Below are 53,910 nucleotides of genomic sequence, written 5' to 3'. Positions count from 1 at the left end.
GCGGCAGGCGCGCCATGCCGGTGTCCACCTCCGCGGGCCAGACCTCGCCGAAAGGGTCGGCGAGGTTGAACTGGGGCTCCAGCGCGACGAAGGGCCGGTCCGGCGGCGCGAAGACCTGCACGGCCTTCACCGCGGGGCTGGGCGTGTCGATCCGGAAGCCCAGTCCGCCTGCCGGATCATGCACCTCGACGCTCGCCCGTCCGCCCTCGCGGCGCAGGCCGGTGAAGCAGTCGTCGATGTGGAGATCGCCCAGGGCCGCGCCGGTCTCGCCGCCGAAGTCGTAGACCGAGCCCCGGGTCCGTTGCAGGCGCCCGGTGGGCAGCACCTCGTCATAGTCGTTGACCTCGGCCCGGAGGGCGGCGGCCAGGCGCAGCCGCGCCTGCCGGCGGTCGCCGCTGGGCAGGGCGAAATAGGGGTGCCAGCCGATCCCCATGGGCAGGACCTCGGCGCCGACGTTGACGGCCTCGATCCGCAGCGAGAGCGCGCCGTCGTTCAGCCGCCAGTCGAAAGCCAGTTCCGTCTGCGAGGGCCAGCGGCCGCCGAAGTCGCCGGCTTCGAGACGGCCGGTGACCCGTTCGGGCCCGGGCTGCTCGAAGGGTACGGCGGCGTCGAGGATCAGGCCGTGCATGGCGTATTCCTCGGCGCCGGGCGCCTTGCCGCCCCAGTTGCGGGGGAGGCGGACCCGGCGGCCGTCGACGTGCGCCTCGATCTCGCGCGTCTCGCGCAGGGGCCGCCCGCGGATGCGGTTGGCGAACGGGGCCAGGATCGCGCCGCCGAACAGGAAGGCCTGGTTGCCGGCGAAGTCGTCCGGACCGCCGTCCAGGCGCCGCGCGGCCTCCTCGACCGGAGGGGCGAAGAGCGCGTCGAGGATGTCGCCCGGAGGCCGTCGGACCCTGGCCTGCAGCAGCATCATGCCGCGGCCGGGCAGGATGGTCGCCTCCACGAAGCCGGACCTGCCCGGCGGCGCGTCGGCCTTGAGCGTGACGACCGGCGCTCCGCCGATCTGCGGCATGTCTCCCATGGCGATCCTAGCCCGTCTCGCCGCTGAGCTCGGCGTCGCGCAGGTGGCGGGCGTCGCTCCGCCGGCGCTCGGCCACGGGCTCGCCGTATTCGCCGGGCGGCGCGACGGGCGCGGTCAGGCAGATGCTTTGGGTGGGCAGCACCTCACGCCAGTCCTGGATGAGCTGCTTGTAGGAGAGCCCCACGGGCCGGATCTCGCGGTTCAGGTCGTACAGGCCTACGGGATGCACCCGGTTGTTCTGTTCGCGCAAGCCCACGTCCCAGTCGACCTGGTCGGTGAGCGAGCACCAGGTGAAGCCCACCGTGGGGATTCCAGAGGCCGTGGAGGGCGGCGAACCGGTCCAGGTCTTCGGGCGGTCGTGGTGGCTGGAAAGGACGGTCTGGTCGTGGAAGGCGGAGCCTGCCCGGTTCACGGCGCACTCGTGACCGCCCCACGGTTCGAGGTTCCGCATCAACCTGGCTTTCCCGTCACAACCGCCGGCTTTAAGCCGCCGTTGGGCGAATTCGTTCCAGAAGCCGCGGCGGGCGCTGGAACTGGCGGCGCGGGCGGTGAATGATCGCGGCCATGGATCGGGGATCGAAGCCCGCCGTCCTGGTGACGGGCGGGGCCGGCTACATCGGTGCGCACACGGCCAAGGCGTTGAGCGAACGGGGCTTCTTCCCGGTGGTGTTCGACAGCCTCAGCTCCGGCTTCCGCGAGGCTGTGCGCTGGGGCGCCTTCGTGCACGGCGACATCCGCGACACGCGGGCGCTCTCCGAGGCCCTGGCGGAGCACGGCGTCAAGGCGGTGATCCACTTCGCGGGTCTGATCGAGGTGGGCCGCTCGGTGGCCGAGCCCGACCTCTTTTGGGAGATCAACGTCGGCGGCACGGTCAGCCTGATCACCGCCATGCGCGAGCGCGGCGTGGGCCGGCTGGTGTTCTCGTCCAGCGCGGCGGTCTACGGACAGGGCGGCCGGGGCGGGCTCGAGACCATCCCGGAGGCGGCCGCCAAGACGCCGGCCAGCCCCTACGGCGACACCAAGCTCGCCTGTGAATGGATGATCGGGGCCCAGTGCCGGGCCTATGGGCTGACGGCGGTGGCGCTGCGCTACTTCAACGCCGCCGGCGCCGATCCGTCGGGCCTGATCGGCGAGGCCCATGAGCCCGAGACCCACCTGATCCCGCTGGCCATCGCCGCCGGTCTCGGCGCGGGCAAGCCGCTGACCGTGTTCGGCGACGACTTCGACACCCCCGACGGCACCTGCCTTCGCGACTACATCCACGTGAACGACCTCGCCGCCGCCCACGTGGCCGCCCTCGAGGTGGAACTGCCCGCCGGCGTCTTCGAGGCGGTGAACGTCGGCACGGGGCAGGGCCGCTCGGTGCGCGAGGTCGTGGACGCCGTGGGCCGGGCGATCGGCGCGCCAGTGCCCCACAGCATCGGCGCCCGTCGGGCGGGCGACCCCCCCAGCCTGGTGGCCGACGTTTCGCGGGCCCGCGAGCTGCTGGGCTGGACGCCTCAGTGTTCGTCGCTGGATCGCATCGTCGCCGACGCGCTGAGGTGGGAGACCCGGCCCGCCTATGGTTCCGGCCGCAGGGCGTCCAACAGGCCAAAGAAGACGATTGGTTGAAAGTCGGCTTTCAGACTTAAGTCGTTCTTAAATTGATCGTCCAATATATACGTTGATTAATGAAAACCTGTTTCTGAAATCAGAAACGAAGCGGAACCATTTCTGACGTCTGGAGTGTAGTCTCGGGGCTTCGTGTGACTCCAGGTCAAAGGAATGCGCCCTTGAAAACGCCTTGGGTTCCGTCAGCGCCGTTTCCATCCCACGCCGGACTGTATTCCAAGGGTCGAGAGCCCCTGATCTGCGTCTCCCATCTGCGATGGGATTTCGTCTTCCAGCGGCCCCAGCACCTGATGACCCGCTTCGCGCGGGGGGCAGGAAGGTGATCTTCTGGGAAGAGCCCGACTGGACCAAGGCGGGCGCCCACCCGCACCGACACCGACGACCGCTACTTCACCGACCGGTTCCAGGCCATGCCGGCCCAGGGCTACACCGCGATTTTCGAGAACATGCTGGACCAGCCGCGGCTTTCCCTGGAGCTCGGCGTGGAGTTCGAGGACGTGCGCGACGAGGCGGTCTTCGAGCGGCTGGTCTTCACCGGCCCCATCGACGAATACTTCGACCACCGCTTCGGCAAGCTGCCCTACCGCAGCCTGAGGTTCCGCCACGAAACCCTGGACCGGGAATGGGCCCAGCCCGTGGCGGTCATCAACCACCCCGACGAGGCCCTCGCCCTCGATACCCCGACGTCCACTTCGTCGGACGCCTCGTCACCTACCGCTACTGCAACATGGACCAGGTCACAGGACAGGCTCTCGCCGCATTCCGCGGGATCGCCGCGAACTGACCATTCCCGTCTCGCAACGTGTGCGGCCCCCGGCCACCACCGGGGGCTGCTTGCATTCGCAGCGCCGAATCCTCAGGGTGCCCGCACAGGGGGCGCGATGAGTCACGATCCGGAGCACGCCAGGAGACTGGCCCAGAACCTGGTTGAGCTGCTCGCGCCGTATGAAGAGGAGCTGATCGCGCTCGAACGCGCGACGCCCGCCGTTGGCGCGCTGCGGCGCGCCGTCGGCATCGTCATCGCCGAGGCCTGCTACTGCATCTCCGACCGGCCCGCCTCCCAGGAGGACTGGGCGCCGCCGACGGACGATCAGGCCAGCCGGGCGCGTTAGAGCGGACTCGCAAGGACTTTCGGAGCGCCAATGGCCAGCAAACCCGATGCGGTTCCCGATCCCGTGGACGTGGCGGTGGGCGCACGTATCCGGCTGCTGCGCAAGCTGAAGGGCCTGTCGCAACAGGCCCTGGCGGAGGCCGCGGGCGTGACGTTCCAGCAGATCCAGAAGTACGAGCGCGGCGCGAACCGCGTCAGCGCCTCGATGCTCACCCGCATCGCCAAGACCCTGAACGTGCCGGTGGCCGAGATGTTCGGCGAGGCTTCGCCCACCTCCAGCGCCGTCGACGAGGTGGCGACCCTGCTAGCCGAGCCCGGCGCGCTGGAACTGCTCAAGGCCTACGCCGACCTGCCGCGCGGCGTCTCCCGCTCGGCCCTTGTGGAATTCGTCCGGAGCCTGCGTAGTCAGCCGGGCTGAGTCCCGGAGCTTCGCACATGAGTCCCTTCCGCAGCGCCGCCGCAGGCGCGCTTCTGTTCGCCCTTGCAGCCGGCCATGCCCCCGGTCAGGCCTGGGCCGCGCCGCGCGATCTCGCCGAGAAGCGGATGGTGGCGACCGTCCGGGCCGAGCACGAGCGCAACGTGAAGCTGCTGGAGAACCTCGTGAAGGTGAACTCCGGCACCATGAACTTCCAAGGCGTCGAGCAGGTGGGCCGCATGATGCGGGCCGAGCTCGAGCCGTTGGGCTTTTCCGTCCGCTGGGTCTCGATGGAAAGGGCCGGTCGCGCTGGCCACCTGATCGCCGAGCACAAGGGGAACGGGCGCGGCAAGCGGATGCTGCTGATCGGTCATCTCGACACGGTGTTCGAGCCCGACAGTCCCTTCCAGGGCTGGAAGCGGGACGGCGAGGTCGCCGAGGGGCCGGGCGTCGGCGACGACAAGGGCGGCATGGTGGTGATCGTGGCCGCGCTCCGCGCCATGCAGGCCGCCGGGACGCTGAAGGACGCCGACATCGTCGTCGTGCTGACCGGCGACGAGGAGAGCGCGGGGACCCCGCTGTCCGTCAGCCGCGGGGACCTGATCGCGGCGGGCAAGGCCAGCGACGTGGCGCTGGACTTCGAGGGGCTGTCGCGGGACGCCGCCGGGCGGGACATCGGCGCCATCGCCCGGCGCTCGGCCAACAGCTGGACCCTGAAGGCCCGGGCGGCTTCGGGCCATTCGTCCGGCGTGTGCATGGAAGGGCCGGGCTGCGGCGCGGTCTATGAGCTGACCCGCATCCTCGACGAATTCCGGCGCGAACTGCCCGAGCCGAACCTGACCTACAACGTGGGCCTGCTGCTGGGCGGGGCGAGCGCCTCGATCAATGACGGCGAGACGGGCGGGCAGGCGACCGGCAAGTCCAACATCATCCCCGCCGAGGCCATCGCGGTGGGCGACATCCGCACGCTGTCGAACGAGCAGGAGGCCCGCGTTCGGGCCAGGATGCAGGCCATCGTCGCCCGCCACCTGCCCAAGACCGAGGCGACGCTGAGCTTCGACGAGAGCGGCTATCCGCCCATGGCGCCCACCGAGGGCAACAAGGCGCTTCTCGCCCGGCTGAACGCGGTGAACCGCACGCTGGACCTGCCCGAGATGCCCCAGGGCGACCCGGCCAGCCGCGGGGCCGGCGACATCTCCTTCGTCGCCTTCGTCGACGGCCTGGTGGGGCTGGGGGTGGCGGGCGAGGGCTCGCACGCCCCTGGCGAGACGGCGGACCTGAAGAGCCTGGACGTCCAGGCCATGCGCGCGGCGCTCCTGATGACCCGGCTGTCGAAGGAGCCGCGCCCCCGCTAGGCCGGCGTTCCCAGGGCCGAGAGCGCGCGTTCCTTGATGGCCTTGTAGTCGACCTTGCCGTTGGGCGCGCGGCCGATGGTCTCGACCAGCACCAGCTCGCGCGGGGCCTTGTAGCCGGCGAGCTGGCCGTGCACATGGTCGGACAGCTCCGGCAGGGTGAGCTGCGCGCCCGCTTCGGGCTCGACCACGGCGCAGATCCGCTCGCCGAAGCGCGGGTCGGGCACGCCCACCACCACGGCGTCGCGGACGCCGGCGTGGGTCTTGAGCGCCTCTTCGACCTCCTCGGGGAAGACCTTCTCGCCGCCGGTGTTGATGCAGACCGAGCCGCGGCCCAGCAGCTTCAGCGTGCCGTCGGTGTTCACCTCGGCCCAGTCGCCGGGAATGCTCCAGCGCAGCCCCTCGATGACCTTGAAGGTCTTGGCTGTCTTTTCGGGGTCCTTGTAGTAGCCCAGCGGCACGAAGCCGCTGACGGCAACCAGGCCGCGCTCGCCCGAGCCCGGGACCACGCGGCGGCCGTCCTCGGTGAAGACGGCGGTGTTCGGCCCCAGCATGAAGGCGGCGGTCTGGGCCTCCTGGCCCGCGGCCGAGGCCGAGGCGCCCAGGCCGACCGCTTCCGACGAGCCGAAGCTGTCGGCGATCACGGCCCCCGGCATGTGGCGCAGCAGGCCGCGCTTGTTCTCCTGGCTCCACATCGAACCCGACGAGCTGAGCCCTCGCACGCAGGTCAGGTCCCAGCGGCCGGGGTTGGCCTCGAGCGCCTCCAGCATTGGCGTGGAGAAGGCCAGGCCCACGAGGACGACGTTGGTGGCCCGCAGCCGCTCGACCTCGTTCCACAGCTCGACGGCGTCGAACTTGCGCGAGGGCAGGGCGCAGACCGTCCCGCCCACGTTGAAGGCGATGAAGGCCGAGAACTGGCCGGTGCCGTGCATCAGCGGCGCGGCGACGATGGAGACCGGTCGCAGGTGTTCGGGGCCCTGGATGCGCTCGACGAGTTCCTGGATCGAGGTCACGGGGGGGATGCCCAGGGCCGCATTGCCCCCGGCGCCCAGCACGTTGAAGAGGTCGTCCTGGCGCCACATGACCCCCTTGGGCATGCCGGTGGTGCCGCCGGTGTAGAGCAGCAGCAGGTCGTCGCCCGAGACACCCCAGGGCGCGCGGACGGGCCGGTTCGCAGGCGCCTGAGCGACGATGACCTCGTAGTCCTCGGCCCACGCGGGGACGGCATGCCCCGGCTCGGCGACGGCGATCCAGGCCTTCACCTTCGTGAGCCGGTCGCGGAGGGGCTCCAGGGTCTCGGCGAAGCCCGCGTGGAAGACCACGGCCTCGGCGTCGGCGTTGTCGAACAGGTAGAAGAGCTCCTCGGCCCCATAGCGGTAGTTGGTGTTGACGGGGGCGAGGCCGGCCTTGAAGGCGGCGAAATAGGCCTCCAGGTACTCTGGCGCGTTGAACAGGTAGGCGGCGACCTTGGCCTGCCGGCCAAGCCCCTTGGCGATCAGGCGGGCGGCCAGCGCGTCGGCGCGGGCATCCATCTGCGCCCAGGTCACGACCCGTTCGCCCTGGATCAAGGCCGGCCGGTCGGGCTGGGACCGGGCGATCGCTTCCCACACCTCGGCCAGGTTCCATCCCGCCATCTCGTCTCCTCCCGGTGTTCTCTTTTGCGGGCAGTTGAGGAGGTGGACGCCCGGGAAGTCAACGCGCTCGGGCGAGCCGCGGGAACGCGCCCCGCGCCGTCAGTGAAGCGGCGACCCATGCGGAGTACGACATGGTGGAGGCCGCCGCGGGTGACGACGACATCCAGCGCTCGCCCGTGGCGCATCGCACCGTTGAGCGCGACGTGTTCCGCGCTCCGGAGGCGTCCACAGGCTCCACCCGCCCCTAGGGAAAGGCGCTTTGCTTCTCCTGTGGCGCGAAGCGTACGTCGCGTTAGGATACTCGCAAGCGACTCAGTCCGGCGTCCCCGGGCGCCCGGGCTGGCGCGGAACTCTTAGCTGGGGGAGCCCATGGCCACTGGAAAGAACACGAACGCCCTGCAGAAGCCGCTGACGCCCTCGTCGGAACTGGCGGCTGTGGTCGGGTCCGGGCAACTGTCCCGCGGCGAGACCGTTTCGAAGATCTGGGACTACATCAAGAAGAACAATCTTCAGAACCCCCAGAACAAGCGCGAGATCATCGCCGACGCCAAGCTGAAGCCCATCTTCGGCGGCAAGGACAAGGTCTCGATGTTCGAGATGAACAAGCACCTGGCGCAGCATCTGAAGTAGGCTGCTTTCCGCGGCGCCGCTGCGCCGCGGACGCCATGCGATGAGACGCAAGAAACCCCGCAGGCCGCTCGCCTTGCGGGGTTTCTTCACATTTCCGGAACGTCAACTAGATATGGCCCCGTCGAACCTCCCGACGGTTCCGCCTCCGCCTGACCTTCTCCCACGGATAGGTTCGTGACCACGCCCAAGAGAGCCATCATCCTCAGCGCCGGGCAGGGCAAGCGCCTGTTGCCCCTGACCGAGACGCGCCCGAAGTGCCTGGTGCCGCTCTCGGGCCGGTCGCTGCTCGCCTGGCAGCTCATGCGACTGGAGGCCGCCGGGATCGAGGAGGCGGTGATCGTCACGGGCTTCCGGGCCGACGCCGTTGAGGCCGAGATCCGCGAGCTCCCGCTGAAGCGCCTCAAGGCGCGGCTCTGCTTCAATCCCTTCTACTCGGTGGCCGATAACCTGGCATCGTGCTGGATCGTGCGCGAGGAGTTCGACCGCGAGGTGCTGGTCCTCAACGGCGACACCCTGCCGGGCCCGGGGATCGTCGAGCGCCTGCTGGCCGCGCCCGAGGCCGAGATCACCGTCACCGTGGACCGCAAACCGTCCTACGACGCCGACGACATGAAGGTGCTGAGCCGGGACGGCAAGCTGCTGGCCATCGGCAAGACCATCGAGGCCTATGACGCGGAATCCATCGGCTTCCTGCGCTTCTCGGCGGTCGGCGCGGCGAAGTTCCGGGCCGGCGTTGAGCACGCCCTGCAGAAGACCGAGGGCCTGAAGCGCTGGTATCTCAGCGTCATCGACGAACTGGCCAAGGCCGGCGTGGACGTGCGCATCCAGTCCATCGAGGAGCTGGAGTGGGGCGAGATGGACTTCCCGGAAGACGTGGAGAACCTCACCCGCCTTAGCGCGGGCTGGGTGAAGGCCGAGGCCGCCAAGGCGCCTGCCTAGCCCCCGGTCAGCGACCGCACCAGATCGAGGTCGGCGGGCTTGTCCACGTCGACGGCCGCTAGGCCATAGGGCGTCGCCACCACGGCCGCCTCGACGCCTGCCAGATCGCCCAACCGCCGCGCCGCGCCCGACAGGCTGAGACGACCCAGGATATACCGCACGAGCACGCCCGGCCCCAGGATGCGGGCCATGCGCCAAGGCCGCTTGCGCTCGGCCTCCAGCCGCCGCCAGAAGGCCACGGCCCCCAGGGCGCGCTTGTTGCGCAGGAAGAACAGGTTGCAGCCCGACCAGTCGCCGTCGGCGAGCCTGAGGTAGGTCCGCTTCGTGCCGGGCGCAGCGGCCTCCACGGCGGTGCGGGACGCGACCATGGCGGCGATCTCGGCCTCGGCGGGCAGGTCGGCGAGGAAGCGCGTGATCCACTCCGGGCGCAGCAGGGCGTGGTCGGCGGTGGTGACCAGCAGGGGAAAGCCCAGGGCTTCGGCGCCCTGCTGGACACTCAGGCTGGGACCGGCGGCGGCGTCCAGCACCTCCAGGCCGAGGCGGGTCGCCAGCTCGCGAACGGCGGGATCGTTGCAGGACACCGCAATGCGACCCGCGCCCGCCGCCCGCAGGGCCTTGGCCACGCGCGCGAGCAGGGGGCGGCTCTCCAGCTCGATCAGCGCCTTGTGGGCGACGCCCGCGTAGTCGGCGACCGGGTCCGCGCCGCCGCGCGACCCGGCCAGGATCAGGGCCGAGAAGCCGGTCACGCCAGGGCCTTCTCGTAGAGGCGGTAGGTCTTGTAGACGCGCGCGCCGCCCGCCTCGCAAATCCGGCGCATGGCCTGGTTGTCCTCGAGGATCCACGACAGCTCGTAGCTCCGGTAACCCTGCTTGCGGGCGGCCTGCACGACGGCGTCGATGAGCTGGAAGGGCAGGAGCTGTCCCCGGTGCGTGCTGGCGAACCTGCGCTTCACGCCCATCAGCGGCACCCGGCCGGTCTTCAGGCCCTTCACCTTCAGCCGCCACAGCAGCTTCGCCCAGCCGAACGGCAGCAGCCTGCCGCCCAGGTCGGCGATCGCCTCGTTGACGTTGGGCAGCAGCACCATGAAGCCCGCGGGCTCGCCGTCGATCTCCGCGAACCAGGTCAGGCGCGGATCAATGACGGCCTTGAGCGCGGTGGCGAGCTGTTTGGTCTCGGCCTCGGTCGTGGGCGTGAAGCCCCAGTTGCCGGACCAGGCGTCGTTCAGGATGCCGGTGAGCGTGCGGACCTCCTCGCCAAAGCGCTTCATGTCCAGCATGCGCAGGGTCACGCCCTCGGCCGGGCCCTTGCGGATGCGCCGGCGGATGGACTCCGGCAGGTCGTCGGCGACGCTGCACTGGTAGGCCAAGAGGTCCTTCGCCTTGACGTAGCCCTGCGCCTCGATTCGGGCGCCGGTCCAGGGCGCGTCATGGCCCATCATGAACATCGGCGGGGTGTCGTGGCCCTCGACCAGCAGGCCCACCTCCTCGTTGGTGGACAGGTTGACGGGGCCCAGCGCGGCGCGGCAGCCGCGCGCCTTCAGCCACGCCTCGGCCTCGGCCAGCAGGGCGGCGAAGACCTCGGGATCGTCCTCGGCGGCGATAAGGCCGAAGTTGCCGTAGCCCTCCTTGGTCTGGGGGTTGAGATGGTCGATCTGGGCGCTGATCCGGCCCACGTCCCTGCCGTTCCTCACGGCCAGCCAGAACTGCACGTCCGCGTGGTCGAAGAAGGGGTTGGACCTGGCCCGCAGCGCCTCGCGCCGTTCCAGCATCAGGGGCGCGATGTAGTTCGGATCGCCCGCTCCCAGGCGCATCGGCAGGCGGATGAACCGCTCCAGTTCGCGCGGGGTGGAGACGGGGACGATCTCGACGGCCGCGCCCGGACGATCGTAGGCCATCAGCCCTCCAGGTAGAGCAGGGCGGTGGCGCCCAGAGCGGCGAAGATCGCAGGCGCGGCCCAGGCCGCCAAGATCGCCGGCGCAGCGCCGTTCTCGCCCAGCGCCGTGAAGGCCCCGTCGAAGACCAGGAACAGCAGCCCCGCCGCCAGGCACTGTGCGATCAGGGTGGCGCTGCCGCCTCGGAAGTTCGCGAGCGCGGCCGGCGCGGCCAGCAGCAGCATGACGAGGCAGGCGGCGGGGCCTGCCCAGGCGCGCTGGACCTGGGTGTCGTAGAAGGTCTTGGGCCGAACCGAGACGCCGCCCCGGAGCGCGCGCCTGGCCTCGGCGGGGGTGACGGTGGACTGGCTGGACTGCAGCGCCACGATGTCGGCCGGGCGGATGTTCTGGGTCCAGATCATGGTGCGGGCCGCGCCCGTGCTCACCCCCGCCGCCTGGATCGCCTCGAAGCGGGGATTCTCCAGGCGCCAGCCGTCGGCCTGATGGACGGCGGCCTGGGCGCTGGTGCGCTGGACCAGTTGGCCGGCGGCGTTTCGCCGGTAGATGATCACGTCGGCGAGGCGGCGTCCGTCCTCGCTGGGCCTGGCGGTCACGATCTCGTCGCCGACCCGGAAGGTGAGGCTGGAGGCGGGTTTGACCTCCTCTCGCGGGGTGCTCGCCTGCCACCAGGCGCTGAGCGTCGCGTCCGCCTTGGGGGCGACGTAGAGGCCGATAACCAGTTGGGCGGCCGCGAGGACCGCCGCGGCCGGCAGGGCCATGACGGTGATCCGGTAGGCCGAGACGCCGGTGGAGCGCAACGCCGTCACGGCGCTTTCCTGGGCCAGCTTGGCGAAGGCGAAGAGCGACCCCGCCAGCACCGCGAGCGGCGCCGACTGTTCGATCAGCCGAGGGAGGCGCAGGAGGGCGTAGTAGGCGATCCCGGCCGAACCGAGCTTGCGGTCGAGGATCTCGGTCGTCACGTCCAGCAGGTCCAGGATCTGCAGGATGCCGACGAGGACCAGCAGCGCCGCCAGGATGCGGCCCGCCACCAGCTTGAAGAGATAGGCGCCCAGCTTCACGCCGTCGCTCCCTGGGGCTCGGGGCGGATCCGGGCGCGGATGCGCGCGGCCACGTTGGCGAGGTGCTCCATCAGCCGGCCGATCGGCGTCTCGCCCGGTCGCTTGCGGCTGGTCAGGAAGACGGTGAAGCAGATGGCGGCGAAGCCCAGGAACGGCAGGCCGACGCTCAGCTCGGCCGGCGCGCGGCCGGTCTGGGCGAAGCTCTGGCCGAGCTGGATCAGGTGGTGGAAGGCGAGCAGCAGCAGGCCGCCCACGATGACTCCGGGCGCGCGCCCGCTGCGCTTGGCGGAGAGCCCCAGGGGCACCGCGAGCAGGGGCAGGAGCGGCAGGGCGAACGCGCGGGCCAGACGCCCATAGAGCTCGGCCAGCAGGGTCTCGCGCGGTATCACGGAGTGCGGGTTCCGCGCCTGGGCGGCCAGCTCGAAGAGGTTCAATTCCCGCTCGTCGCCGCCGCGGGCCCGCAACAGCCGCGCAGGGCCCTTGAGCGGAAGCTGCATGGTGAAGTCTCTGAAGCTCAGCAGCTCGGGCTCGCCCCGGGCGTTGAAGCGGAGCTGCTGGCCGTTCTGCAGGTGCAGGGTGACGTTCTGGCCGTCCATCGTGCGGCGCAGTTCGGCCATGCCGGCGGTGGTGATCTCCTCGCGTCCCTGGGGCGTGACGCGGCGGATGAACACCCGCGTGAGCCGCTGGCCTGCGGCGTCGGCCTCGTCGGTGGTCATGGTGAGGTTGTCGTCGGGCTCGATGATCGTGCCCTCGGGCACAGCGCCGCTCCAGCCGGCGTTCTGGGCCGCATGCAGCACCGCGCGGTAGGCGTAGCGGCTGTAGGGCTGGAGGGCGCCGAACACGATCAGGGTGACGACGCTGAGGCCCGCCGCCAGGCAGAGGTAGGGAGCCGCCAGACGTGTGAGCGAGACGCCCGCCGCGAGCAGGGCGTCGACCTCGGACGCCTGGTTCATCCGGTTCACGACGATCACCAGGGCGATGAAGAACGCCGCCGGCAGGGTCAGGCCGATGTAGTGGGGGACGAGATTGACCGCGAGCTGGGCCACGAAGCCGAACCGGTCGCTGCTGCCCGACAGGAGGTCGAGCAGGCGCAGGATGCGTTCGAGCAGCAGGGCCACCAGGGTGACGCCGGTCGCCCCGATCATGGGCCACAGGGCCATCCGGAGGAGATAACGGTCGATGAGGCTCACGTTCCCCCCCGGTACGCGGAGTGTCACGACCGCCAGCGGGCGGCGAAGTCGGCGGCGAGCGCCGCCGCCGCGTCCTCGTCCAGCGCGACGTGGGTTGAAAGCTGCGGCGGCCCCGGCCAGCCGGCGTCGGCGAAGGTCCGGCCGCCGTGCTCGCGGGCGCCTTCGTAGCGTGGCAGGACATGGAAGTGGACGTCCCGGTCCACCATCATCAGCATCAGATAGTTGATCCGCTGGCAGCCGACGGCTTCGGACAGCAGGGACTCGATCCCGCCCACGGCGACCTTCAGGTCCGCGAACGCCTCGGGGCTCAGGTCCGAGAAGGCCTCGGCCGCATCCTTGCAGACCAGGACCAGCGCGCCGAACGTCGGCTGCTGCGGCCGCACGAGGACCAGCCAGCGGTCCGTCTCGGCGACCAGGGTCCGCGGATAGCCGAATTTTCGGGCGGTGGGATTCGTCACAGCGGGATTCGTCTCGGGCGCGTGCATGCCAGATGAGCGGCGGGGCGGCGACAGATCATAGGGAGCCCGTCACGTCCATAAAAGGGTGAACGGCCGATCAGGCGGTAAGCGCATAGGCGCCGAGGGGTTCGATCCGCCGGTCCGGGCCAACGCCGCGGGCGACGATCCGGGTGCGGAAAACGCCGGTCTTGCGGGTGATCTCGATGGCGTGCCAACGGGCGGCCGGATCGTGCTGGCCGTGCGGCGTCGACGCCGAAGGGACGCCCAGCACGGGAATCGCGCCGCCCGGTCCCTGCACGCGATGCAGCAGCGGCTCGTGCGCGTGGCCGTGCAGCACGAGTTCGGCGCCCGCCTCCGCAAGCACGCGGCGAAGCTCGGCGGCGTCGGTCAGGGACTTGCGCCGCGACACCGCTCCGGCCGCGACGGGATGGTGGAGCAGGAGGACACGGTAGAGGCCCTCGGCCTTGGTCTCCCGCAGCAGCGCCGCGAGGCGCGCAAGCTGGTCGGCTCCGAGCGTTCCCCGCGCCAGGTGGGGGGCGGTGGGGACGGCCGAGCAGAGGTTCAGGATGGCCACGGGGCCGCGGACCCTGAGCCGCGGGAAGCCCGCTTCCGGATCGTCCCCCAGCCAGGGGCGCCAAGGCGCGAAACGGTCGGGGGTAGCATGGGAAACCAGGGCGTCGTGATTCCCCGGGCTGACGGTGATCGTGGCGGGATCGCCCAGGTCGCGCAGCCAGGCGGCCGCGGCGTCGAACTCCTCGGGTGTCGCGAAATTGGTGAGGTCGCCGGTTATGACGATGTGATCCGGGGCGCTGTCACGCACGTCGGCGGCGATCGTGGCGAGGACTTCGGGGCTGTGCCGATGCCGCTTGCGGCGCCAGGCGAAACGGCTCAGCAGCCGTTTCGACGCCAGGTCCCGCCAGCGGAAGGGCAGGACCGGCGGCGAAAGGTGCGGGTCCGAGAGATGCGCGAGGCGGAAGGTGGACAATTCGGGGCCGCGTTCTATCCAAGGGGCGCCTGGCGTGGGTATCAGGTTCCGACGATTTGCGTGAGGGGCGCGCGAGAGTTTTGACGGCTGTTGAGGACAGGACCGCGCCGCTGGGCGTGACGCTGGGGTCGGGTGAGGTCCGCATCTGGGGCATGACCGCGCGCGAGCGGCTGCGCCGGATGTATGTGCGCGCCGGCGTGGAGGTGGGCGAGGTCGACTATGTGCCGCCGGGCCGGACGGTGGTCCTGACCCTGGGCGACTGGGTCTACGACGAGAGCCTGATTGGCACGCTCGCCCAGCGTCCGGGCTCGGTGCTGGTCTGCGACGACGGCCGCGCCGTGGCCGCCCATGTGGCCTCGGAGGACGCCGAGGCCGCGGCCGCCGACCTGCTGGCCGGCCGGGCGCCCGAGGGGCTGGCCCAGCTCTCCCCGGCCGAGCTCGCCTACAACGAGGCGCTGCGCAAGCGCGAGGCGCCGGTGCTGGCGAGGCTGACCGCCGACAACGTCCGCGAGATCGAGGCCCGCACCTTCGCCGGCTCGTACAAGGGCGTCACCGATGTCGTCACCAAGTACGTCTGGCCGGTCCCGGCGCGCATCGTCACCCGCTGGTGCGCCCAGGCGAAGCTGACGCCCAACATGGTGACCTTCGCGGGCTTCGTGCTGGTGCTCGTGGCCTTCTGGCTGTTCTGGATCGGCGAGTTCGGCTGGGGCCTGGTGGCCGGCTGGATCATGACCTTCCTGGACACCGTGGACGGCAAGCTCGCCCGGACGACCATGACCTCGTCCAAGTGGGGCAACGTCTTCGACCACGGCATCGATCTGATCCACCCTCCTTTCTGGTGGTGGGCCTGGTACGTGGGCTGCTTCAAGGTCGGACTGCCGCCGCCCTATCCCGAGCTGACCCTGGGCGTGATCCTGGCCGGCTATGTGCTTCAGCGCGTGGAGGAGGGCGTCTTCATGCGCCTCTTCGGCTTCCACGTGCATTCCTGGCGGCGGTTCGACAGTTTCTTCCGGCTGATCACGGCCCGGCGGAACCCCAACATGATCGTGCTGACGCTCGCCTGGCTGGTCGGCCAGCCGGGCGTGGGCCTGTTCCTGGTCGGCCTGTGGACGGCGGTCTGCCTCGTCGTGCACCTCGTCCAGGTGCTGCAAGCCATGGCCATGCCGAAGGGCCAGGTCGTGTCCTGGTTCTCGCGTTGATCCGCGCCGGCGTAATCCGCAACCTGAAGAGCCACCGCAACCAGGCGGCGGCCCCGGCCGACGCGCCGCCCGGGGTGCTCGAGGTGGTCCCGGATCAGCCGGACGACCTCTATGAGGCGCTGGCCTGGTTCGCCCAGTCGGGCGTGGACCTGGTGGTGATCGACGGCGGTGACGGCACGGTGCGCGACGTGCTGACCCGGGCCTCGAAGGCCTACGGGGACAAGCTGCCGACGTTCGGCGTCATCCCGAACGGCAAGACCAATGCGCTCGCCCTTGACCTGGGGGTGCCGCTGGAGACGCCGGTGCGGGCCATGCTGGCGGCCGCCCGCGACCCGACCAAGCGGAAGGTCCGCGCCTGCCTGGAGGTGATCCGGTCGGGACACGAGGCGCCCGAGCACCGGGGCTTCCTGTTCGGCATGGGCGCCTTCGTGCGGGGCACGGAGCTGGCCCAGGAGACCCATGGCCTGGGCTTCTTCGACAACGCGGCCATCGTGATGACCATCCTGGGGGCGGCCGCCCGCACGCTGGCGGGCGGGCCGGACGATCCCTGGCGGCGCGGCGAGCCGGCCACGCTCGCCCTGGGCGGCGCGCCGGCCGAGAGCCGGGACTGGTTCCTGGTCCTGGCCGCGACGCTCAAGCGCTTCCCGCTGGGGCTGAAGCTGTTCGGCCCTCCGCACGAGGGGTTGAAGGCGCTGGCGGTCGAGGCTCCGCCCCGCAAGCTGCCCTTCGCGGCCCCGGCCATCCTCTCGGGCTCCCAGGCGCCCTGGCTGGAGCGCGCCGGCTATCGGCGGCGCGACCTCGCGGAACTGGCCCTGTCGTTCGACGGCCATTTCACCCTGGATGGAGAGATCTATCCCGGCGGCGACCTGATCGTGCGGCAGGGGCCCGACATCGCGTTCGTGGTCACGTGACCCAGGGCCTGCGGGATCTGGTCGCCGAAGAGCTGGCCCGGCCGCTCCCCGAGCCGGTCCGGGCCCTGGCGGCCGGCCTGGCCGATCCGGCCCGCGACCTGGCCGTGCTCTACTACGGCTCTACCCTGCGCACGGGCGACCTTTCCGGCCTGCTGGACTTCTACGTGCTGACGAAGGCGCCGCACCGCAAGGGTTTCCGCGGCCTGGTCGAACGGGTGCTCTGGCCCGAGGTGAGCTACCGCGAGTTCGAAGCCCCCGGCGAACGGCTGCAGGCCAAGGTCGCCACCCTGCCGCTGGACGTGTTCCGCCGCGCCGCCGAGGGGCGGACGCTGGACACCACCATCTGGACCCGCTTCGTGCAGCCGGCGGCCATAGCCTGGAGCGCGGGCGACGAGGCGCCGGTGGTGGAGGCGGTGGTCGCGGCCGTGCGCACCGCTTCGCGCTACGCCGCCGCCCTGGGGCCGGAACGAGGGCCGCCCGAGACGTTCTGGACCGCGCTGTTCCGCAGGACCTACGCCGCCGAGTTCCGGGTGGAGAGCCCCGGGCGGGCCGACACGGTGCTGGGGCCGTACGCCGGGCGGTTCGCCAGGCTGCTGCCGCTGGCGTGGGCCGCCGCGGGCGTGGCGTTCCGGGAGGAGGGCGGTGAGTTCGCCCCGGTGAAGCGCGGTCTGCCGGGCTGGGGCCTGCGCGCGGCGCTGGGCAAGCCGCTGAACCTGGCGCGGCTGGCCAAGGCCGCCTTCACCTTCGAGGGCGCGGCGCGCTACGCGGCCTACAAGATCGAGAAGCACACCGGCGTGGCCCTGGAGGTCACCCCGTTCCGCGAGCGCCACCCGATCCTCGCGGCGCCCGGCGTGCTTTGGCGGCTGAGCCGCGCGCGCAGGGAGCCGAGAGCCTAGGCCGTGGCGCGGCGGGCGCTCGGCAGCAGCCCGAATTCCTGGCCGAGTTGCTGGAAGACGCCCAGGACGGCGTCGATCTGCTCGGGCGTGTGGGCCGCGCTGACGCTGGAGCGCAGCAGCGACTTGTTCTCGGGCGTGGCCGGCGGGATGGCGAGGTTCAGGTAGACGCCGTTCTGGAGGAGGGCGTTCCACATGGCCACGGCCATCGCCTGGTCCGGCATCTCGACGGCGGTGATCGGGCTGGCGTGGGGCCCCACCGCATAGCCCATGTCGCGCAGGCCCTCGAAGAGCCGGTCGGCGTTGGCCGACAGGCGCGCGCGCAGACCCGGTTCGTCCTGCAGGCGCTTGAGCGCCGTCAGGGTCGAGGCGATCACCGCCGGCGGCAGCGAGGCGGTGAACATGTAGGGCCGGCTGACGATGCGCAGCAGGTCGAAGTTTTCCTCGTTCGACACAAGGAAGCCGCCCACCGAACCCAGGCTCTTGGAGAAGGTGCCGACGATGAAGTCCACGTCGGCCTCGACGCCGGCCGCTTCGGCCAGGCCCCGGCCCGTCTCGCCCAGGACGCCCATCGAGTGGGCCTCGTCCACCAGCAGGTAGCCGCCCATCTCGCGCTTGACCTCGGCGAACTCCTTCAGCGGAGCCACATCGCCGATCATCGAATAGATGCCCTCGACCACGATCAGCCGTCCGCCGGGCGCGTCGCCCAGGCGCCTCAGGCGCTTGTGCAGGTCGTCGGGGTCGTTGTGGCGGAAGCGGATGACCTCGGCGCCCGAGAGCTTGGCCGCGTCATAGATCGAGGCGTGGCTGTCGGCGTCCAGGATCAGGTGGTCGCCGCGGCCCACGAGGCCCGAGATCGAGCCCAGGTTGGCCTGGTAGCCGGTCGTGAAGACCATGGCGTGCCGGCGGCCGTAGAACTCGGCCAGGGCGCGCTCCAGCGCCGTGTGGCCGCTGAACGTGCCGTTGGCGAAACGCGAGCCGGTGGTGCCCGTGCCCCATTCGCGCACCGCTGCGGCCGAGGCCTTGATGCACGCCGGGTCGAAGGTCAGGCCCAGGTAATTGTTGGTGCCGAGCAGGATGACCCGCCGGCCGTCCAGCATGCCCTCGGTCGGGGATAGCACGGCGTCGAACCGCACATTGGACGGATCGGCGCCCACCGCGCGGATGCCCTCCAGGGGGGCGCGATACCCCAGGTGCTTGTCGAGAAGCCCCATCCTTAAGCCTTCATCCGCAGGGTGTTGATCAGTTCGGAGAGATCGCCGACGGTCTGGACCGTCGCCAGCCGGTCGAGAGGGATCGAAAGGTCGAATCGATCCTCAAGCTCCATGACGATGTTCATGAGCGCAAGCGAATCGACGGCGAGATCGCGGGCGATGTCCGTCTCGGCGGTCACGTTAACGGGGCGGCCGAGAACCGTCTCGGCCGCTTTCGCGACTTCGCGAACGGTGAGATCCGTCGCGAGTTCCACCATTTCAAACGCCCCCAGTGGCTCACAGCGCTTGCGCAGCGCCGGTACCTAAGCATGTCCGCTCAGGATTTCCACCTTTCCGGCGGGGGCACGTCACAAAACCGCAGCTAATGTTTCATCCACCCCGCGCGTCTGTACCAGGCCACGGTGTCCTCGAATCCCCCCTCCAGGGCGTGGATCGGCGCCGGCAGGCCCACGGCGCGTTCCTCGGGCGCTATGGCCCAGTCCGGATGCAGCAATTCCCGCGCCTTGCCCGAGGTCAGCATCGGTGACGCCCCAAGCATGGCCCTGAAATCATTTGTGATTCCGATGGCTTGGATGAGCGCGCGCGGAACGGGCGCGAGGCGGGGCGCCCGGCCGCACGCCCGGGCGGCGGCGCTCATCAGGTCCCGCCAGCTATGGCCCTCGGGCCGGTCGTCGCTGAGGGCCACGGTGCGGCCCGCCTCGCCGCCGGCGGCGAGGGCGGCGATCTGCCGGGCCGCATCGTCCACATGGATCATGCCGATGCGCGCGGTTTCGCTCGGCACGGGCAGGACGGGGCTCGTCTGCGCCGCCTGGAACACCGGCAGCATCTCCCGGTCGCCCGGGCCGTAGATGGCCGGGGGGCGGGCGATGGTGAGGCGCGACCCCAGCGCCTCGGCCATGGCGTCCTCGGCGGCGCGCTTGCTGGCGGCGTAGTGGGAGAGGCCGGGTTCGCGGGCCGCCAGGCTCGACACCAGCACCGCGTGGGGCGTCCCGGCGGCCGCATGGGCGACGCGCCGCGCGCCTTCGCGGTTCACGGCCTCGAAATCGGTTCGCCCCGGGGCCTTCACGAGAGCCGCGGCGTGGACGAGCACGTCCGCGTCCTGGGCCAGCCGGGCCAGGGCCGCGTCGTCGGCGAGATCGCCCGGCACCACCTCAGGCTCGACGTCCCGCCAGAGCGGATCGATGGGGTCCCTCCGGGCGAGGACGCGGACGCGCCAGCCGTCGTCGGCCAGCGCCCGGACCAGCCGGCGACCGAGGAAGCCGGTGGCGCCCGTGACGGCGGCGATCCGCGTCAGGCGGCGGCCTCCGCCTTGAAGGCTCCCGCCATGTAGAGGGCGCGCGCCTTGGAGCGGCTGAGCTTGCCGGACGAGGTCTGCGGCAGGGCGTGGGCGCCCACCAGCTCCACCTGGGCCTCAACGCCGTGACGGGCGCGCAGCAGGGCGGCGACATCGTCGACGAGGGCCCGACGGACCTCGGGATCGCTGGTGCGGGCCTGGACCAGGACCACGAGCTGCTCGCCCTCGGCGCGATCCACGGAGAAGGCCGCGACATCGCCGCTGCGCAGCTTCTCGATCTCGGATTCGGCCGTCCATTCCAGGTCCTGCGGCCACACGTTGCGGCCGTTCAGCAGGATCAGGTCCTTGGCCCGGCCGGTGGGCACGACCTCGCCCTCGATCAGGAAGCCGAGGTCGCCGGTGTCGAGCCAGCCGTCGGCGTCCAGCACCTTGGCCGAGGCCTCGGGCTCGCCGAAGTAGCCCTGCATCAGGCTGGGGCCGCGCACGAAGATCCGGCCGACCTTCAGTTCGGGCAGCGGATGGCCCGCCTCGTCGCGGACCTCCAGTTCGTGGTTGGGCAGGACGGGACCGCAGCGGACGAACGAGCGGCTGCGGGCCCCGGAGCCGGGGACGACGACCCCTTCTCGTTCCATCCGGTCGACGTCGACCGTTTCGAACCGCAGCCCCTGGCCCAGCGGGGCCATGGACAGGGCCAGGGTCGCCTCGGCCATGCCGTAGCTGGCGACGAAGGCCTTGTCGCTGAAACCCGCCGGGGCGAACCGCTCGGCGAAGCTCAGGAGCGGGCCGGGACGGACCATGTCGCCGCCGCAGCCGGCGCTGCGCCAGGCCGACAGGTCCAGCCCCTCGCGAGAGCCGTCGCCGCGCCGGGCGCAGAGCTCGTAGCCGAAGGTGGGGCTATAGGAGATGGTCGCCCTGTTCTTCGAGATCAGGTCCAGCCACATCAGCGGCCGGCGCACGAACGCCCCCGTGGGCAGCAGGTCCACCGTCATCTGGCTGGCCAGCGGCGACAGCAGGAAACCGACCAGGCCCATGTCGTGATAGAGCGGCAGCCACGACAGCGCCCGGTCGCCGGGGACCACCTTCAGGCCGTCGCGGGTGATGGCCAGCGTGTTGGCCATCAGGGCGCGGTGGGTGCAGAGCACGCCAGTGGGGTGGCGCGTGCTGCCGGAGGAGAACTGCACGTAGCAGGGTTCGTCCGGCGTCGGCGCCGGCAGGTCCGCCGCGGGGGCTTCGGGAAGGTCCTGGACCCGGGCGGCGAGGGTCACGCCGGCGGCCTTGGCGGCGTCCCGCAACCAGGGGATCAGCGCCTCGGGCCCGAAGACGGCGGCGGCCTGGGCCGAGGCCAGCATGCGGCCGATCTGTTCGACGTAGGCGTCCTTGCCGCCGAGCGGCGCGGGCAGGGGCAGCGGCGCAGGGGTCAGGCGGGCGTACTGGCAGGCGAAGAAGGCGACCACGAAGTCGGTGTCGGTCTCGGCGACCAGGCCCACCCGGTCCAGCGGCTTCAGCCCCGCGGCCAGCAGGCGCGCGGCCAGCGCCCGGGCGCGCTCGCGCAGCTCGGCGTAGGGCAGGGCGAGGATCAGCTCGCCGCGCAGGCCATAGAGGTTGACGCCGGTCGGACCGCCGGCGGCGAAGTCGAGCGCCTCGGTCAGCGTGGCGAAGCCGCCCAGGCGGAACGGCCGGTCCGGAGCAGTCGGTGTCGGAGTCAAACTTCGCCTTTCAGAGTCTCTTCGGATTCGGACGCAGGCGGCGTCCCGCCCCGCCGACTCCCGCTTTCCCGCAGGATGAACCACAGCAGGCCCAGGGCAAGCGCGCCGGCGGCGCCCACGAGGCCTGCGCCGGCTCCTGTAATTCCGAAAGCGGCCACGAGGAAGGGGAGTGCGACAAGGTAGGCGGCGCTGACCGCCAGGCGGACCCGCACGGCGAGCCCCGGCTTGCCCAGGGAGATCAGCATCGGTTCGAGCGGCAGGGAGAAGATCCCGATGACGGCGGCGCCCACCTGCCAGCTCATGACGCCCGCCGCGGGCGCGAAGGCCTCACCCATGACCAGGGTCAGCAGGGGACTGCCCGCGAAGAGGGCGACGGCCAGCAGGACCGCGCCAACCGCGCCGGCCAGCAGGCCGACCTGGCGGGCCAGCCGCCACATGGCGTCATGCCGGTCGTCCGCCCGCAGCCGCGCGAGCTCGGGATAGAGCGCGGGCGTGAGCAGCTTGGCGGGCTTGGCGATGGCGTCGGCGATCTGGCGGCCGACCCGCCAGAAGGCGGCCTGGGCCGGGCCCACGAGGGCGCCGACCACCAGCGTGGCGACGTGGGTGAAGGCCACGTCGAGCGTGGAGGACAGGTTGGTGTTCCAGGCGAAGCGCCAGACTCCCGGCAGGCCCTCCGTGAGCGGTCCGCGCCAGGAGAAGCCGGCCAGCAGGCCCCGGCGGTTCAGCTCGGTGAGGGCCGTGCCCACGATGTAGATCCATCCCGCCAGCGTCCCGGCCGCCCAGGCGAGCAGGAAGGCCTCGACGCGGCCGTCCAGCGCCCAGGCGACGGCGCTGCCGACCAGGCGGACGACGGCCACCAGGGCGGTCTGGCGGGCCAGCACGTCGAACCGGTCGAACAGGCGATGCAGGCCGAGCGGCGTGGCCGAGACCAGGAAGATGATGCTCAGCATGTAGAGCGCCGCGGCGGGCGCATGGGTCCCGCCGAACCCGAGCCGGTCCGCGAACAGGAACGCGCCCCCCATGCCGATGGCCACGCCCGCCAGGGTGCTGCCCGCGTCCAGGAGGAGGGTGAAGCGCAGCACGCGCTGGAAATCGGCGGCGCGCCCTTCGGCCAGCGGGCGAGCGCCGTAGTGGATCACCGTCTGCCAGGACTGGAACTTGACCACGTCCCCCAGGAACTGGGCGAAGGCGTGGATCAGCACCAGCACCCCGAGATCGGCGGTCCCCAGCGCCCGGCCGGCGATGGCCATGTAGCCCAGTCCGAGCAGGGCGTTCACCGACCGGCCGCCCAGCAGCATGCCGGCATTGGCCACCACCCGGCGCACGATGACGCCGACGCCGTCGCGAGAAGTCTCGGCGGTCATCGGGCCGGGCCGGTCGGGTGGGAAGGGCGGCGTTTTGTGCGCATGGGCGATCCAGGGGCCTAGCCCCTAGCACACCGGCCGGAAAAGCGTCCCGGCCGGAAATTTTCTCGGCGTCCCATGAAACCAAACACCCTGTTCGACGGATACCCCAAAGGGCGGGTTTCTGGAGGAGAGCCGAAGATGCAGAAGACGACTATCCTGACGGCGCTCGCCGTGGGCGCCGGCCTGACGTTCGCCGGCGTCGCCGACGCCCAGATCCTGGGCGGCTCGGCGGCGGGCGGCGTCGGCGGAGCCTTGGGCGGCGCCACGGGCTCGCTGGGCGGGCGGGCGTCCGGATCGGCCGGTCTCGGCGCCGACACGGGCGCTCTCGGCCACCGCGTCGGCGACGCCGCCCGGACGACGGGCCAGACCGCGGGCCGGACCGCGCGCGGCGCGGCTCAGACGGCCAAGGGCGCCGCCGAGACGGGCATCGATCGGGCCCGCTCCGCCTCGGCCCAGGGCCAGGAAGCCGCGAGCCGGTCGCTCGGCCAGGCCGAGACGCCAAACCTCGCCGCCGCGGCCGGCGTGAACGGCCAAGCCGGCGTCGACGCCGGTCCGGCCAGCGCCTCCGGCGGGGCTTCGGTCCAGGGCGGCGCCAACGCTTCGCCGAATATCGGGCCGAGCACGGGCGTCGGCGCGGGCCTCTCGGCCCAGGGCTCGGCGTCCGGCCGCGCCGCCACGCCGCCGGAACGGCGCTGACCTAGCTGACGGACGGCCGGCCACGAAGCGGCTCGCAAGAGCACGCCGGCCGGCGCGGCGGGGCCGCCGGAGCGATCCGGCGGCCTTCCCGCATGGGTCGAGCCGCGCCCGAGGGCGCCTCGCGCCTTCGATCTGTCTGGAGGAAGTGGTGGGTGTACAAGGATTCGAACCTTGGACCCGCTGATTAAGAGTCAGCTGCTCTACCAACTGAGCTATACACCCGTCCCGGCTCCGGCTCCCGAGAGGGCCGGCGGCGAGGGCGCGGAAAATACGCATATTCGCGGCGTTGGCAAGGCGAATGAGGAGCGGTGGTGTGGCGCAGGCGAACGAGGCCCGCGGAGTCGTGGATTTCGAGTACCTCGAAACCTTCTGCGCCGGGGACATGCAGGTGATCGCCGAGGTGCTGGCCGTGTTCCGCGACCAGGCCCAGGTCTGGGCCGAGTCGCTGGCGAATCCCGGCGCCGACTGGAAGGACCTGGCGCACACCATCAAGGGCTCGGCCCGCGCGGTCGGCGCACGCGCCCTGGGGCAGGCGGCCGAGCAGGCCGAAAACCTCGGACCGTCGGTGCTGCCGCTGGTGAAGGCCGAGTTGGCGGAGGCCATGGCCGAGGTCGAGGGCTATCTGACCCGCATCGGCGGCGGCTAGCGGCCCGCCGTGGCGCTCCCTATGTCCCCGGCTTCAACCTTGGCCGCGGAGAACGCCACGTGTCGCTTTCACTCTATGAAGCCTCGATCCCCGTCTACCTGCAGATGCTCAGGAACCTGCAGGCCTTCCTCGACAAGGCCGAGGCGCACGCCAAGGGGCAGGAGAAGGATCCCGACGGCTACTCCGGCGTCCGCCTGATCGACGACATGCATCCCCTGAACCGCCAGATCCACCTGGCCAGCGACGCCGCCAAGGGCGGGGCCGCGCGCCTGGCCGGGATCGCGCCTCCGAGCTTTCCGGACGTGGAGGAGACCTTCCCGGAGCTGCGCGAGCGGATCGCCAAGACCATCGCCTTCCTGGAGACTATCAAGCCGGAGCAGGTGAACGGCCGCGAGGAGGCGACGATCGAGCTGCCCGTGCCCGGCCGGACGCTGACCTTCACCGGCCGCGACTTCCTGCTGAAGTTCTCGCTGCCGAACTTCCTCTTCCACGTGACGACGACCTACGCCCTCCTGCGCAAGGAAGGCGTGCCGTTGGGCAAGCTGGATTTCCTGGCGGGCGCGGTGGCGCCGGCGGAAGCGGCCTGACGGCCTAACTGCGGAGCCGGTCCCAGACCTCGAATTCGTAGGCGATGCAGCCTTCGATCAGGGTGCGCCAGACCGGCTCCGCGATGGCCTCGGAAAGGCCAGCCTTGCGGGCCTCGGCCTTGACCTTGGCGACCACGTCCTCGACGCGGGCGTTGTCGCGGACGGCGGCGCGGTCCTGCTTGATGCGGGCGGCTGCGTCCATGTAGCGCTGGCGCTCGGCCAGCAGGGCCACGAGCTGGCGGTCGAGGGCGTCCACGCCCTGGCGCACTTCCGCCATGGTGGTGCAGGCGGCGGGCGCCGGCCGGTCTTCGGTGATTAGCGTCATCCTACTCGTCTGATCGTCAGATGCCGGCGCCGTTGTCGATGGCCCGAAGCGCCTCCTCGTGCGCCCGGGCCTCCGCTTCGATCCAGCCGATGAAGGCCTTCACCTGCGGCAGCCGGCCTTTGGCCTTTGGGTGGACGAGGTAATAGGCGAAGTCGACGGCGGTGGCGATCTGCAAAGGCGCCACGAGACGGCCCGCTTCGAGATCGGCCTGGGCGAGCGCCCGCTTGGCCAGCGCCACGCCCCGGCCGTTGGCGGCGGCCTCGATCACCAGGCTGGATTGGTTGAAGCGCGGACCCCGCTGGCCGTCGATGCCGCGCAGGCCCCGGGCCGCCAGCCACATGGACCAGTCGGGGCAGGAATCGTCCGGATCGGGCGAGCCGTCGTGCAGCAGGACGTGGTTGGCCAGGTCCTCGGGCGTCTCCAGCGGTTGCCGGGCGAGCAGCTCGGGGCTGACCACGGGGATCACCGTCTCGCTCATCAGCCGGGTGACCTCCAGGCCCGGATAGCGGCCCGCGCCGTAGCGGATGGCGATGTCCACCTCGCCGGCGGTGAGGTCCACCAGCTCCATGCCGGCCGACAGCCACACGTCCACCTGCGGGTGGGCGCGCTCGAAGGCGCCCAGCCTGGGAACCAGCCACTTGGCGGCGAACGAGGGCGCGGCGGTGATGGTGAGCCGGCGGCCGTCGACGGCGGCGGTGAGCAGGGAGGCGGCCTCGGCCAGGCGGTCGAAGGCCTCCCGCAGGGCGGGCAGGGCCGTCTGGGCCGCGTCGGTCAGCAGCAGGCCCTTGGGCGTGCGCTTGAAGAGGGCCGCGCCGACGTAATCCTCGAGGTTCTGGATCTGCTGGGAGACCGCGCCGGGCGTCACCGACAGCTCGTCGGCGGCGCGGCTGAAGTTCAGGTGGCGCGCCGCCGCCTCGAAGGCGCGGAGGGCGTTGAGCGGCGGCAGCCGGCGTCGCTGGGTGTTTCGTTCCATAGAAAGTCTGACAGCCCCGGCAGAAGTCCTTGGGTTGCGAATTGGGCGCCCTGGACCCTTATTGCAAGCGTTCGCCGGTGTATCGGCCCTTTTCACCGGCGGGCGGTCGGCGGGACGGGCGCAAGTCCGTCCCGTCCTGATTCCAGACTACATGGCTTTTAGAGAACCTAAAACATGGCCCAGCAAGACCCGAAGGGAAGGCGCGCCGACCGGCTCCTGGTGCTGGACGGCAAGGCCCGCGGCGGCGGGGCCGGCAAGGTCTGGCTGGTGGGCGCCGGCCCGGGCGACCCGGACCTGCTCACCATCAGGGCGCTGAAGGTCATGCAGGGCGCTGACGTGGTGGTCCACGACGGCCTGGTGTCGGACGAGATCCTGGATCTGGCGCCGGCCCGGGCGCGGCGGATCTCGGTGGCCAAGCGCAAATCGCGCCATTCCTACAGCCAGGACGAGATCAACCGGATGCTGACGGCCTTCGCCCTTGAAGGTCTGACGGTCGTCCGGCTGAAGGGCGGTGATCCCTTCATCTTCGGCCGGGGCGGCGAAGAGCTGGAAGCCTGCCGCGAGGCCGGCGTCGAATGCCAGGTGGTCCCGGGCGTCACCGCGGCCCTGGCGGCGGGCGCCAGCGCCGGCGCGCCGCTGACCCATCGGGGCTCGGCCCAGGCGGTCACCTTCGTCACCGGCCATGCGGCGCAAGGGGCCGAGCCGGACCTGGACTGGGAGAGCCTGGCCAAGGCCAACCAGACCGTCGTCATCTACATGGGCCTGTCGCAGGCCGCCGCCATCGCCGGGCGCCTGCTGGGCGCGGGCCGGGACGGGGCGACGCCGGCCCTGATCGTCGAGAACGCCAGCCGCGCCGACGAGCGGCGGGTCGTCACAACGCTCTCCGGGCTGGCCGAAGCCGCCGCCGCGCTGCGCGGCCCGGCCCTGCTGATCGTGGGTGAGGCCATGGCCCTCGCGCGGGCCGGAGAAGGGATCGCGCAGATCGAAGTGCTCGTTCGGGAGGCGCGCGCATGAAGGCCCTGACCGCGAACCGCCTGAGCGACGGCGAGGTGGTGTTCTGGAAGGCCGGCGAGTGGGTCGAGCGCTTCGCCGACGCCGAGCTGTTCGGCGACGAGGATACCGCCCTGGAGGCCGAGGGCCAGGCCAAGAACCAGCCCACGGTGGTGGTGGACGCCTATCTGATCGACCTCGTCGAGGGGGAGGGCATCTGGGCGCCGGTGTCCTACCGCGAGCGCATCCGGGCGCTGGGGCCCACCAACCACCCGCAGCACGGCAAGCAGGCCGAGGGCGGCGCCGCCATTGCGGCGCTCCAGCAAGCGTCGGGCGCGGCGCGCTCCACCGGCCGCGTCAACCTGATCAAGCGGAAGTAGTCCCATGTACCGCTACGACACGATCGACAGGGAGATGCTCGCCGACCGGGCCGCGGAGTTCCGCGCCCAGGTGGCCCGGCGCCTCTCGGGCGACCTGACCGAGGACCAGTTCAAGCCGCTCAGGCTGATGAACGGCCTCTATCTGCAGCTCCACGCCTACATGCTGCGCATCGCCATTCCCTATGGCTCGCTGAACCCGGCCCAGATGCGCAAGCTGGCCTGGATCGCGCGCACCTACGACCGCGGCTACGGTCACTTCACGACGCGCACGAACATCCAGTTCCACTGGATCAAGCTGCGGGACGCCCCCGACATCCTGGACCACCTGGCCGGCGTGGACATGCACGCCATCCAGACCAGCGGGAACTGCATCCGCAACGTCACCGCCGACCCCTACGCCGGCGCCACCGCCGAGGAGCTGGACGACCCGCGCGTGTGGGCCGAGGCGATGCGCCAGTGGTCCACCTTCCACCCCGAGTTCTCGTTCCTGCCGCGCAAGTTCAAGATCGCGGTCACCGCGGCGCCGAAGGACCGCACGGCGGCCCGCGTCCACGACATCGGCCTCGTCCTGAAGCGCGCCCGCGACGGCGCCCTGGGCTTCGAGGTGATCGTCGGCGGCGGAATGGGGCGCACCCCGCACATCGGCCCGACCATCCGGGAGTTCCTGCCGGCCAACCGGCTGATGAGCTACCTGGAGGCGATCCTGCGCGTCTACAACCGTCACGGGCGGCGGGACAACATCTACAAGGCGCGCATCAAGATCTTGGTGGCGGCCCTCGGCGTCGAGGAGTTCACCCGCCAGGTCGAGGCCGAGTGGGAGAAGATCGGGGATGGCGTCGACCTGCCCGACACCGAGCTCGCCCGCATACGCGGCGCCTTCGCGCCCAAGGGCTTCGAGGTGCTGCCCGCGCAGTCCGAGACGCTGGAGGCGGCCAAGACGTCGAACCCGGCCTTCGCGCGCTTCGTCCGCAACAACCTCAAGCCGCACAAGACGCCCGGCTACGGCATCGTCGAGATCAGCCTGAAGGCCATCGGCGAAACCCCCGGCGACGCCACCGCCGACCAGATGGACGTGGTCGCCGACCTCGCCGAGCGCTACGGCCAGGGCGACATTCGGGTGACGCACGAGCAGAACCTGGTCCTGCCGCACGTGAAGCTGGACGACGTTCCGGCCGTCTGGGCGGCGCTGGACGCGGCGGGGCTGGCGACGCCGAACATCAACCTCGTCTCGGACATCATCGCCTGCCCGGGGCTGGACTACTGCGCGCTCGCCAACGCCCGCGCCATTCCGGTGGCTCAGAACATCGCCGAGAAGTTCCGCGACGCCGAACGGGCCGAGCTGATCGGCGAGCTGAAGATCAAGATCAGCGGCTGCATCAACGCCTGCGGCCACCACCACGTTGGCCACATCGGCATCCTGGGCGTCGATAAGAAGGGCGAGGAGTTCTACCAGCTCACCCTCGGCGGGTCGGGCGCGGAGGACGCCTCGCTCGGGACCATCCTGGGGCCGGCGCTGCCCTACGACCGCGTGGCCGACGCGGTGGACACCCTCGTCGACGTCTACCTGCGCGAGCGGAACGAGGGCGAGCGCTTCCTCGACACCTTCCGTCGCACCGGGGTCGCCCCGTTCAAGGAGGCCGTCTATGCCGACGCTCATTAGGTGGCGCGAGGGCCGGGCCGAGCCGGCCGAGGACGCCTTCACCCACGTGGCCGACGACCAGGACATTCCGCCGGGCGACGTGATCGTCTCGCTGGCCCGCTTCCAGGCCGAGGGCGAGCGCCTGCTCGGCGAGGGGCGCAAGGTCGGCGTCCGGCTGGAGGCCCACGAGGAGGCCGAGGTCCTGGCCTACGATCTGCCCAGGCTGTCGGTGGTGGCGCTGGAGTTCCCCAAGTACCGGGACGGCCGGGCCTACACCAACGCGCGCCTGCTGCGCGAACGCCTGGGCTACGCCGGCGAGGTCAGGGCGGTGGGCGACGTGCTGCGCGAGCAGGCGGGCTTCATGGTCCGCGTCGGCTTCGACGCCTTCGAGCCGGCCGACGGCGCGGGGTCGCAGGAGTGGCACGCCGCCGCCCGCCGCTACCGGCACGTCTACCAGCGCGCCGCCGACGCCCGGGCGCCGGCCTTCGTGGAGCGGGAGGGATGAGCGTGGCCTATGACTCCTCCCCGAGCGGGACGCTCGTCGCGCGCCTCGACGCCGAGCTGCGCCGGGCCCATCCGCGCACCGTCCTGGAGGCCGCCATCGAGACCTTCGGCGACCGCCTGGCCCTGGTCTCGTCCTTCGGGGCGGAATCCGCCGTGCTGCTGGACATCGCCGCCAAGGTGAAGCCGGACATCCCGGTGCTGTTCCTCGACACCGGCATGCTGTTCGGCCAGACGCTGGACTACCGCAAGCAGCTCGCCGCGCGCCTCGGCCTGACCGACGTGCGCGACCTGCGCCCCGCCTACCAGGACCTCGCCACCTCCGACCCGCAGAACAAGCTGTGGCAAAGCGACACCGACGCCTGCTGTCACATCCGCAAGGTGCTGCCGCTGGACCGCGCCCTGGAAGGCTTCGAGGCCTGGGTCACCGGGCGCAAGCGCTTCCACGGCGGCGACCGGCTGAACCTGCCCGTCGTCGAGGAGGCCGAGGGGAAGGTGAAGTTCAATCCCCTGGCCAACTGGACCAAGGAAGACCTCGACGCCTACGCTACCGAACACGACCTTCCGGCCCATCCGCTGGTGGCTCAGGGCTTCCCGTCCATCGGCTGCTGGCCCTGCACCCAGCCGGTCGAGGAGGGCGAGGACGTCCGCGCCGGCCGCTGGAAAGGGTTGGACAAGAGCGAGTGCGGAATACATCTGGTCCGCGCGCCCGGCGCCGCGAACAATGTCGGCGGCGACATCTAGGGCGGCCGAGAGAAGAGAGCTGATGAACGACGTGACCGCCGCCCAGCCGGCCGCCAAGGCGCCAGAGAAGGCTTCCGGCGCCTTCTTCGTCGAGACGGTGACCTGGGTCCAGCACTGGACCGACACCCTGTTCTCGTTCCGCACGACCCGCGACCCGGGCTTCCGGTTCCAGAGCGGCCAGTTCGTGATGGTCGGCCTGACCAAGGAGGACGGCAAGCCGCTGGTGCGCGCCTACTCCATCGCCAGCCCAGCGTGGCACGAGGAGCTGGAGTTCTATTCGATCAAGGTGCCGGACGGCCCGCTGACCTCGCGCCTGCAGCACCTGAAGGTGGGCGATCAGGTCCTGATCGGCCGCAAGCCCACCGGCACCCTGGTGCTGGACGGCCTGAAGCCCGGCAAGCGGCTCTACATGCTGGGCACCGGCACCGGCCTCGCGCCCTGGCTGTCGCTGGCCCGCGACCCCGAGGTCTACGAGCGCTTCGACGAGGTGATCGTCACTCACACGGTGCGCCAGGTCGCCGACCTGAACTACCGCGAGCTGTTCGAGCGCGACCTGCCGAACGATGAGTACCTGGGCGAGATGATCGCGCCGAAGCTCAAGTACTACCCGACCGTCACCCGCGAGGAGTTCAAGACCCGCGGCCGGATCACCGACCTGATCGAGAGCGGCCAGATGTTCCGCGACCTCGGGACCCCGCCGTGGGACCCGGCCGTGGACCGGGTGATGCTGTGCGGCGGCCCCTCGGTGCTGGTCGACCTGAAGAAGCAGCTCCTCGACCGCGGCTTCGTGGAAGGCTCGATCGCCGCTCCGGGCGACTTCGTGCTCGAACGGGCCTTCGTCGAGACCTAGGCGACGGCCTCCAGCACGAACGCCGCCCGCGCGGCCACGTCGGCCCGCGGCAACTCCACCAGTTCATAGCCCTGCGCCAGATAGGCCTCGGCGCAGGCCTCGTAGGTCGCCACGGCCTCGTCCCAGGTCTGGTCGCGCTCGGCGTCCTGCACGTAGATCGCCTTCCACGGCGGGGCGATGAAGGCGCGTGGGTGGTAACGCAGCGTGCGCACGGCCGTCTCGGCGGCGGGCGAGGGCGCCAGGCCATAGGCGCCGAACGTCGCCCAGGCGTCCACCACGCCCCGGTCGAAGAACGTCAGGCCCAAGGCGGCGCGGTAGGTCTCAACGTCGCGCGCCAGGATCAGCTCGCAGAACCGCGAAGGCGGCGGCCGGCCGCCCTGCGCCCGGATCACGGCCCGCGCGCTCTCGGGCGCGACCGCGTGGCCGAGCGCGGCGAGGTGGCGGATGAGGGTGGTCTTGCCCGCGCCGGGACCTCCGGTGAGGGCGAAGAAGCGGTTGGCGGGCGAGGGTGATGTTCTCATTTTGTTCTTGACATTCGAGATGGTTGAAGCGATGTTGGAACTTTGGCGATCTTGCGGTGGAGGATGGGGTGACGAACGGGCGGCGGCCGCTTCGCGGTATGGACGACAGGCGGGACGAGTATTCGTTGACGATGCGGGAGCACGCGGAGCTGGCGAAGGCGCCGAAGCTCAGGGATCGGCCGGGGCGGCTGGACCCTCGCGATGTGGCCGGGAAGCTCTGGTCGGCGCCCAACACCGCCCTGGGCCTCGCCTATGGCCTGACGGGATGTGCGGCGGGTCAGTTGAACCGGCTGCGTCCGGGCGACCAGCCGGACCCACGCATCCAGGTCGGCCACAACGCGGTGGAGTTCGTGAACAACCCGTTTGGGGGAGTCGGCGCGATCACGCTCGGCAACACCATCACGTACCGCGGTGACCCTTTCAAACCCGATGACCCGTTTTGGTCACGAGAAGGGACTGTTCCGTGGAGCGCAGAGGACGGCCGCGCGCTCGGACAGCATGAGCGGCAGCACACCGTTCAGGGGCAGCAACTCGGACCGGCCTATCTCCCGTCAAACCTGCTGGGCGGGCTCCGGTCCCTGTTCCGCGATGGCGAATGGCACGGCGATTCGAACTGGAACGAGCGAGGTCCCAACGCCGATCCGCCGCGTCCCTGGGCGTCGAGGAAGCCGGAATGACCTCGCTAGGGCGAGTGTTGGGCGGAATCGTTGCGGCCGCGGTCCTGTCGGCCTGCACGCTCCCGCCGCACATCTATGTATTCAACAATTCCGGCCAGGTTCTGCGTCTGCATACCGATCGGGTGATCGGTAACGATCGATGGGACGAGAGGGTGATCGTGGTCGCTCCGGGGAAGGGGCGAAGCCTGCATTTCGCGAAGCTTTTGCTCTATCCGGGAAGCTATATGCGCGTGGCGGTCGGAAATTGTGAGATCGCCTACGAAATCCCCCGCACCGGTTGGGACAACAATTTCAGGTACGCCACCTTCGGCGTGCGGGTGGAGCCGGACTTCACCCTGCGTCAGATCCTCCCGGCGTCAGCCGAGGGTGAGAATCGCCAGACCGCGGCGCACCCGGACTTTCCGCTCAAGCCGGTGTCCCGCGTATGCTCCTGAGCAGCCTTATATCGGCGCATCGGCCATCGGCGGTTGTCTCGCCCTGGCGCCTGGCGCGGCGGGCCTGCGTCGCCCTAGGGGCGATCTTCGCCCTCGCGAGCTGTTCGCACCCGCTGAAGGTGGATTTGACCAACGGCTCGGGGGTCGAGCTGCGCTTCCATACCTATCGGGCGTCGAGGAGCGGAACCGCCGTCCAGGAAATCGTCACGATCAAGCCGGGAAGGAAGCGAATCTTCGAGTTCGCCGAGGTCCTGCTGCCTGGCGACAGGGTTCTCATGGAAGCCGGCGGCTGCGAAGTCGCCTACCACGTCACCGAGGCGCACTGGCGGCAGTATCCCCGCATCAACCACCTGGAGCTTCTGGTGCAGCCGGATTTGAGCATGCGGCACATCGGCTCCGCCTCGCACGAGGATGACGAACTGCTCAAGCCCGTCTCCCGCGTCTGCCCCTAGAGTCCGGCCCTACGCCGGGGGGCAGCCTTTGAACTCGCCGACCTTCACGGCCGTGAGCTTGGAGAGGTTCAGCTTCTGGGCCGGCTTCATCGAGGAGGCGCCGTGGCCCGTGTAGAGGTCGATGCGCTCGCCCTTGATCGCGCCGCCGACGTCGGAAGCGTACCAGTAGCCGTCGTGCGTGCCGCCGTCTGGCATCTTCATGCCGACGGTCTCCTTGATGAACAGGACCGTGCGGCGGGGGATGACGTTCTTGTCCACGGCGACGGTGCGCATGGCCACGACCTTGCAGCCCAGGCTGTCCAGGGCCCCCACGCCCTTGGCGCCCGCATGGTAGAGCGTGGCCTTCAGGTTGAAGACCGGGGCCCCCGGCAGGGCGCCCGACATCACCGACGAAATCAGGTCGCCCACGGGATCATTCGACGCGGCTTGCGCGTTCGTGCCGGCGGCGATGAGGGAAAGGGCTGCCAGGGCGGCGAGGCGGCGTCGCATGGACGGCGTCCTCCTACGTCGTTTGTACTGGTGGCCGGACTCGTACCGGTTGAGGCCGCCTGGGGCAACCCCCGTGGGGCGGCCGCCCTGACGCCTGTTAGCTTTCCTCACAGAGCCGGCGAGTCATCGTCGCTTGATTCCGCGGCTTTTCCGGCTCACAGCCGCGCCTGGTCGCGGAGGACGAGCGCATGGAAATCTATGGGGATTCCATCTCGGGCAACTGCCTGAAGGTGAAGTGGACCGCGGACTACCTGGGCCTCCCGTACCGGTGGCATGAGGTCAGCGTCCTGAAGGCCGAGACGCGGACGCCGGAGTTCCTGGCGATCAACCCTGCCGGCCAGGTCCCGGCCGTGGTGCTGGACGACGGCCGCCCGCTCGCCCAGTCGAACGCCATCATCCTGCATCTGGCCGAGGGCTCGGACCTGATCCCCGCCGACGCCTACGACCGGGCCCGGATGCTGGAGTGGATGTTCTGGGAGCAGTACAGCCACGAGCCCTATGTCGCCGTCGCCCGCTTCCAGGTGCGCTACCTGGGCAAGGCCGTCGCCGAGCTGGAGCCGCGCCTGGTGGAACGGGGCAAGGCCGCCCTGCAGCGGATGGAGGACGGCCTCCAGGCCTCGCCGTTCCTGGTGGGCGACCGGGCGACGCTCGCCGACGTGGCGCTCGTGGCCTACACGCGCTTCGCCCATGAGGGCGGCTTCGACCTTGCCGCCTATCCGAAGGTCGCGGCCTGGGTCCGCCGGGTGGAAGCGGCGCTGGGCATCGCCTGAGGCGCTTGCCTTTGCGGAAGGGAGCCCGCAAACGGGAGGCATGAAGCGCCTCCTCTCCCTGGTTCTCGCCGCCGCCGCCGTCGCCGCACCACAGAGCGCCGCCGCCTGGGGCGGGACCGGCCACCGGATCGTCGGGCAGGCCGCCGCCCGGGCCCTGCCGGCCGAGGTCCCGGCGTTCCTGCGCACGAAGCAGGCCGCCATCGACCTGGGCGAGTTGTCGCGTGAGCCCGACCGCTCCAAGGGCTCTGGGAAGATCCACGACCAGGATCGGGATTCCGCCCACTTCGTGGACATCGACGATGAGGGCAAGATCCTGGGCGGACCGTCCTTCCTGCCCATGCCGGCCACCCGCAACGACTACGAGACGGCGCTTCGGGCCCACGGCCTCGACAGCGTGAAGGCCGGCTATCTTCAGTACGCCATCGTCGATCGCTGGCAGCAGCTCGCCACCGACTTCGCTTATTGGCGCGTGCTGAAGGCGGCCGAGGCCAATCCGGCGTGGAAGAAGAACCGCGCCTTCTTCACGGCCGACCGCAAGCGGCGCGAGGCGCTGATCCAGCACACCATCGGCGAGCTCTCTCACTTCGTCGCCGACGGCAGCCAGCCGCTGCACACCTCGGTCCACTACAACGGCTGGGGCGACTACCCGAACCCGAACGGCTTCTCCACCGCGCGCCTTCACGGCCCGTTCGAGAGCGAGCTCGTGCGCGACCGTGTGGACCCGGCGAAGGTGGCGGCCGGCATGACGCCCGTGAAGCTGTGCCAGTGCGCCATCGAGCAGCGGGTGGTCGACTACCTCTCGGCCACGAATCGTCTGGTGATCCCGTTCTACGAGCTGGAGAAGGCGGGCGGCCTGGCGCCGAACGATCCGCGCGGGCCCGAGTTCGCCACCCGCCAGCTCTCGGCCGGCGCGTCCGAGCTTCGGGACCTGATCGTCGAGGCCTGGGCGGCCAGCGCCACGCGGACCATCGGCTGGCGGCCCATCGCCGTGCAGGATGTGCTCGCGGGCAAGGTCGATCCCTATCCCGCGCTCTACGCGATCGACTGATGGCGGTCCCCCAGTTCGGCGATCCGGAGCCGGGCCGGACTTACGCGGATCGCCCCGCCGCCTTCGGAATCTGCGAGCGCGACGGCAGGATCGCCCTGGTCCGCGTGGAGAAGCCCGGCCACGCGCCTTGGCTGGACCTGCCCGGCGGGGCGCTGGACCCGGGCGAGGGACCCGAGCAGGCGGTGGTCCGCGAGTACGGTGAGGAGACCGGCCTGGTTGTCGCCGCGCTCGAGCCCTACGGCCGGGCGGACCAGGTCTTCGTCAACACCGACGGGGCGGCCTACAACAACCGGGCGGTGTTCTTCACCCTTAGGCTCGACGGCGAGGATGCGTCCCTCAAGGTCGAGGACGACCACACGCTGACGTGGGTGACGCCCCAGGCGGCCATCGAATCCCTGCGCCACGACGCCCACGCCTGGGCGGTGGCGGCCTGGCTGAGATTGCGCGCGCGCGCCCAAGCGGCTAGCAGCGCGCCATGACGGCAAGCATCATCGACGGCAAGGTCCTGGCCGAACGGCTGCGCTCGCAGGTGGCCGAGGAAGTCGCCCGGCTCCGCGCCGACTACAAGCTCCAGCCCGGCCTGGCCGTGGTGCTGGTGGGCGAGGATCCGGCCTCCCAGGCCTATGTGAAATCCAAGGGCGAGCACTCGCTGGCGGTGGGGATGCACTCGGTGACCCACCGGTTGCCCGCCGACACCCAGCAGGATGAACTGATCCGGCTGGTGGCCGAGCTGAACGCCGATCCCCTGATCCACGGCATCCTGGTCCAGCTCCCGCTGCCGAAGCACCTGGACGAGAAGGCGGTGATCGCCGCCATCAATCCCGACAAGGACGTGGACGGCCTGCACGTGGTCAACGCCGGACGGCTGGCCAGCGGCCTGCCGGCGCTGGTCCCCTGCACGCCGCTCGGCTGCATGATCATGCTGCGCGAGACCCTCGGCGACCTGACGGGCCAGCGGGCCGTGGTGGTGGGCCGCTCGCTGCTGGTGGGCAAGCCGATCGCCCAGCTCCTGCTGGCGGCCGACTGCACCGTGACCATCGCCCATTCGCGCACGCGGGACCTGCCGGACGTCTGCCGCGAGGCCGACATCCTGGTGGCCGCCGTCGGCCGGCCTCGCATGATCCGCGGCGACTGGATCAAGGCGGGCGCGACGGTGATCGACGTGGGCATCAACCGCGTCCCGTTCGACGATCCGGTGAAGGCCGCCGAGGGGCGCACCAAGCTGGTGGGCGACGTCCACTACAAGGAGGCGCTGCAGGTGGCCGGGGCCATCACGCCGGTGCCGGGCGGCGTGGGCCTGATGACCGTCGCCTGCCTGCTGCAGAACACCGTCACAGCCGCCAAGCGCATCGCCGGCATCGAGAGCTAGTTCCAGAGGCGGCCCTGTTCGGCCAGGTCGCGGCCCTGGGCGAAGAGCTTGGCCATGGCCTCGCGCTCGAAGCGCATCATGTTGCTCCCGTCGAATGCGGCGGGGATGCAGGCGCTGTGCAGAGTGAAGCCCCGCAACTCGCACATGGCCTCCACCGAGCGCAGGGCGACGCGGTACGTCGAGCGCAGCATCAGCTCGAAGCTGCGCATCAGGATCGGCACGACGCCCAGGGCCGTGGCGCGTGGCGTCGCCTCCAGCACGGTGTTGATCAGGACGTAGACGTCCGCGCCGCCCGGGGCGCGGTCGGCGGCCGTCCGCTCGATGAGCGCCTCGGGAATGATGAACAGGGGGCTGATCGCGCCGCCGTCCACATGCATCTCCTCGTAGACCGTCCCGCCGCTCTCCACCGGGATCAGCTTGGGCGGGAAGAGGCCGGGCACGCTGGCCGAGGCGATCAGCACGTCGGCGAACAGCCGCTGCGCCTCGGGGCCGTCTTGGGCGGCGATGGCGCCCATGTCCCAGATGCAGGTCGTCTGGGAGTCGAGGTTGGTGGTGGCGACGAACAGCCGGCGGCCCGCGGCGTGGGCGGCGGCCACGGCCTCCAGCAGCCGAGCGTCCACGTAGCGGCCCACGAGACCCGCGAGCCGTTCGGCGGGATAGAGGCTCGGTCCCAGGCTGACGGCGGTGAGCGCCAGCATCTCGGCCGCGTAGCCGTCGGTGTAGGCGTCGGTGAGCTCCGGGTCCCAGTCGGGTCCCAGGAAGGCGAAGGGGGCGATGAGGGCCCCGGTCGAGACGCCGGTCACCATGTCGAAGAGGGGGCGGCGGCCCGCCCGGGTCAGGCCCACAAGCGCGCCGGCGCTGAACGCCCCGCCCGAGCCGCCCCCCGAGAGGGCCAGCACCTTCAGGGGCGCGCTGGAGGCGGCGGGCCGGGCCTGGTCGAAGAACTGGGCGGCGGCCTCGAGTTCGTCGGCCAGCGACAGGCGCACACCCGAGAAGCCGACCGGCTCCGCCAGCGCTCCGGGCGGCGGCGGGGGCTCCCGCCGCCAGGGCCAGACCGGCCGGCCGGACGATCGGCGGGCGAAGCCTCCGCGCGGCATCTAGGCGCCGGCCTGCACCTGGCCGTTGGTCCAGGCGACGATCTGGCCCAGCACGTCGGCCGTCGCCTTGTCATAGGCCCGGACGATGGCCGCCACGCGGTTGCCCGAGGCCGGGACGCGGGCCTCGAAGATCTGTTCGCTCACCTCGCGGCGTTCGGCGCGGATCATCACGGCGCGGGCGCGGACGAGCACGGTGGGCGCGGCCTTGGGACCGGCTTCGTAGCGGGTCTCGAAGTTGCGCACGTCCACCCGCAGCACATAGTCGGCCGCGGCGGGCTCGCCCCGGGACACCAGCCGGACAGGGCCCGGGTCGGCGTCGAAGGCCGCCGCCAGGGCCTGGTCCCACAGCACCGCGGCGGGCGCGACCCAGCGGGTCTCGGCCACGTACGCCGCCTTGCCGCCGGTGATCGTCAGCAGGCGGTCGCCCGCGGACTCTCGCTGGAAGGCGCCGGCGTTGCGCACCACGCCGACGGACCCGGCGGCCGGCGCGCTCGCCTGGGCCTGCGCCGTGTCGCCGAACCGGTAGAGGTGCGCCGGCTTGCTCTTGGGCAGCAGCGAGATGCAGCCGCTGACGGCCAGGGCGCACGCGACCACGAGGCCGGGGCGGAGGAGCACGGAAACGCGCGTCATTGCGGCACCTTCACTTCTTCGGCCTTGGGCTTGCCGAGCGCCCACGAGGGGTTGGCCTGGATCTCGTTGACGAGCCGGTCGAGGGACTCGGCGGCGTTCTGCAACTGGACGAGCGCGGCCGTCGCCTGGGGCAGGCCATTGGTGGCGAACTCGGTGGTGGGGCCCTGCAGGCGGCTCACCATGACGCGCACGTCGGCCGCCGCGGCGCGGGCCTCCTCGGCGGCGTCGGCGATGTTCTTGACCGCCCGCGAGCCATCGCCCTCGACCACCTGGCGGGTGGAGCGGGTGAGCAGGGTGATCTCCGCCGTGGCCTCGTCGATCCGCTGCAGCGCCCGCTGGGCGTCGGCGACGATGGCCTTGCGCTCGCGCAGTTCGGCGGTGACCGCCTGGGCGTCGGAGAGGGCGGCCGAGAAGGTCTGGATGTTCTGGTCCGACAGGACGCGGTTCATGCGGTCCAGCGCCTCGATGGTGCGGGTCAGCACCGTGCCGCCGCCTTCGAGCAGGTCCGACAGGGTGCTGCGCTGGCTGCGGACGACGGGGATGCACTCCTGGCCCAGGCCGATGCCCTCGCGCTGGCAGCGCTTCTGGGCCTCGTCCTTCAGGAGCGGCTTGGATGGCGTGCCGGCGGTGATCTGGATGTAGTTCACCCCCGTGATGCCCTGGGGCTCCAGGGTGGCGTAGGAATCCACGCGGATCGGCACGTCCGAGGTCACCCGCGCCCTGGCGATCACCCGGCTGGGGTTGGTGCGGTCGAGCGCGATCTTGGTGACCTCGCCCACCTTGATGCCGTTGAACTGCACCTCGCCGCCCTCGGAGAGGCCGCGCACGGGACCCTGGAAGAGGATGTCGTAGATGTCGTTCTGCTGGGTGAACTGGAAGCGTGCGAGCCAGACGACGAAGATCGCCAGGGCCGCCACCAGGATGACGGTCGACAGGCCCACCAGCGCATAGTTGGCGTTCTTTTCCATCAGGCCTCCGTCCTGACCCTTGCGGCCGCGGCGGCGGCCGCCCGCCCGCGCGGGCCCAGGAAATATTCGCGGATCCACGGATGGTCCGCGGTCTCCAGTTCGTGGACGGGAGCCGTGGCGACCACCCGCTTGTCGGCGATCACCGCCACCCGGTCGGTGATCTCGTAGAGGGTGTCCAGGTCGTGGGTGATCATGAATACCGTCAGGTCCAGGCTGTCCGACAGGTCGCGGATCAGCCGGTCGAAAGCCGCGGCCCCGACGGGGTCGAGGCCCGAGGTGGGCTCGTCGAGGAACAGCAGTTCGGGGTCGAGCGCGAGCGCGCGCGCCAGGGCCACACGCTTGCGCATCCCGCCGGAGAGTTCGGAAGGCTTCAGCGCCGCCGCGTCGGCGCGCAGGCCCACCAGGGCGATCTTCAGGGCCGCGAGCTCGTCCACCTCCTTGCGGGAGAGGTTCGTGTGCTCCTGCATCGGCGCGGCCACGTTCTCCTTCACCGTCAGATTCGAGAAGAGCGCGCCCTGCTGGAAGAGCACGCCCCAGCGCCGCTCCAGCGCCGACCAGCGCCGGCGGCCGGCGTGGGCGATGTCGGCGCCCAGGACCTGCACCGTGCCGCCCTCGGGGACCTTCAGGCCGATGATCGTGTTGAGCAGCACCGACTTGCCGGCGCCCGAACCGCCGACCACGCCCAGCACCTCGCCGCGACGGACGGTGAGGTCGAGGTCCTTGTGGACCACGTGGTCGCCGAACTGGGAGAGCAGGCCGCGGACCTCGATGGCCGGCCCTTCGCCGTCCAGCAGGGCTTCGTCCTCGGCCGTGTCCGCCAGCGGGCCGCTCACAGGTCGAGTTCCTTGTAGATCATGGCGAAGACGGCATCGATCATGATGATCGAGAAGATGGCGTGCACCACGGCGGCGGTCACCCGGCGGCCGAGGGACTCCACGTCGCCGCCCGTATCCATGCCCTGGCGGCAGCCGATGCCGGCGATGACCCCGGCCATGACGGGCGCCTTGGACAGCGCGATCCAGAAGTGGGTGATGCCCACGTTGTCCACGATCCGCTGGAGGAAGAAGGCGGGCCCGAGCCCCAGCACCGACCAGGTCACGACGATGCCGCCCAGCAGGCCCGCCAGCGTCGCCACGAAGGTCAGCAGCGGGATGGTGATGAGCAGGGCCGCGAAGCGCGGGAACACCAGGGCCTCGAAGGGATCGACGCCCATGACCTTCATGGCGTCGATCTCCTGGTTCATCTTCATCGCCCCAAGCTCGGCGGCGAAGCTGGACGCCGAACGGCCGGCCAGCAGCACGGCGGTAATGACGATGTTGAACTCCCGCATCATCGAGATGCCGATCAGCTCGACGGCGAACACCTCGGCGCCGAACTGCTGGAGCATGCCCGCGCCGATGTAGGCCACGACGGCGCCGATGAAGAACGTGGCCACGGCCACCACGGGGATGGCGTCCAGTCCCGCCCGTTCGATCAGCGAGAACACCGCCGGCCAGCGGATTCGGCGCGGGGAGACGAACAGCCAGAACAGACTGCGGGCCACGACGACCAGCAGGTGGCCCAGGAAGTTCATGGTGTCGAGCACGTCGTGGCCGAAGCCCACCACGCCCTTGCCGATGCGCACCGTCATCTCGTGGAAGCCGCGCGGCGGGCGCCGCGCCTCGGGCTCCTCGCGGGTGGCCTGCTCGACCACAGCCAGCAGGCGCAGGGCCTCGGGCCGGCCCCTGATGCGCGCGAGGTCGAAGGACGCGCCCGCCGCCCGCACCACGGCGAGCGCGCCGGCGGTGTCCAGGCGGCGCACGTCCGTCAGGTCGACGGCGAAGTTGGCGAGCCCGTCCAGCGACTCGGCCAGCGAAACGCCCGCGCCGCCAAGGCTGCGCGCCGTCCAGTCGCCGGACAGCGCCACGGTGGGGTGATCCGTCGCGGCCTGAAGCGTGAAGTCGGCGGGTCTCTCCATGGGGGCGTTCTAGCAGGCTCCGCGGCGTTCCGGCGTCGGGGACGCGCGAGTCATGTCCCTCCCGAAACTCTCGATAGCGTAACAGAGCCGGCGGAAGCGCGAACGTCCATATGGCGAAGGCTGTTCCCATCGCGCCCGATCTTGCCGCCGCCACGGCCAAGCCGAGCCCACTTTTGGTCCCATTCGGGCGCGTAACCATGGGGCGGTCCCGCAGCGGACTTTCGACTCAAGCTGCCCAGTGGAGAGAGTAGGTTTGACCCGCCAGATCGAGCTCACCGGAAAGTCCGGCGCCCGCTACCGGTATACGTCCATCGAGGAGGAGCGGTTCCTGCCGCCGGCCGGCGCCAACTATGTGATCGCCCGCGTGACCTCGGGCGAGCCGCTGGTCGTCTATGCGGGGGAGACCGGCAACCTCGCGAGCCAGGATTGGCGTCCCACCCTGGAGAAGGCCCGCGAGCAGTACAAGGACGCCAAGGTGCTGACCCGGCTCAACGTCACCCGGGCGGTGCGCGAGGCCGAACGCGTGGACCTGATCGAACAGTACAACCCGCCGATGAACCAGTAGGCGAGGGAGCCTCGTCCCGGCATTCTGACGACATGAACGGACCGCCGCTCATCGCCATCTTCGGCGCCGCCGTCCTGGCCGACGGGCGGCCCTCGCCCTCGCTGCTGCGGCGCATCGGCTACGGCGCCGAGGCGGCCCGGGCCCACCCCGAGGCGCCGATCCTCTGTTCGGGCGGCGTCGGCCGGGTCGGGCCGTCGGAGGCGTCGGTCATGGCCGAGGTCCTGATGGCGCGGGGCGTTCCCGAACGGCGGCTGATCCTGGACGAGGACAGCCTCGACACGCTGCAGAGCGCGCTCGTGGTCCACCGGCTCAGCCGCCGGCACGCCGTCCCGCGCGTCGTGGTCTGCAGCGACGCCTACCATGTGCCGCGCATCCGTCTGCTGCTGGGCGCCATGGGGGTCGCCACCGCGCCCGGGCCGCTCGCGCGGGGCGCGGGCGGGGCTGGGCTCGGCCACTGGACCCGGATGACGCTCCGCGAGGGGCTGGCGATCCCGTATGATCTGGCGATCGTGCTGGCGCGGCGGCCGCACCTGGCCGCGCCGTCATAGTCCTGTCCAACTCGGCGGGAAGAGGTGATCCCGCACGTTTTCGACCCGAGACGCCCATGGCCGACCGCGACGACGCCAACCCCTACGCCCGCAACAGCGCCTGGCCGAGGATGCCCCAGGCGCCGTTCCGTGTGGGCCCGCTGCCGAAGGCCGGACAGGCGCCGGCCCCCGAGCCGCCCCCGGGAGCTCCGCGGGTCGAGCCGCCGCCTACGGTCACGCCGGTGTTCACGCGGCCCGCCGGGCCGCCCCCGGCCTTCACTCGGCCCACGCCCGCGGCGCCTCCCGGCTCGCGCCTGCCGCCCCAGCCCGCCCCCACGGCGACGCTCCAGCCCGCCGTCTTCGCCACTCCGCCCGTCCGTCGCGCGGCCGCCCAATCCAAGGAGCCGCCGTGGGCCGCCCTGGCCGCGGCCGCGGGGGTGGGGGTCTTGGGCCTTGCCGGCCTGGCGTTCACCCTGACCCGCGAACCTCAGCCGGCCCCGCAGCCCGCGGCCGCCGCGGCGCCCGTCGAGGAGTCCGCGATCCTTCCGACGTCAACGCCAGCGCCGCAGACCCCGGACCTCCCGCCCGCGGCGACTGGGCCCGCCCCGCGGGCGGAAGACGCGCCGCCCCGCCTGGCGCTCGCCTCCCGGCCTCCCAGGGCCGCGCCGGCCTCGGTCGCCGAGACGGCGCCTGAGGTCTCCGAGGCTCCGCCGCCCGTCCTCGACCTCCCGGCCCCCGCGCCGCCGGCCGCCAACGGCCCCGTCGCGCTGCCCATGCCCACGCCGGCGCTGAAGCCCTACACGCCGCCCCCGCCGCCCGATCCGGACGCGCCGATGGAGAAGCGGCGGGACTATTAGTGGGGGCGTATCCAGGCCGGTCCGGCATGCTAGAACCCCGCCGAATCCGGAGCGGAGAGACCCCATGAAGACGCGTGCGGCGGTGGCGTTCGAGGCGAAGAAGCCCCTGGAGATCGTCGAGGTCGACCTCGAGGGCCCGCGCGCCGGCGAGGTGCTGGTCGAGATCAAGGCGACGGGCGTCTGCCACACCGACGCCTACACCCTGGACGGCCTGGACTCCGAGGGCGTCTTCCCCTCGATCCTGGGCCACGAGGGCGCCGGCGTGGTGGTGGAGGTGGGGCCGGGCGTGACGAGCGTGGCGCCGGGCGACCACGTGATCCCGCTCTACACGCCGGAATGCCGGCAGTGCAAAAGCTGCCTCAGCCGCAAGACCAACCTCTGCACCGCGATCCGCGGCACCCAGGGCAAGGGGTTGATGCCGGACGGGACCAGCCGCTTCTCGTACAAGGGCCAGACGATCCACCACTACATGGGCTGCTCCACCTTCTCGAACTTCACGGTTCTGCCCGAGATCGCGGTGGCCAAGATCCGCAAGGACGCTCCCTTCGAGACCGCCTGCTACGTGGGGTGCGGCGTGACCACGGGCGTGGGCGCGGTGGTCAACACGGCCCAGGTGGAGCCGGGCGCCAACTGCGTCGTCTTCGGGCTGGGCGGCATCGGGCTGAACGTCATCCAGGGCCTGAAGCTGGTGGGCGCGGCGATGATCGTCGGGGTCGACATCAATCCGGCCCGCGAGGAGTGGGGCCGTCGCTTCGGCATGACCCACTTCGTCAATCCCAAGGACGTGCAGGGCGACCTGGTGGCCCACCTCGTGGAGCTGACCGGCGGCGGCGCCGACTACACCTTCGACGCCACGGGCAACACGACGGTCATGCGCCAGGCGCTCGAGGCCTGCCATCGCGGCTGGGGCGAGAGCATCATCATCGGCGTGGCCGAGGCCGGGAAGGAGATCGCCACGCGGCCCTTCCAGCTCGTCACCGGCCGGGTGTGGAAGGGCACGGCCTTCGGCGGCGCGCGGGGCCGCACCGACACGCCGAAGATCGTCGACTGGTACATGGACGGGAAGATCGAGATCGACCCGATGATCACCCACAAGATGCCGCTGGAGCGGATCAACGAGGCCTTCGACCTCATGCACCGGGGCGAGAGCATCCGCAGCGTGATCGTCTACTGACGTGGCTCTCGAGACCGTCTCGCAGAACCGCAGCTTCGGGGGCGTCCAGGGCGTCTATCGGCACGCGAGCCGCGAGACCGGCACGCCGATGACGTTCAGCGTCTACGTTCCGCAACAGGCGGGGCGGGGCCCCTGTCCGGTGGTCTGGTACCTGTCGGGCCTGACCTGCACCCACGCCAACGTGACCGAGAAGGGCCAGTTCCAGCGGGCCTGCGCCGAGCTCGGCCTGATCCTGGTGGCGCCTGACACGAGCCCGAGAGGCGAGGGCGTCCCCGACGATCCAGCCTACGACTTCGGCCAGGGCGCGGGCTTCTACGTGGACGCCACGCAGCACCCTTGGGCGGCCAATTTCCGGATGGAGAGCTACATCGTCTCCGAGCTGCCGGAGATCGTCGCCGCGAACTTCCCCGCCGACATGGCTCGCCAGGGGATCACCGGCCACTCCATGGGCGGCCACGGCGCGCTGACGCTGGCGCTCAAGACACCCGGCAGGTGGAAGAGCGTCTCGGCCTTCGCGCCGATCGCCTCGCCCATGCGCTGCCCCTGGGGCGAGAAGGCGCTCACGGGCTATCTGGGTGACGATCGCCAGGCCTGGCGGCGCCATGACGCCACCGCCCTCCTGGAAGACGGCGCGCGGCTTCCCGGACTGCTGGTCGACCAGGGCGGGGCCGACGCCTTCCTGGCCGAGCAGCTCAAGCCCGAACTTCTGGCCCAGGCCTGCGAGGCGGCCGGCGTGCCGCTGACGCTGCGCCTCCAGCCCGGCTACGACCACAGCTACTACTTCGTCTCGACCTTCATGGCCGACCACCTGGCCTGGCACGCCGAGCGGCTGGTCTAGAAGACTGGCCTGAAAGAAAAGCGGCCCGGATCGCTCCGGGCCGCTCCGAACCTCCGAAGAGGTCGTTCTTACGCCTAGTACTTGAAGCGGACCGTGGCCCCGAAGGTGCGCGGGGCGCCCAGGAACGCGTCGTAGACGCTGATCGCGTCGTTGTTCTCGTCGACTTGGAACGGGCCGTTGAAGCCGACCTGCACGTAGTCCTTGTCGAACAGGTTGTTGGCCCAGAGTTCGACCGTCCACTTCTCGTCCTGCGAGCCCAGGCCCACCCGGCCGTTCACCAGCACCATGGAGTCCTGGATCTTCGAGGGGTGCAGGTCCGAGCCCGTGTTGTACTTGGACGTGAACTTGCCCGACAGGTTGGCCCGGAACATCAGGTTCGAACCGACTTCACGCTCGTAGGAGCCGGCCAGGGAGGCCGACCACAGCGGGGCGAACGACAGGCGGGCGCCGGGCAGGCGGCGCAGGCTGTTGAAGCGGCTGGGGTTGATGAGTTCCGAGGCCGTGAACGGCTGGACCTCGGTTTCGGCGTAGGTCACGCCGCCCTGGAAGGTGAGGCCCTCGACCGGCGGCAGGTAGATGAAGTCCAGGTCGACGCCGCGCGACACCACCTCGGGCAGGCTTTCGACGATAAAGGCAGTCCCGACGTAGGTGTTGAGCTGGAAGTCCGTGAACTTCTGGTAGAACACCGCCGCGTTCAGCAGCAGCGAGTTGTCCAGCCAGCTCGTCTTGGCGCCCAGTTCGTAGGAGTCCACGAACTCGCCCTTGAAGTGGGTGTCCGGGTCGGCGGTGAAGTTCGGGCCCGTGGCGGTCGCCACGATCCGCTGCTCGCGGTCGAGGTTGAAGCCGCCGGCCTTGTAGCCGCGCGAGTACGACGCATAGGTCATGATGTCGTCGTTCCAGCGGTAGGCCAGCTTGGCCGTGCCCGAGAACTCTTCCTCGGTCGCCTTCTGGGTCACGATGCCCAGGTCGTCGAAGTCGTTGTTCTCGTGGTTCAGGCAGAGGCCGCCCACCAGCGTCGTGGCCGTCGCCTGGCCCAGCAGGCCCGCCAGCGTGCCGTAGCGCGCCTCGGCCTGGTCGCACGACGTGCCCGTCGTGGTGTAGTCGGTGACGAGGGTCTTCTTGTCCTTGGTGTAGCGCAGGCCGACGGTCAGTTCGAGCTGGTCGGTGATCGCGAACGAGTTGTTCGTGAACAGCGCCCAGGTCTTGTCGTCCTGCGAGTACCGGTCGTCCGAGCCCAGGCCCTGCTGGAAGATCGTGCCGGGGGTCAGGCCGACCAGGGCCGGCACGCCGCTCAGAACGCGGCCGGCGAAGTAGCTGTAGTAGTCACGGCCGTATTTCAGCACCGAGCGGACGTCGAGGTCCTCCTTGGCGTAGAAGCCGCCGACCAGCCAGTTGAACCGGCCGTCCATAAGGTCGCCCGCGAACCGCAGCTCCTGCGAGAACTGGCCGAACTCCACGTTGTTGGAGCCGTCGTTCGGGCGGTAGACGATGTCGGCGGCGGTGAAGTCGCTGTCCTGGCCGGTCTCGGCGCGCCAGTTGCGGACCGCGGTGATCGCGGTCAGCTTCACGGCGTCGCTGAGGGTCCAGTTGACCTCGGCCGACACGCCCTTGTCCTCGACGCGCTGGTCGGTGGGACGGTTGGCGTAGCCCTGGCGGTCGAACGGGGTGCTGGTCAGGTCCAGCGAGCCCGGACGCACGGCCTCGATCATGCGGGCGCGGCTGTTGGTCGCCTGGCCCACGAAGAGCTGGGTGCCGACGCAGCAGTCCTCGTTCCGCTTGGTGTAGTCGGCGATCAGGCGCACCGACAGGTCGGTGGTCGGGTCGAGCTGCAGCTGGCCGCGGACGGTGTAGAAGTTCTGGTTGTTGTCGTCGTGCTGGCCGCGCGGGCCGTCGCCCGTGTTGATGTCCTGGTAGCCGTCACGGGTGCGGGCGGCGGCGAAGATCCGGCCGGCCACGCCCTGGGTGATCGGGCCGCTCAGCGAGCCGGTGAAGCCGAACTGGCCGAAGTTGCCGACCGTGACTTCCGACTGCGCCCGGACGTCCTGGGTCGGTCCGGCGGTCATGATGTTGATGACGCCGGCCGAGGTGTTCTTGCCGAACAGGGTGCCCTGCGGGCCCTTCAGCACCTCGATGCGGGTCACTTCGCCCAGGTCGCCGAACGACACGCCGTTGCGCGGGCGATAGACGCCGTCGATCACGATCCCGACCGAGGACTCCAGGCCCGGGTTGTCGCCCACGGTGCCGACGCCGCGGACGCGCGCTGTGACGATGGTCTCGTTCGAGGTCGAGGTGACGGTCAGGCCGGGCGTCAGCACGGTGAGCTCGCGGATGTCGCGCACGCCGGCGTCCTGCAGCAGTTGGCCGCTGACCGAGGTCACGACGATCGGCACGTCCTGCAGGCTCTGTTCGCGCTTCTGGGCGGTGACGACGATTTCCTCGATCTCGCGCCCGCCGGCGGTTTCCTCCTGCGCGTACGCGCTGGTGGCGAAGGCTGCGGCCAGGACGCCCACGAGGGCGGAGCTGCGCAGCAGGTTGGTGGTTCTCATTGGTTTTCTTCTCCCCGAGCCGGGCCCCGTTGGGGGGATGCGCGGGCGCCCGCTCGAGGGCCGGTAAAGGCGGGTCGGGGAAGCGCGGCAATGACGGCTAGGTCAAAAAACGCCGGTCGGCGGCGGGTGTGGCGCCCCAGACACGAGATCATCCCATCCCCTGCGACGCTTCGCCACAATCTGGCCACAGACAGGATAATGCGGTTCCGTCAAAAATATGACGGAGGCGTCACCTATTGGGCGGCGAGTCGGCGTAGGGCGGATCTCCCGACCCGATATAGCCCAGGGTCGCGGCCCGCCGGATCGCCTGCGAACGGCCGGCGACGCCCAGCTTGCGGGCGGCGTTGTTGATGTGGAACCGCACGGTGGGCGTGGAGATCGCGACGATGCGCGCCACCTCGGCGTCGGTCTTGCCGGCGGCCGCCCATTTCAGGCACTGGATCTCCCGCCGCGTCAGGTGGGCCGGGGCGGCGGCGGCCAGGCGTCCGGTGGCGTCGGCGTAGGTGGCGACGAACTTCAGCGCCAGGGCGTGGAGTTCGCCTGCGCGCTCGGCGAACACGCGGCCGACGTCGAGGTCCGCGTCGGGGGAGGCCCAGACCACGGCGCCGATCACCCCGTCGGGCAGATAGGCGGGGGCGACGATGGCGGATCCCACGCCGAACGTCTCGATGCGCCCCTCGGCGGCCACAGCCTCGAGCGCGGCGTTCGGCCGCCAAGACGCCAGCCGCCCGCCGGCGAAGTAGAACGGCTCGGAGCAGACCCGGGCGGCGTGGATGAAGGCGGCGCGCAGGGCGAAACCCCGGTCCTCCCAGTAGCGCAGGTCGGGGTCGATCCAACTGAAGACGGTTTCGGCCAGGGCCCGGCCGTCCGATCCGTACATCGGCCGCGGATTGCCGATGTCGGAGGCCGCGGCGATGTAGGGCAGGCCGATGGCCCGCCCGACCTCGGCCACCTGGCGGGCCAGCGCCGTCGCCGCCTCCAGCTTTCCCGACACGTTCCCGTCCGCCGCCATGCCCCTCAAGCCGCCTGGCCCTATCAGTTTTGATAGCTTGTTCCCGCGCGGGGGCCCCCGCAAGTTTCGAGAACGTGCTGCCGCCGGCGGAAGGAAACAATAACCGCCACCAGAACGGCAGCCGGGGAGGACGAATGAAGAAGCTCTATCGGGCGGCGTCCGGCGCCGTCATCGCGAGCGTCTGCGCAGGCGCGCCGGCGTTGGCCCAGGAGGCGGCCCCGACCGTCGAGACCATCATCGTGACCGCTCAGAAGCGCGAGCAGAACCTGCAGGACGTGCCCATCGTGGTGAACGTCGTGTCGGGCCAGCAGCTTCAGGACGCGGGCGTCCGCGACGTGAAGGACCTGCAGGTGCTGACGCCCGGCCTCAGCGTCACCTCGTCCACGGGCGGCGCCCAGACCTCCATCCGCATCCGCGGCGTCGGCACCATCGGCGACAACCCGGGCCTGGAATCCTCGGTCGGCACGGTCATCGACGGCGTCTACCGCGCCCGCTCGGGCGTGGCCTTCGGCGACCTGGGCGAGCTGGAGCGGATCGAGGTGCTGAAGGGGCCGCAGGGCACCGTGTTCGGCAAGAACACCTCGGCCGGCGTCATCAACGTCATCACCAAGGCGCCGGAGTTCGACTTCAGCGCCCAGGGCGAGCTGACCTACGGCAACCACGACGCTCGCGGGGCGTCCGTCTCGGTCACCGGCCCGATCAGCGACACCCTGGCGGCCCGCGTCTACGCCGCGCGCCGGGTGCGCGACGGCTTCTACGACGTGAAGAACGGCGCCGGGCCCAGCTCCCAGGGCGACAACGACGACCAGGACGTGACGACGGTCCGGGCCCAGCTCCTCTGGCTGCCCAGCGACCCGCTGCAGTTCCGCTTCCTGGCCGACTACACCAAGCGCGACGAACACTGCTGCCTGGACGTCACCACCTCGGTGGGCGCCACCGGCGCCATCATCGACGCGCTGGCGACCGACGCCGGCCTGGGCCGCCCGGCCGATCCGTTCAGCCGCCTGGCCTACGCCAACCGCGAGTCCAACCAGAGCATCGAGGACTGGGGCGTCTCGCTGCAGGCGGACTGGGACCTGTCGAAGGACGTCACGCTCACCTCGATCACCGCCTGGCGCAACTGGGACAACCGGCAGGCCAACGACATCGACTTCTCGTCGGCCGACATCTGGTACCGGCCCGACGACGGCCGCACGTTCTCGAAGTTCGAGGTGTTCTCGCAGGAACTGCGGCTGGCCGGCGCGAGCGGCCCGCTCGACTGGATGATCGGCGGCTACTACTCGGACGAGCAGCTCGACTCGAGCGCCTTCACCCCGTTCGGCGTGTCGTACGAGACCTACTTCAGCCTGCTGCTCTCCGGCGGGACGAACCCCACCGCCGTCTCGGCGCTCACCGGCCTGCCGGCCGGGACCAACTACATCCCCGGCCAGGGCTCCTACGACCGGTTCGACCACAGCTCGACCGGCTGGGCGCTGTTCACCAACAACACCTGGCACGTCACCGAGGCGCTCGAGGTGACCTTCGGCCTGCGCTACACCGACGACACCAAGAAGGTGTTCTCGCTGTACCGGAACACCGCGCCCGGGAACGCCTGCGCCGCGGCGCTGGTGCGGCCGATCCCGGCGGCGGCGCGCACGGCGCTGTGCGCCCCCGGCGCCGACCCGGCGTTCAACAACGTCGACACCCGCCAGAAGCGCACCGAGGACCGCCTGGGCGGCACGGTGAAGGCCAGCTACCGCTTCAGCCCCGAGCTGATGACCTATGTGTCCTACGCCAGCAGCCACAAGAGCGGCGGCTTCAACCTGGACCGCGCCCGCTTCGGCCCCGGCCAGATCAACCCCGACACCAGCTTCCCCGCCGAGACGGTCGAGAGCTACGAGGCCGGCTTCAAGAGCAACCTGGCGGGCAATTCCGTCCTGCTGAACGCGGCGGTCTTCGACCAGACGTTCAAGCACTTCCAGCTCAACACCTACACGGGCATCAGCTTCGTGGTCGCCTCGGTGCCCAAGGTGACCTCCAAGGGCGTGGACCTGGACCTCGTCTACCGCACGCCTTTCGAGGGCCTGACGGTGACGGGCGGGGTGACCTATGCGGTGACCCAGTACGGGAACTTCACGCCCACGGCCGGCATCGGGCCGCGCCTGCCCACCTCGCGGCTGTCGTACGCGCCCCTGTGGTCGGCGTCCTGGTCGACGGCCTATGACCGCCCGCTCGGCGGCGGCATGAAGCTCAGGGCCAGCCTCTCGGGCCGGTACACCTCGGCCTACAACACCGGCTCGAACCTCGACCCCATGAAGCGCCAGAAGCCGCTCACGCTGTGGAACGGCCGCGTGGGCGTGGGTCCCGAGAGCGAGCGGTGGACGGTCGAACTCTGGGCCCAGAACCTCACCAACGAGGACTACTACCAGGTGGTCGTCGATCAGCCGCTTCAGAGCGGCACCTTCGCCGCCTTCCTGGGCGCCCCGCGCACGGGGGGGGCGCCGCTCCGGCCAAAATTCTTGGGGCCTGGTTCTGATCCCGCCGTACACGGCATGGACCTTGTGTTGAGTTCCGCGGACCTCGCCTTCCAGGGCGAGGTCCGCGCCTTCCTGGACGAGAACCTGACGCCCGAGTTGCGGGAGGTCGGCGCGCGTCAGACCAGCGTGTTCGTGGAGCCGCGGCACAGCCTGGTCTGGCAGCGCATCCTGCACGCCAAGGGCTGGGCCGCCCCGAGCTGGCCCCGGGAGTACGGCGGCCCCGGCTGGACCGAGGTGCAGCGCTACATCTTCGCGGCCGAATGCGCGCAGGCGAGCGCGCCCAACCTGGCGCCCATGGGTCTGCGGATGGTGGGCCCCTGCATCATGCGCTACGGCACGCCCGAGCAGAAGGCGCGCTACCTGCCCAGGATACTGTCGGGCGAGGACTACTGGTGCCAGGGCTACTCCGAACCGGGGTCGGGATCGGACCTCGCGTCGCTTCAGCTCCGCGCCGTAAGCGACGGAGATTATTACGTTCTGTCCGGATCGAAGATCTGGACGACCCACGCCCACCACGCCAACCGCATGTTCTGTCTGGTGCGGACAGGCGCCGAGGGCAAGCCGCAGGCGGGGATCACCTTCCTGTTGCTCGACATGACCCTGCCGGGGATCAAGGTCGACCCGATCATCACGCTCGCCGGCGAGCACGAGGTGAACCAGGTCTTCTTCGACGAGGTGCGCGTGCCGAAGTCCGGCCGGCTGGGCGAGGAGAACCAGGGCTGGACGGTGGCCAAGTACCTCCTGGAGTTCGAGCGGGGCGGGGGCTCTGCGCCGGGCCTGAAGGTGGGGCTTGGACGCGTGCGCGCGATGGCGGACGGCCTGCTCGACGACCCCCATTTCCGCCGGCGCCTGGCCGAGGCCGAGATCGCCGTCGAGGCCATCGACATCTCCGAGCGCCGGGTGCTGAGCGCCATCGCCGGCGGCCGCAATCCGGGGCCGGCGTCCTCGATGCTGAAGACCCAGGGGACCGAGGCCCTGCAGGGGATCGACGCCATCGCCGTGGACGCCGCGGGCGCCTATGCGGGCGTCCACCAGCCGCAGGCGCGGGAGGCGGGTTCGAACGCCGAGCCGGTGGGGCCGGACCACAGTCTGACCGCAATGCCCCGGTACCTCAACAATCGGGCCGCCTCGATCTACGGCGGCTCCAACGAGATCCAGCGTGACATCATCGCCCGGCTTGTCCTCGGGCTTTGAGGGAGGACCAACCATGTCGCTGAAACTTCGCCGTCCGCCGTTCCGGACCTATTCGATCACCCAGCTTTGCCAGGAGTTCGGCGCCACGCCCCGGGCGCTGCGCTTCTACGAGGAGCAGGGGCTGCTGTTCCCGGCCCGGCGCGAGCAGACCCGCATCTATTCCTACAAGGACCGCGCGCGCCTGGCGCTTATCATGCGCGGCCGACGCGTGGGGCTGTCCGTGGCCGAGATCCGCGACATCCTCGACCTCTACGACGAGGAGGGCGAAGTGGCCCAGAACGCCCACGCCATCAGGGTCTTCCAGAAGCGCATCGACGCCCTGCTGGCCCAGCGTCAGGCGGTGGAGGAGGCCATCGACGCCCTGAGGCAGGCCTCGGGCCGCCTGGAAAGCCGGTACTTCCCGGAAGGCAGCCTGCCGGCGTGAGGCCGCTCCCGCTGGCCCGGTGCGCCGCACCGGCGAGGCTGCCATGATCACCACCTATGGATCGGCCGCGGCCGCCGAGGCCGGCGTGGCCATGGCCCGTCCGGTGCTGCGCGGCCTGACGCTGGCGGGCGGCCTCGCCCCCAATCCCATCTCCGCGACGCCCGACGGCGGGCCGCCGGCGCCTGACCGCGCCCCACCTTGCGCCCCGCGGCCGGGCTGGCTAAGTGGAGCCCTGGCCGGCCGCTGGCCGACCGCGCGGGTGTAGTTCAGAGGTAGAACGTCAGCTTCCCAAGCTGAATGTCAGGGGTTCGATTCCCCTCACCCGCTCCAACCCTCCAGATTGGCCCCGGCGAGGTCCGTCGCGGCCCCGGTCGTCAGTATGCTGTGGCGGCCTCATGCGAGGGCGATGTGCGGCGCCAGGACTGGCTCGGGGTCGCCTCAATCGAATATCGGCGGGCTCTGCACGCCGGCGCGCACGTCGCCGATGCGGCCTGATCCGCTCGCCGGCCCGGAGGGCTCGCAAAAAAAAGAAGGAATGGTGGATGCGACAGGGATTGAACCTGTGACCCCCTCGGTGTGAACGAGGTGCTCTCCCG

Annotated in this window: 58 protein-coding genes, 3 tRNA genes and 1 pseudogene (2 of these 62 only partly in view); 35 read left to right on the top strand and 27 right to left on the bottom strand. The window is 70.7% G+C overall.

Annotation, left to right across the window (positions count from 1 at the left end; translation table 11 throughout):
• Together ACK4TT_RS04050 and ACK4TT_RS04045 are read right to left on the bottom strand one after the other, a co-directional pair.
• Positions 1–1,021 carry the 5' portion of an aldose 1-epimerase gene (locus ACK4TT_RS04050; protein WP_409640548.1) on the bottom strand. It extends 56 nt beyond the left edge of the window, so only the first 1,021 of its 1,077 coding nucleotides appear in the window; it begins with the start codon at positions 1,019–1,021; its stop codon lies beyond the left edge, outside the window.
• A 7-nt stretch (positions 1,022–1,028) separates the two neighbouring features.
• On the bottom strand, positions 1,029–1,472 hold the full coding sequence (locus ACK4TT_RS04045) for a hypothetical protein (protein WP_409640546.1): 444 nt from the start codon (positions 1,470–1,472) through the stop codon (positions 1,029–1,031).
• Between the two features lie 113 nt (positions 1,473–1,585).
• Between ACK4TT_RS04045 and galE the strand changes: the two genes are divergently transcribed.
• The 4 genes from galE to ACK4TT_RS04025 all read left to right on the top strand — a co-directional run bounded on the left by galE (position 1,586) and on the right by ACK4TT_RS04025 (position 5,513).
• A complete protein-coding gene (galE, locus tag ACK4TT_RS04040) occupies positions 1,586–2,632 on the top strand; it encodes a UDP-glucose 4-epimerase GalE (protein ID WP_410212490.1) in 1,047 nt (348 codons plus the stop codon).
• A 410-nt stretch (positions 2,633–3,042) separates the two neighbouring features.
• Positions 3,043–3,744 (top strand): UDP-galactopyranose mutase, encoded by a 702-nt coding sequence (locus tag ACK4TT_RS04035; RefSeq protein WP_410212489.1) that lies wholly within the window; start codon positions 3,043–3,045, stop codon positions 3,742–3,744.
• 30 nt (positions 3,745–3,774) lie between these two features.
• On the top strand, positions 3,775–4,161 hold the full coding sequence (locus ACK4TT_RS04030; RefSeq protein WP_409640537.1) for a helix-turn-helix domain-containing protein: 387 nt from the start codon (positions 3,775–3,777) through the stop codon (positions 4,159–4,161).
• Positions 4,162–4,178: 17 nt separating this feature from the next.
• Positions 4,179–5,513 (top strand): M20/M25/M40 family metallo-hydrolase, encoded by a 1,335-nt coding sequence (locus ACK4TT_RS04025; RefSeq protein WP_409640534.1) that lies wholly within the window; start codon positions 4,179–4,181, stop codon positions 5,511–5,513.
• Here ACK4TT_RS04025 and ACK4TT_RS04020 read toward each other — a convergent pair.
• On the bottom strand, positions 5,510–7,144 hold the full coding sequence (locus ACK4TT_RS04020; RefSeq protein ID WP_409640531.1) for an acyl-CoA synthetase: 1,635 nt from the start codon (positions 7,142–7,144) through the stop codon (positions 5,510–5,512). The two genes, ACK4TT_RS04025 and ACK4TT_RS04020, sit on opposite strands and share 4 nt — an antisense overlap.
• 369 nt (positions 7,145–7,513) lie before the next feature.
• On the opposite strand from ACK4TT_RS04020, the gene ACK4TT_RS04015 reads away from it, so the two are divergent.
• On the top strand, positions 7,514–7,774 hold the full coding sequence (locus ACK4TT_RS04015; RefSeq protein WP_409640528.1) for an SWIB/MDM2 domain-containing protein: 261 nt from the start codon (positions 7,514–7,516) through the stop codon (positions 7,772–7,774).
• Positions 7,775–7,948: 174 nt separating this feature from the next.
• Positions 7,949–8,713, top strand: coding sequence for a sugar phosphate nucleotidyltransferase (locus tag ACK4TT_RS04010; RefSeq protein ID WP_409640525.1), 765 nt, complete (start codon positions 7,949–7,951; stop codon positions 8,711–8,713).
• On the opposite strand, the gene ACK4TT_RS04005 is transcribed toward ACK4TT_RS04010, so the two are convergent.
• The 6 genes from ACK4TT_RS04005 to ACK4TT_RS03980 all read right to left on the bottom strand — a co-directional run bounded on the left by ACK4TT_RS04005 (position 8,710) and on the right by ACK4TT_RS03980 (position 14,295).
• Positions 8,710–9,459: a nucleotidyltransferase family protein gene (locus tag ACK4TT_RS04005; RefSeq protein ID WP_409640522.1), complete on the bottom strand. Its 750-nt coding sequence runs from the start codon at positions 9,457–9,459 to the stop codon at positions 8,710–8,712. The genes ACK4TT_RS04010 and ACK4TT_RS04005 overlap by 4 nt on opposite strands.
• Positions 9,456–10,607, bottom strand: coding sequence for a dATP pyrophosphohydrolase (locus ACK4TT_RS04000; RefSeq protein ID WP_409640519.1), 1,152 nt, complete (start codon positions 10,605–10,607; stop codon positions 9,456–9,458). Before ACK4TT_RS04000 ends, ACK4TT_RS04005 begins: the two co-directional genes overlap by 4 nt.
• Positions 10,607–11,662, bottom strand: a complete 1,056-nt coding sequence (locus ACK4TT_RS03995; protein ID WP_409640516.1) for an LptF/LptG family permease — start codon at positions 11,660–11,662, stop codon at positions 10,607–10,609. Before ACK4TT_RS03995 ends, ACK4TT_RS04000 begins: the two co-directional genes overlap by 1 nt.
• Entirely contained in the window at positions 11,659–12,852 is a 1,194-nt protein-coding gene (locus ACK4TT_RS03990; protein ID WP_409640513.1) for an LptF/LptG family permease, read from the bottom strand. Before ACK4TT_RS03990 ends, ACK4TT_RS03995 begins: the two co-directional genes overlap by 4 nt.
• A gap of 23 nt (positions 12,853–12,875) precedes the next feature.
• Positions 12,876–13,310, bottom strand: coding sequence for an HIT family protein (locus tag ACK4TT_RS03985; protein ID WP_409640510.1), 435 nt, complete (start codon positions 13,308–13,310; stop codon positions 12,876–12,878).
• A gap of 97 nt (positions 13,311–13,407) precedes the next feature.
• Positions 13,408–14,295: a metallophosphoesterase family protein gene (locus tag ACK4TT_RS03980; RefSeq protein ID WP_409640507.1), complete on the bottom strand. Its 888-nt coding sequence runs from the start codon at positions 14,293–14,295 to the stop codon at positions 13,408–13,410.
• A gap of 152 nt (positions 14,296–14,447) precedes the next feature.
• On the opposite strand from ACK4TT_RS03980, the gene ACK4TT_RS03975 reads away from it, so the two are divergent.
• Genes ACK4TT_RS03975 through ACK4TT_RS03965 form a run of 3 tightly spaced genes read left to right on the top strand, consistent with a single transcriptional unit; the run spans position 14,448 to position 17,301 of the window.
• Complete coding sequence (locus tag ACK4TT_RS03975) at positions 14,448–15,494, top strand: CDP-alcohol phosphatidyltransferase family protein (RefSeq protein WP_410212498.1); 1,047 nt, start codon at positions 14,448–14,450, stop codon at positions 15,492–15,494.
• Positions 15,491–16,405, top strand: coding sequence for a diacylglycerol/lipid kinase family protein (locus ACK4TT_RS03970; protein ID WP_409640505.1), 915 nt, complete (start codon positions 15,491–15,493; stop codon positions 16,403–16,405). The genes ACK4TT_RS03975 and ACK4TT_RS03970 overlap by 4 nt, the downstream gene beginning before the upstream one ends.
• Complete coding sequence (locus ACK4TT_RS03965; RefSeq protein WP_410212488.1) at positions 16,402–17,301, top strand: hypothetical protein; 900 nt, start codon at positions 16,402–16,404, stop codon at positions 17,299–17,301. The genes ACK4TT_RS03970 and ACK4TT_RS03965 overlap by 4 nt, the downstream gene beginning before the upstream one ends.
• Here the strand turns inward: ACK4TT_RS03965 and spt are convergent.
• From spt to ACK4TT_RS03940, 5 genes are all read right to left on the bottom strand, one after another.
• The gene (gene spt / locus ACK4TT_RS03960) at positions 17,298–18,512 is read right to left on the bottom strand and encodes a serine palmitoyltransferase (RefSeq protein ID WP_409640500.1); all 1,215 of its coding nucleotides are present in this window, start codon (positions 18,510–18,512) and stop codon (positions 17,298–17,300) included. The two genes, ACK4TT_RS03965 and spt, sit on opposite strands and share 4 nt — an antisense overlap.
• A 2-nt stretch (positions 18,513–18,514) precedes the next feature.
• A complete protein-coding gene (locus ACK4TT_RS03955; RefSeq protein ID WP_409640582.1) occupies positions 18,515–18,766 on the bottom strand; it encodes an acyl carrier protein in 252 nt (83 codons plus the stop codon).
• A gap of 107 nt (positions 18,767–18,873) precedes the next feature.
• Positions 18,874–19,797, bottom strand: coding sequence for an NAD-dependent epimerase/dehydratase family protein (locus ACK4TT_RS03950; protein ID WP_409640579.1), 924 nt, complete (start codon positions 19,795–19,797; stop codon positions 18,874–18,876).
• Between the two features lie 5 nt (positions 19,798–19,802).
• Positions 19,803–21,512, bottom strand: coding sequence for a fatty acyl-AMP ligase (locus ACK4TT_RS03945; RefSeq protein ID WP_409640497.1), 1,710 nt, complete (start codon positions 21,510–21,512; stop codon positions 19,803–19,805).
• Positions 21,509–22,876: a lipopolysaccharide biosynthesis protein gene (locus tag ACK4TT_RS03940; protein ID WP_409640494.1), complete on the bottom strand. Its 1,368-nt coding sequence runs from the start codon at positions 22,874–22,876 to the stop codon at positions 21,509–21,511. Before ACK4TT_RS03940 ends, ACK4TT_RS03945 begins: the two co-directional genes overlap by 4 nt.
• A 180-nt stretch (positions 22,877–23,056) precedes the next feature.
• Between ACK4TT_RS03940 and ACK4TT_RS03935 the strand changes: the two genes are divergently transcribed.
• Positions 23,057–23,614: a hypothetical protein gene (locus ACK4TT_RS03935; RefSeq protein WP_410212487.1), complete on the top strand. Its 558-nt coding sequence runs from the start codon at positions 23,057–23,059 to the stop codon at positions 23,612–23,614.
• 146 nt (positions 23,615–23,760) lie between these two features.
• Here ACK4TT_RS03935 and ACK4TT_RS03930 read toward each other — a convergent pair.
• A tRNA-Lys gene (locus ACK4TT_RS03930) sits at positions 23,761–23,836 on the bottom strand.
• Positions 23,837–23,927: 91 nt separating this feature from the next.
• Here ACK4TT_RS03930 and ACK4TT_RS03925 point away from each other — a divergent pair.
• Complete coding sequence (locus ACK4TT_RS03925; protein ID WP_409640488.1) at positions 23,928–24,260, top strand: Hpt domain-containing protein; 333 nt, start codon at positions 23,928–23,930, stop codon at positions 24,258–24,260.
• Positions 24,261–24,319: 59 nt separating this feature from the next.
• Positions 24,320–24,847, top strand: coding sequence for a DUF1993 family protein (locus ACK4TT_RS03920; protein ID WP_409640485.1), 528 nt, complete (start codon positions 24,320–24,322; stop codon positions 24,845–24,847).
• A gap of 4 nt (positions 24,848–24,851) precedes the next feature.
• On the opposite strand, the gene ACK4TT_RS03915 is transcribed toward ACK4TT_RS03920, so the two are convergent.
• Positions 24,852–25,172: a chorismate mutase gene (locus tag ACK4TT_RS03915; protein ID WP_409640483.1), complete on the bottom strand. Its 321-nt coding sequence runs from the start codon at positions 25,170–25,172 to the stop codon at positions 24,852–24,854.
• Positions 25,173–25,188: 16 nt separating this feature from the next.
• Positions 25,189–26,145 carry a transcriptional regulator GcvA gene (gene gcvA, locus ACK4TT_RS03910; protein ID WP_409640480.1) on the bottom strand — a complete coding sequence of 319 codons (957 nt, stop codon included), beginning with the start codon at positions 26,143–26,145 and terminating at the stop codon, positions 25,189–25,191.
• A gap of 174 nt (positions 26,146–26,319) precedes the next feature.
• On the opposite strand from gcvA, the gene cobA reads away from it, so the two are divergent.
• Genes cobA through ACK4TT_RS03880 form a run of 6 tightly spaced genes read left to right on the top strand, consistent with a single transcriptional unit; the run spans position 26,320 to position 31,249 of the window.
• Positions 26,320–27,159 (top strand): uroporphyrinogen-III C-methyltransferase, encoded by an 840-nt coding sequence (gene cobA / locus ACK4TT_RS03905; protein ID WP_410212486.1) that lies wholly within the window; start codon positions 26,320–26,322, stop codon positions 27,157–27,159.
• Positions 27,156–27,515 carry a DUF2849 domain-containing protein gene (locus ACK4TT_RS03900; protein ID WP_410212485.1) on the top strand — a complete coding sequence of 120 codons (360 nt, stop codon included), beginning with the start codon at positions 27,156–27,158 and terminating at the stop codon, positions 27,513–27,515. The genes cobA and ACK4TT_RS03900 overlap by 4 nt, the downstream gene beginning before the upstream one ends.
• Positions 27,516–27,519: 4 nt before the next feature.
• Entirely contained in the window at positions 27,520–29,175 is a 1,656-nt protein-coding gene (locus tag ACK4TT_RS03895) for a nitrite/sulfite reductase (protein ID WP_409640471.1), read from the top strand.
• Complete coding sequence (locus ACK4TT_RS03890; protein ID WP_409640468.1) at positions 29,159–29,659, top strand: DUF934 domain-containing protein; 501 nt, start codon at positions 29,159–29,161, stop codon at positions 29,657–29,659. Before ACK4TT_RS03895 ends, ACK4TT_RS03890 begins: the two co-directional genes overlap by 17 nt.
• 2 nt (positions 29,660–29,661) lie before the next feature.
• Positions 29,662–30,399 (top strand): phosphoadenylyl-sulfate reductase, encoded by a 738-nt coding sequence (locus tag ACK4TT_RS03885; protein ID WP_409640575.1) that lies wholly within the window; start codon positions 29,662–29,664, stop codon positions 30,397–30,399.
• Between the two features lie 22 nt (positions 30,400–30,421).
• On the top strand, positions 30,422–31,249 hold the full coding sequence (locus ACK4TT_RS03880; RefSeq protein WP_410212484.1) for a ferredoxin--NADP reductase: 828 nt from the start codon (positions 30,422–30,424) through the stop codon (positions 31,247–31,249).
• Here the strand turns inward: ACK4TT_RS03880 and ACK4TT_RS03875 are convergent.
• On the bottom strand, positions 31,246–31,770 hold the full coding sequence (locus ACK4TT_RS03875; protein ID WP_410212483.1) for an AAA family ATPase: 525 nt from the start codon (positions 31,768–31,770) through the stop codon (positions 31,246–31,248). The two genes, ACK4TT_RS03880 and ACK4TT_RS03875, sit on opposite strands and share 4 nt — an antisense overlap.
• 125 nt (positions 31,771–31,895) lie before the next feature.
• On the opposite strand from ACK4TT_RS03875, the gene ACK4TT_RS03870 reads away from it, so the two are divergent.
• The 3 genes from ACK4TT_RS03870 to ACK4TT_RS03860 are packed head-to-tail and all read left to right on the top strand — an operon-like array spanning position 31,896 to position 33,333.
• Positions 31,896–32,447, top strand: coding sequence for a hypothetical protein (locus tag ACK4TT_RS03870; protein WP_410212482.1), 552 nt, complete (start codon positions 31,896–31,898; stop codon positions 32,445–32,447).
• Positions 32,444–32,881, top strand: a complete 438-nt coding sequence (locus ACK4TT_RS03865) for a hypothetical protein (protein WP_409640456.1) — start codon at positions 32,444–32,446, stop codon at positions 32,879–32,881. The genes ACK4TT_RS03870 and ACK4TT_RS03865 overlap by 4 nt, the downstream gene beginning before the upstream one ends.
• The gene (locus tag ACK4TT_RS03860) at positions 32,872–33,333 is read left to right on the top strand and encodes a hypothetical protein (RefSeq protein WP_409640453.1); all 462 of its coding nucleotides are present in this window, start codon (positions 32,872–32,874) and stop codon (positions 33,331–33,333) included. Before ACK4TT_RS03865 ends, ACK4TT_RS03860 begins: the two co-directional genes overlap by 10 nt.
• Positions 33,334–33,342: 9 nt before the next feature.
• Here the strand turns inward: ACK4TT_RS03860 and ACK4TT_RS03855 are convergent, their stop codons facing one another.
• Positions 33,343–33,822, bottom strand: a complete 480-nt coding sequence (locus ACK4TT_RS03855) for a 3D domain-containing protein (protein WP_410212481.1) — start codon at positions 33,820–33,822, stop codon at positions 33,343–33,345.
• Between the two features lie 188 nt (positions 33,823–34,010).
• Here ACK4TT_RS03855 and ACK4TT_RS03850 point away from each other — a divergent pair, with 188 nt between their 5' ends.
• The 4 genes from ACK4TT_RS03850 to folD are packed head-to-tail and all read left to right on the top strand — an operon-like array spanning position 34,011 to position 37,009.
• Positions 34,011–34,592 carry a glutathione S-transferase family protein gene (locus ACK4TT_RS03850; protein ID WP_410212480.1) on the top strand — a complete coding sequence of 194 codons (582 nt, stop codon included), beginning with the start codon at positions 34,011–34,013 and terminating at the stop codon, positions 34,590–34,592.
• 40 nt (positions 34,593–34,632) lie between these two features.
• Entirely contained in the window at positions 34,633–35,640 is a 1,008-nt protein-coding gene (locus ACK4TT_RS03845) for a S1/P1 Nuclease (RefSeq protein WP_409640445.1), read from the top strand.
• Entirely contained in the window at positions 35,640–36,119 is a 480-nt protein-coding gene (locus ACK4TT_RS03840) for an NUDIX domain-containing protein (protein ID WP_410212479.1), read from the top strand. Before ACK4TT_RS03845 ends, ACK4TT_RS03840 begins: the two co-directional genes overlap by 1 nt.
• Positions 36,116–37,009: a bifunctional methylenetetrahydrofolate dehydrogenase/methenyltetrahydrofolate cyclohydrolase FolD gene (gene folD / locus ACK4TT_RS03835; RefSeq protein ID WP_409640439.1), complete on the top strand. Its 894-nt coding sequence runs from the start codon at positions 36,116–36,118 to the stop codon at positions 37,007–37,009. Before ACK4TT_RS03840 ends, folD begins: the two co-directional genes overlap by 4 nt.
• Here the strand turns inward: folD and ACK4TT_RS03830 are convergent.
• The 5 genes from ACK4TT_RS03830 to ACK4TT_RS03810 are packed head-to-tail and all read right to left on the bottom strand — an operon-like array spanning position 37,006 to position 41,661.
• On the bottom strand, positions 37,006–38,106 hold the full coding sequence (locus ACK4TT_RS03830) for a patatin-like phospholipase family protein (RefSeq protein WP_410212478.1): 1,101 nt from the start codon (positions 38,104–38,106) through the stop codon (positions 37,006–37,008). The genes folD and ACK4TT_RS03830 overlap by 4 nt on opposite strands.
• Positions 38,107–38,736 carry an ABC-type transport auxiliary lipoprotein family protein gene (locus tag ACK4TT_RS03825; protein WP_410212477.1) on the bottom strand — a complete coding sequence of 210 codons (630 nt, stop codon included), beginning with the start codon at positions 38,734–38,736 and terminating at the stop codon, positions 38,107–38,109.
• Positions 38,733–39,704: an MlaD family protein gene (locus ACK4TT_RS03820; RefSeq protein ID WP_410212476.1), complete on the bottom strand. Its 972-nt coding sequence runs from the start codon at positions 39,702–39,704 to the stop codon at positions 38,733–38,735. The genes ACK4TT_RS03825 and ACK4TT_RS03820 overlap by 4 nt, the downstream gene beginning before the upstream one ends.
• Positions 39,704–40,537 carry an ABC transporter ATP-binding protein gene (locus tag ACK4TT_RS03815; RefSeq protein ID WP_409640427.1) on the bottom strand — a complete coding sequence of 278 codons (834 nt, stop codon included), beginning with the start codon at positions 40,535–40,537 and terminating at the stop codon, positions 39,704–39,706. Before ACK4TT_RS03815 ends, ACK4TT_RS03820 begins: the two co-directional genes overlap by 1 nt.
• On the bottom strand, positions 40,534–41,661 hold the full coding sequence (locus tag ACK4TT_RS03810; protein ID WP_409640424.1) for an MlaE family lipid ABC transporter permease subunit: 1,128 nt from the start codon (positions 41,659–41,661) through the stop codon (positions 40,534–40,536). The genes ACK4TT_RS03815 and ACK4TT_RS03810 overlap by 4 nt, the downstream gene beginning before the upstream one ends.
• 253 nt (positions 41,662–41,914) lie before the next feature.
• Here ACK4TT_RS03810 and ACK4TT_RS03805 point away from each other — a divergent pair, with 253 nt between their 5' ends.
• The 5 genes from ACK4TT_RS03805 to fghA all read left to right on the top strand — a co-directional run bounded on the left by ACK4TT_RS03805 (position 41,915) and on the right by fghA (position 45,622).
• Entirely contained in the window at positions 41,915–42,226 is a 312-nt protein-coding gene (locus ACK4TT_RS03805) for a hypothetical protein (RefSeq protein ID WP_409640421.1), read from the top strand.
• Positions 42,227–42,258: 32 nt separating this feature from the next.
• Positions 42,259–42,774, top strand: a complete 516-nt coding sequence (locus ACK4TT_RS03800) for a YdcF family protein (RefSeq protein WP_409640418.1) — start codon at positions 42,259–42,261, stop codon at positions 42,772–42,774.
• Between the two features lie 56 nt (positions 42,775–42,830).
• The gene (locus ACK4TT_RS03795; RefSeq protein ID WP_409640415.1) at positions 42,831–43,610 is read left to right on the top strand and encodes a hypothetical protein; all 780 of its coding nucleotides are present in this window, start codon (positions 42,831–42,833) and stop codon (positions 43,608–43,610) included.
• Positions 43,611–43,674: 64 nt separating this feature from the next.
• Complete coding sequence (locus ACK4TT_RS03790) at positions 43,675–44,784, top strand: S-(hydroxymethyl)glutathione dehydrogenase/class III alcohol dehydrogenase (RefSeq protein WP_409640412.1); 1,110 nt, start codon at positions 43,675–43,677, stop codon at positions 44,782–44,784.
• A 1-nt stretch (position 44,785) separates the two neighbouring features.
• Positions 44,786–45,622, top strand: a complete 837-nt coding sequence (fghA, locus tag ACK4TT_RS03785) for an S-formylglutathione hydrolase (protein ID WP_409640409.1) — start codon at positions 44,786–44,788, stop codon at positions 45,620–45,622.
• A gap of 74 nt (positions 45,623–45,696) precedes the next feature.
• On the opposite strand, the gene ACK4TT_RS03780 is transcribed toward fghA, so the two are convergent.
• Entirely contained in the window at positions 45,697–48,168 is a 2,472-nt protein-coding gene (locus ACK4TT_RS03780) for a TonB-dependent receptor (RefSeq protein ID WP_410212475.1), read from the bottom strand.
• Positions 48,169–48,397: 229 nt separating this feature from the next.
• Positions 48,398–49,162 carry a helix-turn-helix transcriptional regulator gene (locus tag ACK4TT_RS03775; protein ID WP_409641532.1) on the bottom strand — a complete coding sequence of 255 codons (765 nt, stop codon included), beginning with the start codon at positions 49,160–49,162 and terminating at the stop codon, positions 48,398–48,400.
• Positions 49,163–49,314: 152 nt separating this feature from the next.
• Between ACK4TT_RS03775 and ACK4TT_RS03770 the strand changes: the two are divergent.
• The 5 genes and pseudogenes from ACK4TT_RS03770 to ACK4TT_RS03750 all read left to right on the top strand — a co-directional run.
• Positions 49,315–51,555, top strand: a pseudogene (locus tag ACK4TT_RS03770) (TonB-dependent receptor); the annotation flags it as partial.
• A gap of 156 nt (positions 51,556–51,711) precedes the next feature.
• Positions 51,712–52,890 (top strand): acyl-CoA dehydrogenase family protein, encoded by a 1,179-nt coding sequence (locus tag ACK4TT_RS03765; protein WP_410212497.1) that lies wholly within the window; start codon positions 51,712–51,714, stop codon positions 52,888–52,890.
• Positions 52,891–52,903: 13 nt separating this feature from the next.
• Positions 52,904–53,314 carry a MerR family transcriptional regulator gene (locus ACK4TT_RS03760; RefSeq protein ID WP_409641523.1) on the top strand — a complete coding sequence of 137 codons (411 nt, stop codon included), beginning with the start codon at positions 52,904–52,906 and terminating at the stop codon, positions 53,312–53,314.
• Positions 53,315–53,357: 43 nt separating this feature from the next.
• Positions 53,358–53,579, top strand: coding sequence for a hypothetical protein (locus ACK4TT_RS03755; RefSeq protein ID WP_410212474.1), 222 nt, complete (start codon positions 53,358–53,360; stop codon positions 53,577–53,579).
• Positions 53,570–53,644 (top strand) — tRNA-Gly (locus ACK4TT_RS03750). The genes ACK4TT_RS03755 and ACK4TT_RS03750 overlap by 10 nt, the downstream gene beginning before the upstream one ends.
• 206 nt (positions 53,645–53,850) lie before the next feature.
• Here the strand turns inward: ACK4TT_RS03750 and ACK4TT_RS03745 are convergent.
• Positions 53,851–53,910 (bottom strand) — tRNA-Val (locus ACK4TT_RS03745) (it continues 15 nt past the right edge of the window).

The sequence above is a fragment of the Phenylobacterium sp. genome (assembly GCF_046463815.1).
Lineage (GTDB): Bacteria > Pseudomonadota > Alphaproteobacteria > Caulobacterales > Caulobacteraceae > Phenylobacterium.
The sequence above is the reverse complement of the archived record's forward strand: the minus strand, read 5'-3'. Positions and strand labels throughout refer to the sequence as shown.

What these genes read in the sequence shown, in the direction of transcription:
- ACK4TT_RS03780 (WP_410212475.1), bottom strand. Translation starts at nt 48,168, where the DNA reads ATGAGAACCACCAACCTGCTGCGCAGCTCCGCCCTCGTGGGCGTCCTG.
- ACK4TT_RS04025 (WP_409640534.1), top strand. Translation starts at nt 4,179, where the DNA reads ATGAGTCCCTTCCGCAGCGCCGCCGCAGGCGCGCTTCTGTTCGCCCTT.
- ACK4TT_RS03760 (WP_409641523.1), top strand. Translation starts at nt 52,904, where the DNA reads ATGTCGCTGAAACTTCGCCGTCCGCCGTTCCGGACCTATTCGATCACC.
- ACK4TT_RS03765 (WP_410212497.1), top strand. Translation starts at nt 51,712, where the DNA reads ATGGACCTTGTGTTGAGTTCCGCGGACCTCGCCTTCCAGGGCGAGGTC.
- ACK4TT_RS04015 (WP_409640528.1), top strand. Translation starts at nt 7,514, where the DNA reads ATGGCCACTGGAAAGAACACGAACGCCCTGCAGAAGCCGCTGACGCCC.
- ACK4TT_RS03890 (WP_409640468.1), top strand. Translation starts at nt 29,159, where the DNA reads ATGCCGACGCTCATTAGGTGGCGCGAGGGCCGGGCCGAGCCGGCCGAG.
- folD (WP_409640439.1), top strand. Translation starts at nt 36,116, where the DNA reads ATGACGGCAAGCATCATCGACGGCAAGGTCCTGGCCGAACGGCTGCGC.
- ACK4TT_RS03840 (WP_410212479.1), top strand. Translation starts at nt 35,640, where the DNA reads ATGGCGGTCCCCCAGTTCGGCGATCCGGAGCCGGGCCGGACTTACGCG.
- ACK4TT_RS03825 (WP_410212477.1), bottom strand. Translation starts at nt 38,736, where the DNA reads ATGACGCGCGTTTCCGTGCTCCTCCGCCCCGGCCTCGTGGTCGCGTGC.
- ACK4TT_RS03880 (WP_410212484.1), top strand. Translation starts at nt 30,422, where the DNA reads ATGAACGACGTGACCGCCGCCCAGCCGGCCGCCAAGGCGCCAGAGAAG.
- cobA (WP_410212486.1), top strand. Translation starts at nt 26,320, where the DNA reads ATGGCCCAGCAAGACCCGAAGGGAAGGCGCGCCGACCGGCTCCTGGTG.
- ACK4TT_RS03935 (WP_410212487.1), top strand. Translation starts at nt 23,057, where the DNA reads ATGCAGAAGACGACTATCCTGACGGCGCTCGCCGTGGGCGCCGGCCTG.
- ACK4TT_RS03860 (WP_409640453.1), top strand. Translation starts at nt 32,872, where the DNA reads ATGCTCCTGAGCAGCCTTATATCGGCGCATCGGCCATCGGCGGTTGTC.
- ACK4TT_RS03810 (WP_409640424.1), bottom strand. Translation starts at nt 41,661, where the DNA reads ATGGAGAGACCCGCCGACTTCACGCTTCAGGCCGCGACGGATCACCCC.
- galE (WP_410212490.1), top strand. Translation starts at nt 1,586, where the DNA reads ATGGATCGGGGATCGAAGCCCGCCGTCCTGGTGACGGGCGGGGCCGGC.
- ACK4TT_RS03915 (WP_409640483.1), bottom strand. Translation starts at nt 25,172, where the DNA reads ATGACGCTAATCACCGAAGACCGGCCGGCGCCCGCCGCCTGCACCACC.
- ACK4TT_RS03800 (WP_409640418.1), top strand. Translation starts at nt 42,259, where the DNA reads ATGAACGGACCGCCGCTCATCGCCATCTTCGGCGCCGCCGTCCTGGCC.
- ACK4TT_RS04000 (WP_409640519.1), bottom strand. Translation starts at nt 10,607, where the DNA reads ATGGCCTACGATCGTCCGGGCGCGGCCGTCGAGATCGTCCCCGTCTCC.
- ACK4TT_RS03850 (WP_410212480.1), top strand. Translation starts at nt 34,011, where the DNA reads ATGGAAATCTATGGGGATTCCATCTCGGGCAACTGCCTGAAGGTGAAG.
- ACK4TT_RS03895 (WP_409640471.1), top strand. Translation starts at nt 27,520, where the DNA reads ATGTACCGCTACGACACGATCGACAGGGAGATGCTCGCCGACCGGGCC.
- ACK4TT_RS04045 (WP_409640546.1), bottom strand. Translation starts at nt 1,472, where the DNA reads ATGCGGAACCTCGAACCGTGGGGCGGTCACGAGTGCGCCGTGAACCGG.
- ACK4TT_RS03755 (WP_410212474.1), top strand. Translation starts at nt 53,358, where the DNA reads ATGATCACCACCTATGGATCGGCCGCGGCCGCCGAGGCCGGCGTGGCC.
- ACK4TT_RS04020 (WP_409640531.1), bottom strand. Translation starts at nt 7,144, where the DNA reads ATGGCGGGATGGAACCTGGCCGAGGTGTGGGAAGCGATCGCCCGGTCC.
- ACK4TT_RS03875 (WP_410212483.1), bottom strand. Translation starts at nt 31,770, where the DNA reads ATGAGAACATCACCCTCGCCCGCCAACCGCTTCTTCGCCCTCACCGGA.
- ACK4TT_RS03795 (WP_409640415.1), top strand. Translation starts at nt 42,831, where the DNA reads ATGGCCGACCGCGACGACGCCAACCCCTACGCCCGCAACAGCGCCTGG.
- ACK4TT_RS03900 (WP_410212485.1), top strand. Translation starts at nt 27,156, where the DNA reads ATGAAGGCCCTGACCGCGAACCGCCTGAGCGACGGCGAGGTGGTGTTC.
- gcvA (WP_409640480.1), bottom strand. Translation starts at nt 26,145, where the DNA reads ATGGAACGAAACACCCAGCGACGCCGGCTGCCGCCGCTCAACGCCCTC.
- spt (WP_409640500.1), bottom strand. Translation starts at nt 18,512, where the DNA reads ATGGGGCTTCTCGACAAGCACCTGGGGTATCGCGCCCCCCTGGAGGGC.
- ACK4TT_RS03820 (WP_410212476.1), bottom strand. Translation starts at nt 39,704, where the DNA reads ATGGAAAAGAACGCCAACTATGCGCTGGTGGGCCTGTCGACCGTCATC.
- ACK4TT_RS03975 (WP_410212498.1), top strand. Translation starts at nt 14,448, where the DNA reads ATGACCGCGCGCGAGCGGCTGCGCCGGATGTATGTGCGCGCCGGCGTG.
- ACK4TT_RS04035 (WP_410212489.1), top strand. Translation starts at nt 3,043, where the DNA reads ATGCCGGCCCAGGGCTACACCGCGATTTTCGAGAACATGCTGGACCAG.
- ACK4TT_RS03845 (WP_409640445.1), top strand. Translation starts at nt 34,633, where the DNA reads ATGAAGCGCCTCCTCTCCCTGGTTCTCGCCGCCGCCGCCGTCGCCGCA.
- ACK4TT_RS03790 (WP_409640412.1), top strand. Translation starts at nt 43,675, where the DNA reads ATGAAGACGCGTGCGGCGGTGGCGTTCGAGGCGAAGAAGCCCCTGGAG.
- ACK4TT_RS03855 (WP_410212481.1), bottom strand. Translation starts at nt 33,822, where the DNA reads ATGCGACGCCGCCTCGCCGCCCTGGCAGCCCTTTCCCTCATCGCCGCC.
- ACK4TT_RS03865 (WP_409640456.1), top strand. Translation starts at nt 32,444, where the DNA reads ATGACCTCGCTAGGGCGAGTGTTGGGCGGAATCGTTGCGGCCGCGGTC.
- ACK4TT_RS04030 (WP_409640537.1), top strand. Translation starts at nt 3,775, where the DNA reads ATGGCCAGCAAACCCGATGCGGTTCCCGATCCCGTGGACGTGGCGGTG.
- ACK4TT_RS03940 (WP_409640494.1), bottom strand. Translation starts at nt 22,876, where the DNA reads ATGACCGCCGAGACTTCTCGCGACGGCGTCGGCGTCATCGTGCGCCGG.
- ACK4TT_RS03830 (WP_410212478.1), bottom strand. Translation starts at nt 38,106, where the DNA reads ATGCCGCGCGGAGGCTTCGCCCGCCGATCGTCCGGCCGGCCGGTCTGG.